Origin of the sequence: Massilia sp. Dwa41.01b (genome assembly GCF_014171775.1) — a bacterium.
GTDB lineage: Bacteria > Pseudomonadota > Gammaproteobacteria > Burkholderiales > Burkholderiaceae_D > Telluria.
On sequence record NZ_CP050454.1, the window covers coordinates 2,166,479 to 2,224,149 of the forward strand.

Here is a 57,671-nt window from a genome sequence, read left to right on the forward strand (position 1 = left end):
CGATGGGCGCAGTCCTACCTATGGCGAAACCAACTATGTGATAGAAAAGATGGTGATCCACGCGGGTTGGCGTGGTGTGGATGTCGGTGGGCGTAACAATGTCCTCCGAGACAGTGTGATCGAAGTCGCCGGCAGGGTGGCTGTGTTCCAGTTTGGGCCAAATGCGGTTATCGAAAATAACACGTTTGTCGTGCATGGCAAGGGTGAAACTGGTGCTTTTGACGCAGTGCTGAAGTTGCGGGATGCGCATGGCGCTGTCGTACGCAACAACACTTTCATCTTTAAAGGAGGTCTCTTCACCCGCGCACCGGCGGCAATCAACTTGCTCGACTCAAAAGACGTGCGCATTGAAGGCAACACGTTCAAGGGTTTCGACCAGAAAGTGCGTGCCAACGGTGACTCGACCTACACCCTGAAATGATGCCCTCTTACAGGCAGCGACGACAACGACAACCAGCTTACAGAAAAAGATCACAAGGTCATATCTCCAGCATCTGCCTGCCTATGATGAAGATCTGTAGTTTTGTAGTGTTCTCGCTGTTGTGCAGTATCTTGCCTTACTCTCACGCGCAAAACACCTGCCGGCCGATAGAGAGGACGGATCTAGAGCAGATCGAGTTCGTTTTGGCTAAAGATATTCTGATACCTGGCACTTACTGCCTCACGGATAATATCGTCAGTCCACGGATTTATATATCCATGGAGAAAGATTCGGCACACGTATCGCATTGATAAACGTAGGTGCGTCCAATGTTGCGCTCGATCTTGCAGGTCGCATGCTTTCAGCAGACGCTGGAGGGCTAAAAGGAGGCGATGAGCCGCAGGCCGCGCTGTACGTGGAAGACGGCCGCGATGCGGTCATTCGCAACAACCGCTTCGTCATCAAGGGCGCAACGAACAATGCAGTCGCGATGATGTTCAAGAATTCCGCAGGTGTTGTCCTGGAAGGCAATACCATCGAGGGCAAGGCCGGTTTGTATCGAAAGCTGGACGAGAAAAGCACGGTCGATGTCAGGCCGGCTAAGCAGTGACAGGAATGTTCAATAGCAGCCGTGGTACTGGCAGTCGTGCGGTGTCCGGGGAGTCGCGCCGCGGCATCGTCCATTTGAAAGAACACATGAAAAAGCTGCTTGCCCTTGTCTGGATGCTCGTGCTCCTGGTCTCAACCGCCACTGCTGCACCAGACCACGCCGAGGACGTCGCCAGGGCCCAGCAGGCCGCGCTGGACTGGCTGCGCCTGCTCGATGCCGGGCGTTACGGCGAGAGCTGGGATGCGGCGTCCAGTTATTGGAAAGCCGATTACACGCGCGAGCACACGGCGCGGGTATTGCAGGAACTGCGCGCACCGCTCGGACGACTCGCGTCGCGCAAGATTCGAAGGTCGGAATTCCTGGTGGTGCCGGACGGTGACTGCGTCCACATCGTTTTCGACTCCGTATTCGCCAACAAGCCCGAGCACGCGGAAACGCTCGACATGCAGCGAGAGACGAGCGGTGAATGGAAGGTGTCCCTATGGGGGCAGCGCGCACGGTATCGCGACGACTGACGTCGCCCTGGAATCACAAGCGGTTTGGGAAGCAAGGTAACAAGTAGTCCAGAAGCGGACATCGGCTGAGCGAATGTCCGATAAAAGGGGAGGGCGTGCACTGTGCCGGCATGCCCACAAGCGCAACGCATGAGTTTTTAAGAAAAAGATTATGTCGACAACCACTTCAATCAAAGCCCTGGTTCACACGGCGCTGTCCGCATTATTGTTCTCCGGCGGCGCCGAGCTTGCGCACGCCGGCATCCCGGGCATCGACCCGCCTTCCGGCTGCGGCGTCAACATGAGCTGCGTACCCGGCACGCCGACGCCACCGTTCACGCCGCCGGGCACAACGCCGCCCGGCACCCATCCACCCGGCACCTGCGGACCCGGCAACAGCGGCTCCCCCTGTGCCGCACCGGGCCCGGCAACGAACCCCGGCAGTGGCAACGGCGAAATCAACGTCGGCGCCGGTAATCCGATCAACATCATCACCGGCAACAAGTACCAGCGCGAAGTCGACATGGCGCCGCTGCCGGGCGTGCTTGGGCTGGAAATCGTCCGCCACTACAACAGTTCGATCAGCGGTCCCGGCGCCTCCACGAACCTGCTGGGGCGCGGCTGGAAACTGTCCTACGAGACCGACCTGTACGTTGTCGGCCGCACCGTGCAGATCGTGCAGGCGGACGGCAGCCGCATCATTTTCAACCGCGACGCGCGCGATCCATCCCTCTGCGCCAGCACCAATCCATCCGACGGCAAGGTCGTCGTACGCAAGACACCCAAGGGCGAAGAATACGTCTGGCACTGGACCAATGGACGCGAACTGAGTTTCGACAGCCGCGGCAAACTGGTGCAGATCCTGGCGCCGGGCGGCCAGTTCGTCAGCCTGCAGCACGACGCGCGCGGCATGCTGGTGAGCGTGACCGATCCGCAGGGGCGCCGGCTGCAGCTGCAATACCTCGACAAGGCACAGAGCCAGGCCGGTAACGCCTTCCGCGGCGTGCAGAGCATCGTCAGCCCGGTCGGCACTTTCCACTATCGCTACGGCAGCCCACTGCCCAAAGGCGCCGAGGTATCGGCCAACACGCTACTGGCCAACCTGGTCAAAGTGGACATGCCGACCGGCGCGCGCTATTACCACTACGAAAATGCGAAGTTCCCGACCTACCTGACCGGCATCAGCGAACTGGCGACGAATGCCCGCGGCAAGGCCGACTGGCAGCGCGTGTCGACCTACGGCTATGACGACAACGGTAAAGGCAACCTGAGCGTGAAAGGCTATCCGGCGCGCCTGGCACGCGGAGCCGACGGCAAGGTCCTGCAACCTGCGCGCCTGGCCGAAGGCACCGGCGTGCAGCAGATCACGCTCGAGCACGGTGCCGGCAGCACCACGCTAACCAACAGTCTGGGGCAAAAGACCGTCTACCGCTATGCGATCATCGGCGGCCAGTACCGCCTGCTCGAGGCGCTCGGTGCCGGCTGCGCCACCTGTGGCGAGACCAATGTGCGCTACGGCTACGACGCCGAAGGCCGCGTGACGGCAAGCATGATGCTCGACGAAAAGGGCACAGTACTGTCGGCAGAGGGCACGCAGTACGACGCCCAGGGGCGTGCGCGCCAGCTGATCAGCTATTCTTTTGTGAATGGCAGATCGTTGCCGGGCAAGGTGAAGATGCGTTACGAATACGAGGGCGACAAGCCCTGGCCGGCGCGCATCGTCCGTCCGAGCGTGGTGCCGGGCAAGGAGTACGTCACCACGATCAAGTATGCCGACAGCGCCGTGCTGGCCGGGCTGCCTACCGAGATCAGCGAAGAGGGCCATATGCCTACGCTGGAGGGCAACGCCTCGGCCGGCACCATCGCGCGGACGCTGCGCTACCGCTATGACGGCTACGGCCAGCGTGTCGAGATCGACGGCCCGCTGGCGAACGCGGCGACCAACCCCGGTCCGCTCAACAGCGACATTACCCGCACGCGTTTTGACGCGCGCACCAAGCTGGCGCTGCGCACGGAGGCGCCCGGCGGCCCCGTCACCGAAGTACTGGAGCGCGACGCCGCGCTGCGCCCCACCGTTACGCGTTTCACCGATCCGTCGGGCGTGCAGATGGTGCGCGTGCGCTACAACTGGCGCGGCCAGCCCGAAGAGATGCGCGTGGAAGGCACACCTGCGGACGGCGGGCCAGTCCTGTCGCAGACGATGCGCTACACCTACGACCTGAACGGCCGGTTAATAGAAGCGACGCTGCCGGGTGAACTGAGCAGCCGTTTCACCTATGACGCCGCCGGACGCATGACGCGCAAGCTGCTGCCGGACGGCAGCGCTGTCGAGGCCGCATACAACAGCGAAGGGCGGCGCATCCTTGCCGCCGTACGCCGCGCCGATGGCGAGCGGGCAGGCCTCACCCACTATCGCCTCGACGAGCATGGGCGCGTCGCCGGCATGGAGGATGGCCTTGGCGTCGTTGCGAACGCAAGCTTCACGTCGGCCGGAACGGTGGCGGAGATCACCAATCCCCTCGGCGTTGCCACGCGCTTCAGCTACGACGAGAACGGCATGCTGACCGGCCGCACCGACGCGGCCGGCACGCCCAACGCCGCATCGATCAACTACGTTTATGACGCCCGCGGCCGCCGTGTCCAGCTGACCGACCCCAACGGCGTGAAAACGCTGCGCCGCTACGACGATTTCGGCCGCCCGATGCTGGAAACGAATCCCGACCGCGGCGTGACGCTGTATCTGCACGACGCGGCCGGCCGGATGCTGGTGCGTTCGGATGCGCGCGGACACGACACCCGCTACCGCTACGACGTGCAGGGCCACGTGATTGCCGTCGGCACCACCGCGGTGCCGGAACTGACCCGCTACCGCTATGTCGGACGCCGCCTGGTCGAGATCGTTGCGACGCCGGACGGCAAACCCGAACACGCCACCGAACGCACCAGCTACCGCTACGACGCCTTCGGCCAGGTGCTGGAAGAAAATCGCTGGTTCGCGAAAGCCGACGTCAAGAACGACACCGTGGGCCTGCGCTTCGTGACCACCAGCACCTACGACGAGGCTGGCCGCCTGAGCACCCAGGTGCTGCCGGACGGCCACGTGCTGCGCTACCGCTACGGCGACAAGAACGGCATGCTGAAAGCCATGTACTTCGATGACGAACCGGTGGTGGCGAACATCGCGCGCGGCCCGACCGGGATCACGGCTTTCGAGTCGGGCAATGGTGTGCGCCAGACGATCGAGCGCGACGCGGGCGGGCGCATCACCGCGGTGCGCGCGATCGGCACGGCCGTCGCTGCTGAAGGCTGGATGGCGAAGGCGCGCACCTGGTTCGGTGGCAGCAGCAAGCAGGAGGCGCGCGCGATCTACGCGCAGGAGAACCGCTACGACCGTGCCGGCCGCCTGGTGCAGATCGGCCGCCAGCTGGGCCAGGCCGGCGCGCTGCCGGCGCGCAGCGTGGCGGAACACTACGGCTACGACGCCCTCGACCGCCTGACGGATGTGGGCACGGGCGATGCGCCTTCTGCCCGCTATGCCTACGACAAGGGCGGCAACCGTATCGAAGAGTGGCACGCGTCGGCCGTGAGCCGTGTTGCCTCCAGCGGGGCGTCCGTTGGCGACGCGGGCGGCACGCGTGCCTACCTGTACGCACCCGGTACCAACCGCCTGGTCGGCCTGACCCGCCCGCTGGCCGACAGCGGAACCGGCTCCCTGCACGAACGCCTGGACAAGGGTACGGCCAACCTGTTCGAGAGCGCCTGGTTGTACCGTGCCGGCGGCGCACCATTCGCCCGCATCGGTTTCACCGCCTCTGGCCTGACGAACGCCGCGGCGCAATCCCAGCCCGCCAGCCGCCGCATCGCCTACGATATCGCCAACCGTCCGATGGCGGTCTACGATGGCGCCGACCGCCTGGTGGCGGCCTATGCCTACAATGTGCAGGGCGAGCGCTTTGCCAAGACCGTGTATCCCGCGGCCCAGCCTGCAGGGATCGTGCGCACGGCCCTGCCTGCGCAGGCCAGGGGCACGACCACGTACAGCCTGTACCGCGACCAGCGCCTGGCGGCCGAAGCCGACGGCGAGGGCCACATCGTCGCCCACTATCTTTACCTGGACGGCAAGCCGGTGGCCAGGGTGGACATGCGCCAGGAGACGGGTGTGTTCAGCCGGCTCTGGCAGCGTATCCGCGCGCTTGGCGCATCGCGTGGCCAGCAGCCATCGGCCTCGGGCAGCGCCGCCGCGATCTATGCCATCCACACCGACCACCTGGGCACGCCGCAGGCGGTGACGGACGCGGGCCAGGACATCGTCTGGCAAGGCAAGGTGACTCCTTTCGGCCAGGCGACGGTGGTTCACGCCAGCATGAACGCCGCGAACGGCAAGGCTTTCGAGATGAAGCTGCGCCTGCCGGGGCAGGTGTTCGACGCCGAGACCGGCCTGAATCAGAACTACTTCCGCGACTACGACCCGGCGTTGGGGCGCTATACGACGCCGGACCCGATGGGACTGGCCGGCGGCATCAACCCGTTCGCGTATGCGGAAGGGAACCCGCTTGGCAATACCGATCCGCTGGGCCTGTATTCGATCGAAGTCCACTATTACATGACCTTCTTCCTGGCACGGGTGGCCGGCATCGACTTCGACACGGCGCTGACGATCGCGCAGGCCACGCAGCATATCGACGAAGACCCCGACACCTGGCCGATGGACGAGAATGCGCCCATCCAGAGCAATAATCCGCTGACCAGCGATGCGCGCAACCGCCTGCAGAAGTACCACTTCACGACCTCCAGCCCGGATTGGCTCAACCCCTTCGACTACGATCCGCCGCGCACGCTTGCCGAGAAAGCCTTCCTGCTTGCCACCGGCATGGACCTGGACAGCTATATCAAGCGGCGTTACGAGAACCCGAGCAATCCGCAGTTGACAAGGTTGATGAATGCCTCGAACCGGGCACCGACGGCCTGTGCGAAAGCGCAGTTCTTCGGGGAGTACCTGCACGCTTTCGAGGACACGTTTGCTCACCGCACGCAGGACAATTCACCGATCCGGCTGAATTTGAATACCGGCCACTTGTGGTGGGGCCACAGTCCGGACCTGACCTACAATCATACGGTGATCATTCCGGAGAATCCGGCCTTCATCAGGGAGATCGGCATCTGGGACCAGAATGAAGCGCGCACCTACACGATGGAAAAGGAAGTGTTCGCCAAGATGCAGCAGTTCGGGGGCGGCAGCGCCACGAACGCCGCGACCGGACAGCCGATCAAGTTCGGCGACCTCACCGACTTCCTGCGCAACTGGAATCAGATCCACGACGACGGAAATAAAATCAGTGCCCTGCGTGCCCAGCTCAGCAGTTTCGGTCTCGGCACGATCCCGGACTTCGATAACACCTGCGCGACGGCCAAGCGCCGCAACTATCTCGGCGGCTTGAACCAGTCCACGTATGACGGCACGATTCTGCCGACGGGCACGGCGACCGATGCCCAGCTCGCCCAGGCCTGCGGAGGATAATCGGGGCCACGAAGAGCGGCGCGCATACGATGCATGATCGGTAACGCGCGCTGCTTACTGGCGCGGCGGTGCCCCGGCACTGCCACGCTCCAATACAATCACATACAAGGGCAAACAATGAAAACACGCTTCCCGTTCCTGCTTGGCGCCACCCTGGTGCACCTGACGTGCGGTGCGAGCGCCACCGTTCCTTTTCCGCCGATCGAGGAAGGGGAGTGGACAATCGGCGTCAATGCCGTCTTTGCAAACGGTGAGAAGACCGCGGTGCCGGAAAAACCTGCAGGCTGCATGCATCCGATCCGCAATATGCAGAAGGAACTCGGCAAATTGGAGGAAAAGGGATGTCGCGTCCATATGGGCGCCGGCACCAGCGAACTCGTGCGCTACGCTATCGCCTGCCCCACGGCCAGCGGCGAGCAACGCATGGACATTAGCTTGACGGTGCCGGACAGTCGCAGCTTTCGCCAGGTAATCAAGAGCGAACAGGGTAGCAGCGAATTGACCGGCCGCTGGGTAGGACAGTGCCAGAGCAGAACCGACGAGCCGCGGTGAGCGAGCGGATGCGCTCTGCACACGTTTGTTATGATGAGGGACAGGTTCGATGAAGTCATTTGACCCGCTCACCGAGCGGTATCGCCGCCTCCCGGCAGGCGCGTGCTTCGCATTCGGGCTTTTGCGTCAGTTGTTCTTCGCCGCCTGCCTGGGCGGCGCGGCAATGCCGGCCAGTGCCCAGGCGGCACCCGCACCGGCGCAAGCATGCCTGCCTCTGGTCAATCCCCGTGGCTGGTCCGTCACCGTTTTCGAGCCCGGCAATTATTGCCTCGGCCACGACCTGAAACAGGTGCCGCGTACCGGCTGGCTTCGGCTTCCGCATGCGACGATTCCACACGAAGCCATGATCTTCGTCGGCCCCGGCAACGTCACCATCGATATGGCCGGCCATAGCGCCGTGGCGGCGATCGACTACGGCAAAGGAATGACGCATCTCGGTGGTACGACGCGCACCGATGGCGCGCCACGTGCTCCACGGGAAGTGGCCCGTGCGATCACGCTGCGCAACGGCAGCATCCGGACAACCGTGCAGGCGGCGGTCGTCATGGCGCACCGGTGGAATGGCGAGAACCTGCGCTTGTCCAACAGGCCGATGGGCGCGAGTTTCCTGGTCGGGGCAGAACTGAGCGATGCGCACGGCGACCTGACGCGCTACCAGAATACAGATTACGTTCTCGAAGACCTGACGCTGACGTCCGACCAGATCGTGGTGCTCATGCAGGGAAAGCGCAACATCATCCGCCGCTGCAGGATCATCGGCGGCAACGGGGCGCTGAACCTGTTCGGCCCTGACCTGGTATTCGAAAACAACGAGATCGTCATGACGGCGCGCAGCCCGGCGCAAGCGGGCGGCGAGCCCCAGGTGGCCTTGTATGTCGAGGACGGCCGGAATGCGCGTATCCGCAACAACCGCTTCGTGATCAAAGGGCAGCCGGACGGGGCGGTGGCGATGGCATTCAAGAACTCGGCGGGGGTGGTTTTGGAGGGCAATACGGTCGAGGGCAAGGCCGGCCTGTACCGGACCGTCGACGAAAAGAGCACAGTCCAAGTCAGGGCGGTAACGCAATGATGCGAAGTACGGCGCGCATGACGACCGTGGCGATTGCAGACGGCTGTTTTTCTATTCCGGCGAACAGATCGTCTTTGAAGTGCTTGCCGTTTGGCGCGGTTCCACCAGCACCCGGAGACACAAACAATGCGTAGAACGATTCTCGCCGCAGTCACGTTGGCGACCCTCCAGTTGCCGTGCTCCGCCGGTGACACCATTCCTTTTCCTAAGCTATTGGAGGGACAATGGGAGTCGACGTTCAATGACGTCGGATCGGATGGGCAGATGTCGCAGGCGCCCAGGACTTTCGTCATGTGCGTGCTGCCGACAGCGAACATGCAGCGCGCTGTCGAACGCCTGCGCGACGAGGAAAGCTGCAAGCATCGTGTCATTGCGAGCGATACCAACAGCGTGACGTACGCACTGACCTGTCCAAAGCAGGATGGCGACACGCATACGGTTGTCACCGTGACCGCCCTCGATGAGCGCCACTATCGCATGACGGTCAAGACCGAAGAGGGCAGCAGCGAGGCGACGAATCGGTGGCTCGGGCAGTGCAAAACCGGGACGGAGAAATCAGAGTGAACGAAACACGACGGCGCTTCATCGGCTTCCTTGTCGCAGCGAGCTGCGTCGTCACGGGCGTGCTGAACGTCCACGCCGCGCCGCCGCCGGGAGCGGCAAGCCAGTATCGGCTGCTCGACCTGGCCGCGTGCAGGAAACCGGCCGCGGTCGCTCCCGCATTGCCGGGGCCGACCTTCGAAGCGTATGGGGCGCAGCGCCGCTTGCTGAACCTGGACGGCAGTGGCCGATGTGTCTTGATGGATTTCTGGATCGCGCGCCTGGGCGGGAGTGAGAGCCCTGGCATGCGCGTGCTCGAGCATCGGTTCATGCGCGTCGTCCACCGAAAATGGCAGCCCTTCGATACGCCATTGCGGTGGTATCCCTTTGCGGTGCAAGAGCGCAGGTCCGGCAAGACCTACCTGGTGGACGTACCGACCGAAGAAGACCTGGACGACTTCATGGTGCTGAAAACCGGGGTGCCTCGGGTATTCACGGTGACCGGCTGGGTCGATCAGCAAGGCTTCGTTTCCGAACTGGCCTTGCAGGAAGTGACCGAGGGCCGTGCGGATATTCTGCGCGCCCTGTCGGTGTTACTTGAAACCCGCGCCATCTCCGGGCGTGCCGCACCCGCCGCGGAGCGTGCCCGTATTCGTGCATTGCGGGACGCGGCGAACGCCGCCTCGCCATCAACTTCTCCGTAAACGACATCGGCCGCCAATGTCGCCATTACAACGGCCGCGTCATCAAAAACATACTAAATGTTCAAGATGTCGATGTAATATGTGATTGTTAAATGGTCGAGTATTAACGGTTACCAGATGTCCGGAAACCGCGCGCGGCCAGACGCATGAACATGGGGAGGGCGTCCGGTTTCCGGCACGCCGAAGAGTGTAACGCTTCACTTTTCTACTACAACACACAATGTCCAAAACTGCCTTGTACAAGGTCTTGCTGCATGCCGCGCTGTCCGCGGTCCTGCTCAATGGCGCCACCGTCGGCGTGCGTGCCCAGACGACGCTCCCCGGCTTTCCGTTTCCGCCACCCGCCTGCCCTCCGAATACCAGCTGCGTCCCTGGCACGCCGCCATTCACGCCGCCAGGCACGAATCCGCCGGGCACCTGTGGGCCCGGTAATAGCGGCAGCACCTGCGGCCAGGGCGGGCCGGCCACGATCGGCAGCAACAGCAGCGTCAATGTCGGCGCCGGCAATCCGATCAACCTCATCAACGGCAACAAGTATCAGCGCGAAGTCGACATGGCGCCGCTGCCGGGCGTGCTGGGGCTGGAGATCGTCCGCCACTACAACAGCAGCCTGTCCGGCCCCGGTGCATCGACCAACCTGGTCGGGCGTGGCTGGAAGCTGTCGTACGAGACCGATTTGTACGTGGTCGGCCGCACGCTGCAGATCGTCCAGGCCGACGGTAGCCGCATCATCTTCAGCCGCGATCCGGCCAACCCGTCGCTGTGCGCCAGCGACAATCCCGACGAAGGCACGGTCAGCGTGCGCCAGGGCCGCGGCGGCGAGGAATATCTGTGGCGCATGGCGGACGGCCGCGAGCTCAGTTTCAACAACAAGGGCAAGCTGGTGCAGATCCTGGCGCCGACGGGGGAATTTGTCAGCCTGCAGCATGACAGCAAGGGCTGGCTGGTCAGCGTGACCGATCCCCAGGGCCGGGTACTGCGCCTGAACTACCTCGACAAGGCCAGCGCCAGCGCCGGCAACGCCTTCCGCGGCGTGCAGAGCATCGACAGTCCGCTGGGCCGCTATACCTATGCCTACGGCAGCAAGCCTGCGCAAGGCGCTGCCGTCGCCCCGAACGTGCTGCTGGCGAACCTGGTGCGCGTGAATTACCCGCAAACGGGCATGGGCCGCAGCTATCACTACGAAGATGCACGCTGGCCGACCCTGCTGACGGGGATCAGCGTCATGGACGCGGGCAAGCTGGCGCGCCTGTCCGCCTATGGCTACGGGGCCGACGGCAAGGCCGTGCTGACCAAGCAGGCCGGCGACACCAACAAGGTGACGCTGGAATTCGGCGCCGGCCGCACGCTGCTGACCAATAGCCTGGGCCAGAAAACCGAGTACCGCCATGCGATCGTTGGCGGCCAGTACCAGCTGCTGGAAGTGCGGGGGCCCGGCTGCGCCACCTGCGGCGAGACCAATGTGCGCTACCAGTACGACCCGTCCGGGCGCCTCACCGAGACGGTCAAGCTGAGCGACGCCGGCCAGCCCCTGCGCGGCCTGCGCACGGAGTTCGACGCGCTGGGGCGTCCTGCGAAAATCAGCCAGCTGGTGTATGTGGGCGGCAAGCCGCAAGCCGGCAAGCTAAGCATGCGCTATGTGTACCGCGAAGCCGGCTTGCCGGCCCAGGTGGCGCGTCCGAGCGTCGTGCCGGGCAGGGAGGCGCTGACCTCGATTACCTACAACAGCGCCGGCCAGCCGCTCGAAGTGAGCGAAAGCGGCTGGGCGCCGGGCGCGGGCGCCGAGCCTGTGGCGATGACGCGCAGCACCCGCTATGGCTACCGCCGCATCAACGGCCGCAGCGTACTGGCCAGCGTCGACGGCCCGCTGCCGAACGGCCCGACCGCGAGCCCGCGCGATTCCGATATCACCCTGCTCGAGTGGGACCCGAAGGGCAACGCCATCGTCGCCGTGACGGGCGCCGGCAATGTGCGCAGCACGCTGGAATACGACGCTCTGTGGCGCATCGCCAGGGTCACCAACGCGGGCGGCGCGTCCAGCAGCTTCAGCTACGACGCGCGCAACCGCCGCAGCGCGGTCGCTAGCAGCGGCATTGTCTACCAGACGCGCTTCGACGCCATGGATCGGGTGGCCGAGACCGGCATTACCCGCAAGGGCGCCTATACCGCATTGACGAAGCAGGGCGCCGACCTGACGGGACGCGACAGCTGGAGCGTGACGCACGAAGGCGTGCTGTCGCGCCGGCTGGCCGATAGCGAAGGACGTGTGCTGGAAGCGAGCACCCAGGCGGGCTCGATGCGCCAGGTCCGCCTGTTTGGCTACGACGAGGCCAACCACCTGGTGAGCGTGACGGATGGTTCCGGCATCACGCGCCAGATCGTCTGGAATGCGCTGGGCCAGGTGGCGGCGCGGGTCGACGCGCTGGGGCGCGAACAGCGCTACCGCTACGATGCCGACGGCCAGATGGTCGAAGTGACCGATGCGGCCAATACTCCGTTCGCCGGCAGCATGACGGTCGGCCGGGATGCGCTTGGCCTGACCGACGAGATCCGTGCGCCCAACGGTGCGCGCACGCGCTACGTCAACGACGACTTCGGCCGCACCCTGGTCGTGTCCAGCCCGGACAGCGGCACCGTCACGCGCAGCTACGACCTGGCCGGCCGCGTGATCGGCAGCACCGACAGCCACGGCAACCGCGCCACCTATGCGTACGATGCGGCCGGGCGCATTGCGCGCCAGACGATCCTCAAAGCCGGCAACGGCAAGCCGGTGACCACCACCTGGCGCTGGCAGGGCAGCGACCTGCTGGCGATCGACCATCCGGCGCAGAGCGAGCGCTATACCTACGACGCCAATCACCGCTTGCTGGCCAAGACCGTTACCCTGCATCGCGCCGGGGCGGAGCCGATCGTCAGCCGTACCAGCTACGAATACGATGCCGACGGCCAGCCGCGCAGCATCACGCTTGCCGATGGCAGCGTCATCGAATACAAGCGCAATGCCCAGAATGCGCTGGTGGCGCTGGAACGCCACCGGGTGCGCACGTCCTGGCTGCGCTGGTTGCTGCCTTCGCAGACGCTGGTGTCGAAGATCGAGCGCGACCAGGTCGATATCAGCGCTTTCGAATATGGTAACGGCGTGCAGGCGCGCTACCAGCGCAGCCCGGAGGGGACGCTGGCACGCATCGTCTACCGCCGCGCGCAGGACCCGGCGCCGGGCACGGTCGTGGCCTCGGCCGGCATCGAGCGCCTGCTCGGGATCGCACCTGCCCATGCGGCCATGGCCCCTGCCACGGCGGCTCAGCCGGTAAACGTGCTTGGACTGCCGCGCGAGCCGAACAGCCTGTTCGACTCGCGTTACCTGTGGGACGTGCAGGGCAACCTGCTGGGCGTGCGCGGCAACGACGAGACGCGCGACTATGCTTACGATGCCCAGGACCGCCTGATCGTCGAGGCGCGCACCCGCACCACCTCCGGCCTGCGCCAGGTGTCGCAGGAGGGGCCGGCAATCGACGCCCGTTACTTCTACGATGCCAGCGGCAACCGCCTGCTCGCCCAGCAGCCGGCCGCCGGCGTGGACGCGGCCACCGTGCGCACGGCTTACCAGCCAGGCGCCAATCGCCGTTCGAGTGAGGCTGGAGGCGCTCAGCCGATCCGGTACGATGCCAGCGGCCTGCCGCTCTCGATCGGCAAGCGCGCCTTCGAATGGGATGCGCTGGGCAAGCTGACGGCCGTGCGCGAGGACGGCAAGGATGTCGCCGCCTACAGCTACAACCACCGCGGCGAGCGCATCGCCAAGACGGCGGCGGGCGACACGCGCCACTTCCTCTACACCGGCCGCAAGGTCGCAGCCGAACTCGATGCACACGGCCGCGTGACGCGCGAATACCTGTACCTGGCCGACAAGCCGGTCGCCATCATCGATCATGCCGACGGTGTGCAGCCGGAGAGCGGGGAACGTTCGGGCACCGGGCAGGCATGGCACGACATCGGCCTGGTCTTCAAGTCCTGGCTCGGCAACGCGCGCGAAGCGGTCGCCTACCTGCACACCAACCACCTGGGCGCACCCGAGGTGGCGACCGACGCCGCGGCGAAGCCGGTCTGGGTGGCGCAGTACAGCGGTTTCGGCGTGATCGCAGTGAGCCACAACCAGGACGCGTTCGTGCAGCCGCTACGCCTGCCTGGCCAGTACGAGGACGGCGAGACCGGGCTGTACTACAACGACCACCGCTACTACGACCCCCGCGAGGGCCGCTACCTGAGCCCGGACCCGCTGGGACTGCGGGCCGATATCAACAGCTATGCCTACGTCAGCAACAATCCGCTCAGGTACATCGACCCGGAAGGGCTGGTGCTGTTCGCGTTCGACGGGACCGGCAATACCCGGGATGATGCCTGGCTGGCGGCGAACGGCGGCTCGCGCTCGAACGTGTCGCAGTTCTTCGATCGCTACCAGGATGGACCGAAATACTATATTTCCGGTGTCGGCACGGTCGATACCAGCGATGCCGCGCGACCGATACGCCCCGGCGATTTTGTCCCCTGGTACAACGTCTTGCCGAATGAGACAGCCGACATGGCGTTCAATTATTCGGGCAACGCCAGGATCGTTCGGATGGAAGAGTATTTCAATAACGCTGCCGATACGGCGGCCGACGACGACGTCATGGAGATCGATATCGTCGGCTTCAGCCGCGGCGCTGCGCAGGCCCGCGACTTCTCGAACCGGATCGCAGCCCGTACCACGGACGGCTGGTACAAGTACACCGTCAAGGGAGCAAATGGCGAAGACATCGTGAAATGCCAGAAAGTCAATTTCCGCTTCCTGGGCCTGTGGGACACCGTGCTCAGTACGAACAGCGGACCCGCGTACAACCTGGCCATTCCCGCGCAGTTCGCGCACGTTTCGCATGCGGTTGCCCTCAATGAATTCCGCGGACAGTCGGTCCGCGATCTGCCCGGTGGCAGGTTTGGCGCCTTCCCGCTCGAATCGATCGGTGGCGCGCCAACGCCCGACGGGAAAGTCAGGATCGAACGCGGCTTCCTCGGTGCCCATGCCGATATCGGTGGCGGCTTCGGCGCGGGCGAAAACCAGCTGGCGCAGGTTGCGATGGAGTGGATGGTCAAACAGGCAGCCACTGCCGGGGTGAAGGTAGACGACGCGCCACGTACCGTGATCGCCACGACGGTGTTGCACGACAAGAGCAACAACCAGAACACGCCCGACGGCGTTCCCACGCAAGAGGACCGGGAGGTGCGCTACCGGGACGGCACCAGGACGACCCAGCGCCAGATGGACGGTGTCGGCATGAAGTTCAGTGACACCGGCCAGTTCATCAGCTACCGTCCGGGAACGGTAAATGGTAGCGGTAACACGGTGCGGGGACCGGTTCCGGGCTTTGGCACAGGCACCGTGGATATGAAGGGCTATCTCAAGTGGCTCAAGGAAAACGGTTACGATCTCAATTTAACGGTGCAAGGTCCATGAAACGTCCGGTCTCCATCCGTAAAGTAAGCCCTATGCGTCGCAGCATGTTATGGATCGCCGCGCTGTTGCCTGCGGTGGCAGCCTGCGCCCGCGGCGCCAGTCGCCGTGACGACGCACCCCGTGCCATCCGGATCGGTGTATTGCGCCTGGACGCCAGGACCGATAAATGCGGCGTAGAGATCTATGACGACAAGGGATACCGGATCGATGGCGGTTCCCTGGTCAACCTGAAAAACGTGGGCAATTCGAGCTTCCCCGGTGGGGAACGCGGTCTGCCAGCCTTTATTCGCGCGACCTGGACAGCCTGCCGGTCGACCCCAAGCGGGGCGCTTACCGGCTATGGCAGTCCCGTGATCGCCGACTACACGGCGAAGGTCGCTGAACGTATTCCTGCCGAGGTGTTGGAGTTCCTGCGCACCAAGGGTGGCAGCCTGAGACTGAAGATCCGCCTCGTCGATGATGGCGTTCTAGTCGGATGGGATGTGGAGAAAATCGTTTCGGCGGCAAGCTGGAAGCCTGGCGATGGGCCTTCGGGCGTGCATTACTACATGGCCGGCGGCGACTTCCGCGAAGACCAGGTTGTCAACGGCAAGGTCGTCGAACGGGGCTGGGAGCATCCGCCCAGTAGCGTCAGCAACCTGAAGCGACCCTAGCGTCGTCCCAGGCAGGCGCAGTTGCACGGCGCGGGGCAGCGCCGCGATCTGTTTTGCTTCACTATCCCGGTATGTGTTACCGGATCGCCGTCCCTTCAGTGCGCAGGCCCCGCAGCCTGCTCCTTCGTGGCTGTACGGGCGAAGGCGCGTGCCAGCACCGCATGGCGATGTTCGAAGAACTTCTTGACGAACCAGCCGACCACCGGACCGCCAAAGCGTGGCGAGAAGGTCAGGTTGTCGGTGACGCAGGTGCCGCCGGCAACAGAGGTAATGATGCGCTCGTGACGCCAGGAGCGCATCGACAGGAGCGGTGACTGCTCGACGAAACGGTGGCCCGGAACGATTTCCGAGAAGGTCAGTTTCGACATGTCGACCGGGAAGATACCCAGCAGCAGGAACTGGCACCGGCAGAGCGGCTTGTCGAGCGTCGTGTCTTCGCCGATATGGGTCATCCCTTTCGGGAAGGTGATCTTCAGCACAGGCCACATTTCCTGCTTGATGCCGCGGATCGAGGTGGACCAGGTCCAGACGTCCGCAGGCGATGCGGGAACGGTGGTTGTCAGGGTGTGTCTTATGGTTGTCATCTGGTGTCCTCGCTGCGCTTGTTGTGAAGGCATCCGACAAAACCGCCGTTGCCTGGTGCGACGCGTCGGCGTCTGCACCGGCTCCCGTGCCGGTTTGTGGAGGCAAGGACATTTTGGTCCGGATTGTTACACCGCTCCGTTCGCTATTTCGCAGTTCTGCGGAAAACCAACATCGCCCGGGCAAGCACTTGCGACGCTAGGCAGGTGTTGGCATTTTGCAAACGGACGCCGCCAGACTGGCCTTCGTGATAACGTTTAGACATCGTGAGCCCATCGGTAAAGGCTCGACCATGACGGAGTCGGTATGCGTGTTCATCGTTGGTTCGGCGGCGCGGTCGTGTGCATCGCGCTGGGAATGTCGTTCACCGCGCGCAGCAATGCGCAGGAGGGGGCGCGTCCGGCAGCGGCACCCGGGGACACATTCACGCTGAAGCTGCCCGGCCCGGCCGATACGGCGGCGGCCGATACGGGCACCGTCCAGTTCATCGGCACGGCCACCGTGCTGATCCGCTACCAGGGCCTGACCATCCTGACCGACCCGAATTTCCTGCACAAGGGCGAACACGTCCACCTCGGGTATGGCCTGACTTCGCAGCGGCAAACCAATCCGGCCATCGACTTCGACAAGCTGCCACCGATCGACCTCGTCATCCTCTCGCACATGCATGACGACCATTTCGACAAGCTGGTGCAGGAAAAGCTCGACCGCAGGATTCCCATCGTGACCACCCGCGAGGCCAGCGAAAAACTCAAGCGCCTCGGCTTCCAGCAGCGTTTCGCGCTCAGCGAGTGGGACCGCCTTGACGTTACCAAGGGCAGCGCCCACTTGCGCATCAGCTCGGTTCCGGGGCGCCACGGCGCGGCCGGGGTCTCGGTGCTGCTGCCGAAGGTCATGGGCAGCGTGCTCGACTTCGGCGCGAATCCGGACACCCCGGACTACCGCATGTATATCAGCGGCGATACGCTTGTCTACGACGATATCCGCAGCATTCCCCAGCGCTTCCCCGGCATCGACCTGGCGCTGCTGCACCTGGGCGGTACCCGCATCCTGGGCGTGTTCAAGGTCACCATGGACGGCAAGGACGGCGTGCAGATGATGCAGATCGTCAAACCGAAAAAGACGATTCCGATCCACTACAACGACTACGATGTGTTCAAGTCGCCGCTGGCCGATTTCGCGCGCGAGGTCAAGTCGGCCGGGCTGGAGGAGAGCGTCGTTTTCCTGGCGCATGGCGACACCTATACCTTCACGCTGCGCAAGCACTGACGCGCCCTTGCGGGTTCAGCCCAGCGGTGCTTCGTCGCTCGGCGAGGCCGGATCGAGCGAGGTCAAATCGGCCGCGTAGGCGTGCGGCATCACGACCGGTACCTGCAGGCAGATGCTCTTGGTTGGCAGTACCGCTTCCCAGTCCTTGACGAGCTCGCGGTAGGCCACGCCGACCGGCCGAATCTTGCGGTCCAGGTCGAATAATCCGAGGGCATTCACGTTGCCGCGGTCTTCGCGCAGCGCACTGTCCCAATCGACCTGGTCGGTCAAGGAATACCAGGTAAAGCCGACCAGCGGCACCCCGTTGTTGCGCACGCGCAGCACGTTGGCCCATTCCTTCTTCAGCCAATACACGGCTTCGTCGCCGGCCGGGCCCTGGCACAGGTTGGTTTCGGTATGCATTACCGGCAGCCGGTAGCGGTTGTAGTACTGGTGGGTGATGACGGCATAACCGAAGATTTCGCCTGCGGCGCGCGTCAGGCCATCGGCGGAGACGTAATGCTCGTTGGTCTGGTAATAATCGTTCCCCATGATGCAGTGGTGCTTCAGGTTATGCTGGAGGAAGAAATGGTATTCCTCGCGCGTCATCCCGTTGTCGAGCAGGTATTCATACATTTCCGAATCGACCCGGCGGCCGTAGTTCAGGTCCAGCGCCAGGAAGCGGCGGGCGTTGTTGATTTCGGCGGGGCCGATGGCCTCGGGCGCCTCGGCATGGAAATATTCGGTCGATTCGCTCTGGATGAAGAGGGCGTCGGGGCGCACTTTCAGGATGGCGTGCATCGCCAGGATATTCGCCTTGACCAGGTGCTTGATGGCTTTCACGAAGGCGGCATCGCTGCGCGCTTGTTCGTTCCACCAGCCGTACAGTGTGGAAAACATGGCGCAGATCCACATCTCGTTGATCGGCGTGTACATCTGCACCCAGGGAAAACGCCGCGCGAAAACCCCGGCGTAGGCCGCGAACAGTTCGGGGAAATCCGGATTCTGGAAGTTACCGATCCAGTCGGGTACCCCGAAATGGCAGAGGTCGACGATGGGCGCGATGTTACGGCGCTGCAGGTCGGCAAAGGCGAGGTCGGCGAATTCCCAATCGAAGCGGTTCGGTCCCAGGAAAGTGCGGTGCAGTGGCGGGCCGTAGCGCAGTACCCGCAAGCCGAGTTCTTCGACCAGTTCGAAATCGCGCTGCCAGTAGCGGTAATGCGCGCATTTTTCGAGTTCGTCCATCCGGACGCGCCCGCCGTGAATCGTCGGATTGCTGTTCTCGATGCCGGTCGCAAAAATAAACCCTGGATACATGGACGTCTCCTTCGTCACAGTCGACCCAAGCAGTATCGTCCACGGCAGTGCCGAATGCTAGCGTGCGTGCGCGCCGCCACGGTAAAGGTTATGCTGGCAGCTCAACCATTCCCCGCCCCCCCCGCATGCCATCCACCACCCGACCGCAAGTGCCCGACCTTGCCCACCGCCGCATGGCGATCGGTCTGCTGGTGTCGCTGCTCGTGCATGCGGTGATCCTGTCCGTCCACTTCGGCATCCCGGGCATGCGCGCGGGCGGGGCGAGCCCGATCAGCGTCACACTGGCGCCGCTGCCGCCGCTGCCACCATTGGCGCCTCCCGTTGCCACGCTGCCGCCACTGCCGGACCCGCCGTCGCTTGCGCTCGACACTGCGCCTCGCGGGGCGACCCCGCCATCCGAGCTGGCCAGGCGGCGCCATTACCTGCTTCCGCGCCGCCAGCGCATTCCGGGTTGCGCCTGTTCGACCCGCTGCCCAAGGCCCCGCCGCCCGCACCCGTGGCAGCCAGGACCAGGCCTGTGTCCAGGCGCAGGCGTGCCCCGCGCGCCCCGGCTGCGTCCGCGCCCGAAAGCACGGTCGCGGTCATTGCCCAGCAGGATAATCCGGAAGCGTCGTTCAAGGTACCACTGGAAGGACCTGTGCCGGCCGCACCGGAGCCGGAGGTGGCGCAAGCGGAACCGGAAGCGGCCGACGATGTCGTCGATGATGCGGACGAGCGAGCGCTGGCCCGGAGCGGGAGCGCCTGGCCGAGGAGGAAGCGAGGCTGGCCGCTGAGCGCATTGCTCAGGAGGATGCAGCACGGGGGAGGCACTGGAGCGCACGCGACTGGCTGAACAGCAACGGCAAGAGGCCGAGCGCTCGCGCGAGCAGGCTGCGCAGCACGCCCGGCGCAACAGCAACGCGAACAGGAGCAGGCCAGGCTGGCCGAGCAGGAGAGGTCGGCCGCAGCCGAGCGTGAGCGCGTAGCTGCATTGCAGCGCGCCGACGCTGCCCGCGAACAGGCGCGCCAGCGCGATCTGGCCATCGCGGAGAGTGCATTGGCCGAGGAGCGCCGCCGCGAGCAGGAGCGCGAACGGCTGGCAGCGCGGCAGCGCGAGGAGGCGCAGGAGCGGGCGCTCGCGCAGCAACGCGAGGAGGCGACACGGCGTGCACGGGAGGTGGCAGCCCGGGAGGAACAGCGCCGGCTGGCCGAAGACAGCGCGCGGCGGCAGGCCGAGGAGCAGATGCGGCGCCTGGCCGAGGAGAACGTACGGCGCCTGGCGGGGGAGCAGTCACGGCGCCAGGCCGAGGCCGACAGCCGCCGCGTCGCGGAGGACAGTGCGCGCCGGCTGGCCGAGGAAAGCGTGCGGCGCCAGACGGAGGAGGCACGGCGCCTGGCACAGGAGGCCGCACGCAGGCAGGCAGAGGAAGACATACGCCGCGTTGCCGAAACGCGCCAGCGCGAAACACAGGCAGCCCAGCGCCTGGCCGAGGAAGCGGAGCGGCAGCGCAGGCGTGACGAGGAATCGGCGCGGCAGCAGGCGCAGGCCGTCGCGCGCCAGCAGGCGGAAGATGCGCTTGCCGGGCGGCGCCGCGCGGAGGAGTTGGCGCGCCAGCAAGCCGAGGGCGCCAAGCACGCACGCCAGGCGCAACTGGCGGCCGCGCCCGCATCCCCTGCGGGGAGGGCGACGGACTGGCCGGCAACGGTCCCGGCCGCGGAGCTGGCGCGGGAGGAAACGGGACCTTGCCTCGCGGAATGCTGGGGAGCGACCTGGCCAGCCGCGCACGCGAACTGATGCGCGGCATCGACCTGCCGGGCGAGCCCCGGCGGCGCTGCGTCCTGCCCAGCAGTTGCCGGACGGGCGCAGGCGGGTCGTCGACAGCGCCGAGCGCGACGTGCCCGTCCGTCTGTACGTGGACAGCTTCCGCCAGAAAATCGAACGCAATGCCGCGCAAATCCAGATGCGCGTGGCCGGCGGCCCGGTCGCGCCGATCCGCTCGTCAGCGTGGCGTTGCGCAGCGACGGCAGCGTCGACGACATCACCATCGTGCGCTCCAGCGGACGCGCCGACCTCGACGAGGCGGTGCGCCGGATCGTGCGCCTGAACGCCCGTTATGCCGCCTTCCCCGCGAATGTGGCGGCGCAATTCGACGTCATCGAGATCCGCCGTGTGTGGCTGTTTTCCGAGACCCTCAAGCTGCTCGAGGAAGTACGCTGAGCGCCTGAATTTTACGCATGGAAACGCATGCCGGCCGCGCCAGCCGTGCCCATCCGCCTGCCTGTCTTGCCTGAGCCTGCCGTTTGATGTGCATCTAAGCCGCCTGTGGTGGAGGCCGTACGCTGAGTTGGTCAGCAGTGGAACGGCTATTCATTTGATAGGCAAGCTCATGAATTTACCAACAGAAATTTTGTGGCGGCGTTGCGCGCTCCTGGTGAGCGCGCTGGTGCTGGTCGGGTGCGCATCGGGCCTGCAATTCCGGTCCGATGACGGCAAGACCGCGGCAGACCCACCCCCGCCGACCGAAATGATCACCGAGCAGCTGATCGCGGCCGAGAAGACGGCGGCGCTCCAGCAGGGCGAACAGGATCTGTCGCGCCTGATCGTGCGTAATCCGCCACCCTATACGATCGGGCGCGGGGACATCCTGTCCATTGTCGTCTGGGACCATCCCGAACTCGCGGGAGGGGGCATGACGGCTGCCACGGCTGCGCTCGACGCGGCTGGCGCCAACACGGTTTGGCGCAGCGAACGCGCCGCAGCCAGGCTTCGTCGTCGACCACCGGGGCGCATCCAGTTTCCGTTCGCGGGCCTGCTGCCGGTCGAAGGCTTGACCGAGGAACAGGCGCGCGCGCTGCTCACGCAGAAGCTGGCGCGCTACATCGCCAATCCGAACGTCACATTGCGAGTCCAGGCATACCGCAGCAAGCGCGTCTACATCGATGGCGAAGTGAAGTCTCCCGGCCTGCAGGCGATCAACGACATCCCGATGACGCTGGTCGAGGCGATCAACCGCGCCGGCGGCATGCTGCCGACCGCCGACCAGAGCCGCATCGCGCTCGAACGCGGCGATGCGCGCTACCGCATCAACCTGCGCGATCTCGTCCAAAAGGGAATCAACCCGGCCAACCTCATGCTGGCCCCGGGCGACGTCGTGCGCGTGCATTCGCGCGACGAGAGCAAGGTCTTCGTGTCGGGAGAGGTGGTCACGCCACGGGCGCTGACGATGCACAACGGCCGCCTGACCCTCAATGAAGCACTCGGCGAGACAGGCGGCATCAGCCCGCTGAGCGGCGACGCGCGCCAGATCTACGTCGTGCGCAAGACGCCTGAGCGCACCCGCGTGTTCCAGCTCGACGCCCGCCTGGCAGGATCGATCGCCATGGCCGAGTCTTTCGAGCTGCGTCCCAAGGACGTGGTCTACGTGGCCGCTTCACCGCTGGCGAACTGGAACCGTCACCTGAGCTTGCTGTTCCCGGGGGCGCTGACTTCTGCGGTCGGCGTCACCACGCGTCCGTGAGCCGGAGACGACCATGACCAAGCCCTCAGACCACCATCCGCTCACCCCCCATGTGATGCACAGCCCGCCGATTCTGAGTGTTCCTTTCGATCCCCGGCCGCCCCGGAGCACCTCCGACGAACCGACCGTCGACCTCAAGGGGCATTTCAACACGCTCTAGCCGAGTCCGATGATGCCGATGACCGCGGTGCGGTCGCGCAGTTTCGCGGTGAGCTGCTCTAGGAGTGCCGATTGGTGTTCGTCGCGCATGGATATCCTCGCCAACATTGGGGGGTAGGGTGGGGAAGGCGTGCCGCCTCAGGTACGGAAGGGCACGAATTTATGGATGAGGCTGAGCCGGGCTGGCTCGGGCTGGGGCTCGGGTACCGGCGTGGGGACGGCGACGGGCAGTTGTGGCGTGTATTCGCTGACGATGGCCTTGACCATCGATTCGATCATGCCGCGCTCGTGGGTTTCACAGGCCATCATCAGGCAGGTGATGCAGGTTTCGAGCACGCTCGGACGCAAGGCGTTTTCCTTCATGCGCATGATGCGTGGGTGTTCGCTCGGGAACACGGTGCCGTCGGTCAGCAATTCCTCGTGCAGCTTTTCACCCGGAAACAGGCCGACGAACTTGACCTCGATGTCGCCATCCGGGTTTTGCGGCGTTTTTTCGGTCAGGCCGGACATGGCCAGCAGCGTGCGGGCCAGTTCGACGATGCGCACCGGTTCGCCCATGTCGAGCACGAAGACGTCGCCGCCCTTGGCCATCGCACCCGCCTGGATGACGAGCTGGGCCGCTTCGGGGATGAGCATGAAGTAGCGCGACACTTCTGGGTGGGTAATGGTCAGCGGGCCACCGCGGGCGATCTGGCGCTGGAAGAGCGGGATCACCGAGCCGGACGAGCCGAGCACGTTGCCGAAGCGGACCATGCAGAAGGTGGTGCGGGTGCCCGACCGGGCCGCGGCAGCCTGGAAGATCAGCTCGGCGATGCGCTTGCTGGCGCCCATGATGTTGGTCGGGCGCACGGCCTTGTCGCTGGAAATGAGCACACAGGTTTCGACGTTGTGGGTGGCGCAGGCCGAGGCAACCACCTGGGCGCCGAGCACGTTGTTGCGCAGGCCTTCGACGATATTGGTCTCTACCAGGGGGACGTGCTTGTAGGCGGCGGCATGGTAGACCGTATCGACGTGGCTTTCGCCGAGGATGCGCTCGACGAGGTCGGCATTGCAGACGGAACCGAGGTGGGCATCGATGCGCAGGTCGGGAAAGCGGGTGATGAGTTCCTGGCGGATGGTGTAGAGGGCGTATTCCGAGTGGTCGAGCAGGTGCAGGCGGATTGGCGCCAGCGTGACGATCTGGCGACAGAGTTCGCTGCCGATGGAACCGCCGGCACCGGTGACGAGCACGGTCTTGCCACGCACGCAGCGGGCAAACAGGTCCAGGCGCGGCGGCACCGGAGGGCGTCCGAGCAGGTCTTCGAATTTCAGCTCGCGGATCGAGTCGCGCGGCCGGACGCGGTCGTCGGCGAGGTCGACCAGGCGGCTGAGGATTTTCGTGGTGACGCCGGCTCCGGCCAGGCGCTGCATGATGTCGCGCAGCCGCTCGGTCGGCATGGCGGGCACGGCGATCACGACTGTGCGGATGTCGTGGGCGGCGACGAGCTGGGCCAGGCGGTCGGTATGGAAGACGCGCAGGCCCGCAATCGTGCGGTCGATCAGTGCGCGCTTGTCGTCGAAAAAGCAGATCGGACGGTATTCGTCGCTATTGCGCATCGTTTGCGCCAGGCGCGCCCCAGCCTCGCCGGCACCATAGATGGCCACCGCATCGGAAGCCGGACGGCGTGCACTATGGCTGCGCAGGAAATTACGCATGCCGATTCGGGAGGTAACCACATACGAAAAGACGATGAACCAGTAAATGGCCAGGGCACTGCGCGGAAACATGGCGTCGTTAATCGCGAACAGCACGACATAGGCGCACAAGACCGCAATGCCGAGCGCCAGACCGGTGGTACTGAGCAGGCGGCCGTCGATGAAACGGATCACCGCGCGATACAGGTCGGACATCGACAATGCGGCAATGGTAACGAGTGCCACGAGAATATATGAGGCCGGCCCGTAATTGGACGCGAGTTTCAAATCGCCACCTCGCAATAACATGGCGATCAGAAAACAGAGGGGTAATGCAACCAGGTCGATGGCGACCATTAGCGCGATTTTGGTGGTCCGATGCAGCGATACCATTCCGGCGCAAAACTGGCTTAATACACGGTTGGAAAGTGTGAGCATGATGCGCGTTACTCGGTCAGGTGGGTTGCAATAAGAACGGTAAAGGCGATGCGCGGACGGATTCTAAATAAAAGTGCTGCTGGAAATATGAGTGAGCGTTAAATTAAAAGCTGGAGTAAGGGCGGCAATGAGAGTAACTGTTGCTGAGTAAGTTTATTATCGGGCGTCATCGGATTGATGAGTTTGAGGCTGCTCAACCGAGAAATGTGAATTAAAACGAAAAGGTCTGTTTATTTAATTCTGGAAATGACTCCAGGAAATTAATAGGCCGTTTCCGCGAGATTAATTCCAATTGGAATTAATTTGCGGCAGGATGAAAAGAAGGGAGAAGGTGGCGCTGTGCGCCTACCGGGCAGCCCGAGCGGGGGCACGGCCATTTCATGCGGGATGGAGGCGCAGGCGCGAACGGCCGCCATGCGCGGCCCGTGCAGGGTAGTAGCAGGGACGGCGGCAGGATCCGGACGCCATCCCTGTCGATCAGGTCCCCGGGCGTGGCTGTGGCGCCATTGGCGGCACCACGATATTGTCGTTCAGACGCAGGAATTTGAATCCGGCCAGGCGCTGGCCGTTCTTGCCTTCACGCGCATCGCGCGCTTCGCGTTCGAGCGCACGCCCGATGAAGGAGTCGAAGCTTTCCTCGCGCACCCTGGGCGCCTGCGAATGCAGCAAGCGCCGCTCGCCGCCCGGCCCCAGCACCACCAGACCGACGTGCGAGGCCCAGTGCTCGCCGTCGCGCGTCGAGATCACGTTGACGAAATCGCCCTCCTGCAGCTGGCCGGCGATGGCGGACACCGCTTCCTTCGGTACATAGGTTTGCCGGCTGGTTTCAACCGGGATGTCGCGACGGGTGTTGTGGCGTGTCTGCAAGAAACGCGCGCGGTCGACCCGCATCTCGTAGGAAGGGCCGCCGGCGCCGGCCAGTTCGGCACTGATGTCGGTAACCAGCCAGCGGTTCGCGACGTTCCAGTCCATCTCCGTGTAGTGGTTGCGCGTGGCCACGCCGATCACGCCCTCGCGGTAGCGGATCCGCTGCAGCATCCAGAAGAACTCTTCCCACGAGCGCGACAGGGCCATCGCATAGGTGTGTTCCGCAAAGACAACGCAGTCGCTGCGTTCGAGGCTAAACAACGGCAAATTGTCGTGCACCTCGAAAGGGAACTCGCCCAGCAGGTTCAACAGGTAGGGCTGGCCGAGGTTCTTGCGCCCGATCGCGGCGATACGCTTGCGCAGGTCTGGTTCGGCTTCATGTACCCAGGCGACGTAGCGGCCCGCCTCGGCCGGGCTCATCTGGTAGATCGGTTTTTGCAGCAGGTTCTCGAGGGAGACCGCTGGCATGCCTGCCGAGGCTGGGACGGGCGGGCCGGGAGGGGTGGCGCAGCCGGCAAGGATGGTACCGGCCAGCAGCAGGGGAATGAAGCGCATGGTGGGTCTCCACGATATTTTCCTGCAACGCTAACCTGCCGTCCGCTCTGGTGACAATGAATATTTGTCGCCCGGTCATAACCTTGTTGTCGCGAGTTTCGAACATTCCTTCAAGTTATAGGCGGGGCCGCACAGGGTATTTTTCAGCTGTTAACTTATAGCCAATACTACGAATATGGCGGCGCCTGCCTGCCGACAGCATCACACCCTACCTATATTCAGCAGACAGAACCATGTTCAAACAAAAGCCGCTGGCAGCTGCCGTGTCGATGGCCCTGTGGAACCTGACAGCCGTTCCGGCCATGGCGCAGACGACGGGCCCTGACACCGGGATGCAGACCGTCGAGGTAACCGGGATTCGCGCGTCGATGGCGAAGTCGCTGGGCGTCAAGAAGAACGCGGCCGCCAACGTCGAAGTCATCACCGCGGAAGACGTCGGCAAGATGCCCGACAAGAACCTGGCCGACTCGCTGCAACGCCTGGCCGGCGTTGCCGTGCGCACCGACTATGACGAAGCCGAGAAGGTCTCGATGCGCGGCACCAATCCGGACATGTCGCTCATCATGTTCAACGGCCACTCGGTGTCGGTGGGCGACTGGTACGTGGCCGACCAGGCCTCGAGCTCGCGCTCGACCAGCCTGTCGCTGGTGCCCTCGCACATCCTCAACCAGGCGGTGGTCTACAAGACCAGCCAGGCCAATATCGTCGATGGCGGCCTGGCCGGCACCATCAACGTCACTACTCGCAAGCCGCTGCAGGCCAAGGAGCGTTTCACCGGCGTCATCAGCGGCGGCCTGAGCTATACCGAATTGCCCGACAAGACCGCGCCGGACTTCAATGCCACGCTCAACTGGAAGAACGAGGCCAACACCTTCGGCGTGATGGTGCAGGCCTTCGCCGAGAAGCGCTATGTGCGCCGCGATTCGGTGTCGCGCTTCGCCTACGGCACCAGTAGCGGCTGGGATGTCGTCAACACCTCGACCATGCTGGGCGTGACCGACGCCTCGCTCGCCGGCAGCGGCTACACGGCAGCCGACCTGAACGGCGTACGCCTGCCTGGTTCGATGAGCTCGGAATTTGTCGAATCCGTGCGCGACCGCAAGGGCGGGCTGATCTCGATGCAGTTCAAGCCGAACCAGGACTTCGACGTCACCCTGACCGGTTTCCATTCGGCCATGGACGCGAACAACCACGGCCGCCTGACCTCGAGCGCCATCTACTCGATGTTGCTCGGCAAAAACCAGCCGCTGGGCGCCACCGCCGCTACCTCGGCCAACACAAACTCGAACGGCCAGCGCGTCTATGCGCAAATCCGCAACCCGGTGATCGTGACCGAGCGCACGATGTACGGGCATGAATTGAAAGTGTTGAAGGCGGCCGACATCGTTTTCCCCGACGGCACCACGCCGCAATACGTCGGCAACTCGGAAGGTTTCTTCCGCGACGGCGCCCAGGGCACGGGCTCCTTCCTCGACCTCGACGCCAAGTATCGCGTCAACCAGGACCTGATCCTCAAGGCCCTGCTGTCGACTACCCGCGGCGTCGGCAAGACCGACCGCGACCAGGGCCTGACCCTGGCACGCTACGGCACCGGCATCTCGTACGCGCTGGGCGGCCTGCACGATGCGCCGTTCGTCGCGTATCAGAACGCCGGCAGCAACCAGCCCGGCCTGAACGCGGACGGCAGCGGCTACACCATCGTCGACCGCGCGGCATCGGGCGTGAAGACGGTCGACCGGGAATCGAGCGCGCAGCTTGACGCCGAGTACAAGCTCAATACGCGCTGGGTGCAGTCGCTCGAATCGGGTGTGCGCTTTGCCGACCACAAGCGCACCAGCGGGCGCTGGGGGCCCGCTTTCCGCCAGCCGATCACGATCAACGCCGCCACCGGCCGCGTGACCACGCCGACGCCGACGCCGATGACGGGCTGGGTGCCGTATCCGGGCGACTTCGGCGCAGGCCTCGACGGCAACGGTTGGGACAACACCGGCTTCAGCTACACGCCGGAAGCCACCCGCGCCTATATTTCCGAGAACATCAAGGAAACCTCCAGTGCCTGGGAGCGCCGCGTGAGTTCCGAGATCGACATGCGCGAGCGCCAGGCCTCGGCCTACCTGATGGCCAACCTGGAGTTCGACCGCTGGTCGGGCAACGTCGGCGTGCGCTATGTGCGCACGACGGTCGACGCGAATATTCCGGTGCCGATTCCGGCCGACCCGGCCACTGGCAAGCGTCCGTGCGACCGCTACCCGCCGGGCACCACGCCGGTGCCATGCGCGGCCTATCCGGGCGCGATCAACGACGCTGGCGACGCCTCGGCCCTGTTCGACGCCAGCTCGGGTCTTCCCTTCGATCCGAAGGGGGGCACCATGTACTACAAGACGGCAAGCCACCGCGTCTTCAATAACGTGCTGCCGAGCCTGAACCTGCGCTACGAGATCACACAGGACATGATCGCCCGCTTCGGCGCCAGCCGCACGATCGGACGCCAGAACTACAATGCCTACGGCACCGGCTTCGGCACGCCCGCCTGCGACGCCAGCGGCTGCAAGGTCACCGGTCCCAACCCGGACCTGAAACCCCTGACGTCGGACAATGTCGACCTGTCCTGGCAGTGGTTCTTCGCACCGCGTTCAGCCGTATCGGTAAGCCTCTTCCACTCGAAGATCGATGGTTACGTGAAAACCGGCACCGTCGGCACCTCGACGATCGACCTGACCGACCCGCGTGACAACACGGTCAAGCCCTTCTTCATCAATACCTCGTCGCAACAGGGCGCGGAGATCAGCGGCCTGGAACTGTCGTACGAGCAGCCGTTCGGCGCCAGCCCCTGGGGATTCACCTCGAACGTCAGCCGCGCGAAGACGAAGGTCGACGATGGCCGGCCGATGGTGGGGGCCAGCGAGTGGGCCGGCAACCTGGGCCTCTACTTCGAAAACGACAGGCTTTCGGCGCGCCTGGTTACCAACTACCGTGGCGAGTACGTGAATAGCAGCACGGCGCCTTCGCCGACGGCCAACAGCCAGGGCATGTCGGTGATCAACGGCGTGGCGATGCCGACCGCGCCGACGATGGCGGCACCGGTGACGACGCTGGCCTTCAACGCCAGCTACAACCTCACGCCGAACCTGATCCTGACGTTTGACGCAACCAACCTGACCAACGTGAAGCGCGCCTACTATCGCTACAGCGAAGAGGAGCAGCAGAAGCTGGACGTCAGCGGCCGGCAGTTCTACGTGAACCTGAAATACAAGTTCTGACCGGGGAGCGTAGTGTGACGAGGGGGGAGCCGCGGCTCCCCTTTTTCATGATCATACGGGGCGTGCCGACCGGTGTATGTCCAGTCCTACGCGAAGACGCGCCGCTTTGGCAGCTCATCCGTGCCTCCAGTGTGCGGCAGCTAACAGTGGCGATCGAGCCCAGTCGATATGATGGAGCCGTGTGAGTGAGGCGCCAGCGAATTCGTTCTGCAGGTGGCCAAATATCTCAACAGGTTAGCCGGTCGCCTCGAGGATCGGCACCAATTTTCGGCCGCCGCCGCAGGGCGACGGCTTAATCGACAAGCGGAGGCCGCATGTCTGTCACGACCAAGAATCCACCGAAACACCTGGTGCGCGAATACCTCGAGCGCCGGTCGCGCGATCCGAAACCGCCGCCGACCCCCGAGGAGATCCGCCGCCAGCTTGGGTGGGAGATGGTCTCGCCGTCGCAGATGAAGCTGGCCAGCGGCCGCTCCTGACGCGGGCCTTCCGCGCACACTTTCAACAGAGGAGAAGCACATGACCAAGCGCATTGGCAACAAGCACGAAGCCCAACACCGCGGCCGCGAGGAACGTCTCGACATCCGCCGCATGAACATCGCACGCGAAGCGGTCAAGATCGCCGAAGCCCGTGCCAAGTATCGCAATCAGGTGAAGGGTCAGCCACCGATGAGCCTGTCGGCCTCGGCTGCCTGACCCCGGCACAACGCATCACCATACAGGCAGCAAGCCGCGCTGCCGGAACGAAGCCCGCCGCCAGGCGGGCTTTTTTTCGTCCTTTGCTTTGCCCGCCGCCGCGCTCGCCCCCACATTCGCGCCAGTCGCCGAAACCTTCGCCATTCACCGAGCGCGCGCCGCCGTTCGCCGAAAGCCGCTTTCCAGCCGCGCCGCCCGCCCTTATCGTGCTTACATCACAACACGGAGGGTAATATGAGTGACGATAACTATACGATGCGCAAGCAGATGATGTGGGGCCTGGTCCTGATCGCGGTCGGGACGGTCTTCCTGCTCGACCGCCTGGACGTCCTCGACATGCGCAGCCTGTGGCATTATTGGCCGCTGCTGCTGGTCGTGGCGGGCATCAACCAGACCATCGGCTATCCCAGCGCACGCGAATTCAGGAATGGCCTCTGGACCGTCTTCGTCGGCTTGTGGCTGTTTGCGGTGTTCGAGGGTTTGCTGGGACTGACCTTCGGGAACAGCTGGCCGCTGTTTATCCTGATGGGGGGCCTGCAGATGGTGCTGGCCCCGGTCATTGCCCGCCGCTTCCCGCAATCGAAGGAGAACGACCATGTTTAAGGACACGATGGACGAGCGCCGCGCCGCACGGCAGGCGCGTCGGGAAGCGCGCCGCGATGCCCGCGCCAACCGCAGCGTCACCAGCCAGGTCGTCATGGGCGTGATGGTGATTGCCATCGGCTTGCTGTTCTTCCTCGATAACCTGGACATCATCGACGTCCACGACGCGCTGGCCTTCTGGCCCATGGTGTTCATCTTCGCCGGCGTCGCCAAACTGCTCGATACGTCCAGCCCGAACGGCTACCTGGTCGGCCTGGCCGGGATCGGCATCGGCACCGCGATGATCCTGCAGCGCCTCGGTCTCATTTACGTCAGCTGGCGCAGCGCCTGGCCGCTCGTGCTGATCGGGATGGGAGGCGTACTGGTGTACCGGGCAGTGACCGGCCCGCGCAACCCGACCCACGGTGTGATCGACGACAAGGCCGGCGAGATCGCGCAGACGGTGGACGTGACGGCGGTGCTCGGCGGCTTCGACCGGCGCGTGCACACGCCGGATTTCCGCGGCGGCGAAGTCACCGCGGTCATGGGCGGCTGTGCGCTCGACCTGCGCCAGGCGTCGATGACCGGCGAAGCGATCATCAACGTGTTCGCGTTCTGGGGCGGCGTGACGCTGAAGGTGCCGCCCGACTGGACCGTGATCCTGCACGGTACCCCGATCATGGGCGGCTTCGACGAGAAGACAGTGCGGCCACCCGACAACAGCAAGCGCCTGATCGTCCGCGGCTACGCGATCATGGGCGGCGTGGAAGTACGTAACTGATGTCCGGCACGGTCGACGGCGCGGCCCGGGGCGCGCCGGACAGGCGGCGCAGCATGCTGCTGTACCTGGCCGGCTGGCTGCTGCTGGGCGGCCTGCTGGGCGGAGTGGTTGCCGTCGCCAGCGGCGCCCCCGGGGCGCGAGCCTGCTGTTCGCCGTCCCGCTGACATTGGTGTTCGGCTGCGCCAGCGGCTTCTCGACGTATTACCTGTGCCGCGCCTATCCGATCGCCAGCAGTCCGCCGCTGTCGGTGCCCGGCGTGTTCGTGGGCACAGCGGTCTGCGTGAGCGCTTTATGGAGCGTGGCCGGCGGCGGCTGGAGCGAGTTGCTGCGCGAGCTGGTGCCAGGCTTGCCGGCACTGAACCGGGCGATCGCCACCTTGATGTTCGGTCTCGGCGTCATCCTCTACGGCCTGACGGCGGCGGCGCAATACCTGGTGCTCGAATTCGAACGCGCACGCGGCCTGGAACGGCGCGAACTCGAAATGCAGCTCGCTGCCCAGGAAGCCGAGCTGCGCATGCTGCGCACCCAGGTCGATCCCCACTTCCTGTTCAACAGCCTCAATTCCATCAGTGCGCTGACCTCGATCGACCCCGCGGCCGCGCGCGGCATGACCCTGCAGCTGTCCGACTTTTTCCGCCGCAGCCTGGGGCTGGACGCGCAGCGCAAGGTCACGCTGGAGGAAGAGCTGGCGCTGGTACGTGCTTTCGTGGGGATCGAACAGGTGCGCTTCGGCGCGCGCCTGGCCTTCGAAGAGACCATTGCCGATGATGCCGGCACCTGCCTGCTGCCGCCGATGCTGCTGCAGCCGCTGGTGGAGAACGCGGTCAAGCACGGCATCGGCGGCCTGGTCGAGGGAGGTACGGTGCGCATTGCCGCCCAACGGGATGGAGCGCTGCTGCGTATCCGCGTCGAGAACGATGCCGACGACGAGACGCCCGGCACGGCGGCCGCCGGCTGCGGCATCGGCCTGGCGAACGTGCGCCAGCGCCTGGCCGCGACCTATGCCCACGAGGCCAGCGTCCACTTCACGCGCGAGACGCACTCGTTTCGCGTGGACCTGGCGCTGCCTGCGGAAACGATTGATCAAATGGAGAACTGAATGCGGGTCATCATCGTCGACGACGAATTTCTCGCGCGCGCGCTGCTGCGCGAGTACCTGGCGGCCCATCCCGAGGTCGAGATCGTCGCTGAATGCGCGAACGGCTTCGAGGCCGTGAAAGCCATCGGCGAACTCCAGCCCGACCTGGTCTTCCTCGATATCCAGATGCCCAAGCTCGATGGCTTCGAGGTGGTGGAGCTAAGCGGTGCGCGCACGCGCTACGTGTTCGTCACCGCTTACGACCAGTTCGCGCTGAAGGCTTTCGAGGTACGCGCGCTCGACTACCTGCTCAAGCCCTTCAGCCGCGAGCGCCTGGCCCAGGCATTGGCCAACGTGGCGGCGCGCGCCAATCCGGTGGAGCAGCTCGAAGGCGTCGCGCACGAGGCGGCGCGCCGCCATGGCCCGCTCTCGAGCGCGTGCTGGTGCGCGACGGCGCCCGCGTCCACGTGGTGCCGACCGCCAGCATCGACTGGATCGAGGCGCAGGACGACTATGTGCAGATCAGCGCCGCCGGCAAGACCCACCTGAAGAACGGGCGGATGGCCGAACTCGAGCAGGGCCTGGACGCGGCGCTGTTCGTGCGCGTGCACCGTTCCTACATCGTGAACCTGGGCGCGATCGAGCGCATCGAGGCGCCGACCAAGGACAGCTGGTGCGCGGTGCTGAAAGACGGCAAGCGCGTGCCCGTCAGCCGCAGCGGCTACCAGAAGCTGAAGGAACTGATGCGCTAGTTGACGGGCAGGGTATCGACCTGCCACCAGCGCGGCAGCAGTTCGCGCACCTGGGCGGAATCGAAGCGGTCGTCGATCAGGTAGACGACGCCGCGGTCGAGTTCCGTACGGATCACGCGTCCGGCAGCCTGCACCACCTTCTGCAAGCCGGGGTACAGGTAAGTGTAGTCGTAGCCCGCACCGAACATCGCCTGCATGCGGGCGCGCAGCTGCTCATTCACGGGGTTCAGCTGGGGCAGGCCCAGCGTGGCGACGAAGGCGCCGATCAGGCGCGCGCCGGGCAGGTCGATGCCTTCGCCGAACGCACCGCCCAGCACCGCGAATCCGATGCCGCGCCCGTCCGGGTGGAAGCGATCGAGGAAGGCGGCGCGCTCGGCCTCGCTCATGCGCCGTTCCTGGCGCCAGACCGGCACGGCGGGATGGCGCTCGCTGAATGCGTTCGCCGCCTGTTCCATGTAATCGAAGCTGCTGAAGAATGCCAGGTAGTTGCCTGGTGCGGCCGCGTACTGGTCGGCCATCAGGCGCGCGATCGGCGCCAGCGAGGCGCTGCGATGGCTGTAGCGCGTCGAGATGCGGGCAGCGATGTGCACGGCCAGCTGGTCGGCCGAGAAGGGCGACTCGACGTCGACCCAGCCGGTGTTCTCGGGCAGCCCGAGCAAGTCGGCGAAATAGTGCCGGGGCTGAGCGTGGCCGAGAACAGCGTGACCGAATGGGCGCCCTCGAAGCGCGGCTTGAGGTAGGGCGCCGGGACCACGTTGCGGATGCAGATGGTGGTGTCCTTGCCGTCGCGCCCATCGCGGGAAAGGTCGCACAGCGCGTGCTCGCCGAAGCTTTCGGCCAGGCGCTGGAAGCCCAGCGAATCGAAGTGGAAGCGCTGCAGCGCATCGTCGAGCGGCACCGCGGTTTCGGCGAGGTAGTCGTTGATGGCGCTGGATGCCGCCGCCAGCGTGGCGAGCAGCTTTTCAGGGGGCGCCGGCAGCACCGGTAAGGGGCGCCGCTGCTTGCGTCGACGTCGCCCCAGCTGCGTGCGACTTTGGTCAGCGCCTTCTTGACCGGTTCGGGCGCGGCCGCGCGCGCCAGGCGCAGGGCGGCGCGATCGAGTTCGCCTGTGTACATCGAACGCGCACGCGATACCATATTGTGCGCCTCGTCCACCAGCACGCTGACCCGCCAGCCGTTTTCCTGGGCCAGCGCGTAGAGCATCGCGCTGCCGTCGAAATAATAGTTGTAGTCGCCGACCAGCATGTCGCTCCAGCGCGCCATTTCGCCGCCCGGGTAGTAGGGGCAGACGTCATGCATCAGGCCGACCTCCCGCAAGCCTGCGCGGTCGAGCACGGGTACGGCCAGCGCCGCCTGGCGCGCCGCCGGCAGGCGGTCGTAGAAGCCCCTGGCGAGCGGGCAGGAATCGCCCTGGCAAGCCTTGTCCGGGTGTTCGCAGGCCTTGTCGCGCGCGGTCAGTTCGAGTACGCGCAGCGGCAGCACGGGCGTGCCGGCGTTCGCATCGGCCGCGCTGGCGGCAATGGCCGCGGCGGCGTCCAGGGCCAGCTGGCGGCCCGGCGTTTTCGCCGCGAGGAAGAAGATCTTGTCGAGCTTCTCGCGCGGCGCCGCCTTGAGCACCGGGAACAGGCTGCCGATGGTCTTGCCGATGCCGGTGGGCGCCTGGGCCAGCAGGCAGCGCCCGCTGCTGTTGGCGTGGAAGACGGCTTCCGCGAGCTGGCGCTGGCCCGGACGGAAGGCCGCATGGGGAAAGCGCAGCGCGGCGAGGGCGGCGTCACGCGCTTCGCGGTGGCGCAGTTCCTGCTCGGCCCAGGCAACAAAGCGGCGGCACTGGTCTTCGAAGATCGCCTGCAGTTCCGCGGCGCTGCGCGTTTCGCGCAGGGAGGTCTCGTGGCCGCTGCCGATCTCGTAATAGACCAGGGCCAGCTCGACCTGCTCCAGTCCCAGCTGCCGGCACAGCAGGTGTCCGTAGACGCGCACCTGGGCCCAGTGCAGCTGGCGGTGATTCTCTGGTATCGAGGACAGCTTGCCGCGGTAGGTCTTGACCTCCTCGATCAGGTTCTGGTCCGGGTCGAAGCCGTCGGCGCGGCCGCGCACGTGCAGCGGGCCGTAGTCACCGGACAGGGAGACTTCGGTGCGATAGTGCTCGCCACGGCGGCTCGCCACCACCGCGTGGCCGGCGATGCCTTCCTGGGCGGTGGGCGAAGGCGTAAAGCGAAAGTCGAGGTCGCCCTGCTTGGCGGTGAACTCGCAGAGTGCGCGGACGGCGACGACGTAGCTCATCGGGACCTCAAGCAGCCTGCTCCCACTGCAGGTAGCACACCGCCACCGGCATCTCGTGCGCGGCGCAGTAGTCGATCCAGCGCAGCTGGTTGTCCTGCAGGCGGTCGCCCGGCCCCTTCACCTCGATCATGCGATAGCGCCGCTCGGCCGGCCAGAACTGGATCAGGTCGGGAAAACCGGTGCGATTGGCCTGGACGTCGAGCAGGATGCGTTCGCACCACTTGCGCAGGTGGGCCGGCGGAATGCAGTCGAGAGCGAGTTCAAGAAGGGCGCGATCGAGCGCTTCCCAGCCGACGAAAGGCGAGGCGATGCCGAATTTGGTCTCGAAGTGCTCGAGGATGGTGGCACGGTAGCGGCCGTCCTCGAGCTGGGCCAGGCAGTCGTCGAATTCGCGCGCGCGGCGCCGGCCGAAATCAGGGCTGTACAGGTCGGCCGGACCGCGGTGGAAGGGGTGGAAAAAGGCGCCGGGAATGGCCGCGAAGATGGCACGCCAGCACAGCAAGCCGAACAGGGCGTTGGCCAGCATGTTCTCGACATAGAACACGGGAGCGGTATCCATCGCCAGGTGTTCGCGCACGACACCCTCGACCCACCAGTCGCCCACGGGCAGCGGCAGGCACAGGTCCAGCCGCACCGGGCCGGCCGCGCGCGGCGACCGTGCGCGGATGGCCCAGTTTGCGCGCCAGGCGCGGGCCGATGCGTCCGAGGTGCTGGCGTTCGGCTTCGCTCTCGGGCAAGCCGCGGGCGGCCTCGCATAGCTCCCAGGCCTCAAGGTAGCGTTCGGCTTTCTCCAGCACCCGGATCGCACGCCCGCGCGCGCCGGGGTAGCTGCAGCGCGCATAGGCCGCATGGGCGCGGGTCCAGTCCTTTTCCTTCTCGAAGTGCTGGCCAACCTGGAACAGGAACTTCTCGCGCCGGCTTTCCAGCCAATCGTTGTGGAAGGCATGCGCGGGCAGGTCGTCGAGGATAGTGTCGACCGGTTCGGTGGCGGCGGCAAAGCGTTCCTTGCAGGCATGCAGCTGCAGGTAGTGGTCGATGTCGGCGCGCTCGCGAAAGCCGCGCGAAGCATCGGAAAACTCGACCTGCTCGAACCGGTAGACGCCCAGGTCGGACAGCACGAATTCGGTCCAGTCCTGGCGCAGGTTGCCGAAGAAGATCAGGCGCAGGCGGTCGCAGAGGGGCTTGACGAGGATGCGCAATGCGACGTCGTCGCAGCCGGGATACCAGGCGGAGAAAGCTCGGCTGTCGGCGAAGTGTTCGCGCAGTTGTTCGAGCTGCTCGGTCTTGCGCGCGGTTTTCTGGCGCAGCTGCGGCGCGAAGGCGGCCGCGATTTCCGGCTTGAGCAGCAGGTCGAACAACTCGTCGAGCGTTACCTCGGGGTCGAGCGCCACCCAGCCGGTCGGCAGCAACTGCTGCGCGGCCGCGACCGGGCAGCCGATTTCCGGGTAGCGCAGCTTGGTCGCGCGGAAGAGCGCGCCCTTGCGCATGACCATGCGCACGAAGAGGGCGCGCGCCGGCTGCGGCAAGCCGGGGAAGGCGCCAATGAAGGCCTGTTCTTCGTCGGTCAGCAAGTCGCTGTAGCGCTGGCCGATCCAGTCCAGCACCGCCTGGAAGTTATCCGGTAATAAAACTCGTTTTCCAGAACCCTGTTCATCTCGAGACGCGCAACTGTGCTTTTGTACAGTATAGCGTCCCGCATCGCCCCGGCACAGCGGTTTCAGCCGCCGCGCCGGACGGCCGTGGTTTTTTGCCACATCAGGGACGGGCGGGCCTGGGCAGGCACTTGGCCCCGCTGCAAGTGCCGGCCGGCTCGCGTTCGCCACGGTGGCGCTCCGACTGCGAGATGATGGCCGAGATCAGGGCGACGTCGCCGTCCACCTGCTGTTCGCTGCCGGGGACGGGTTTGCGATTGCGCGCACCGGCAGCGGCTGTGGCGGCGCCGGATGCCGCCGTGGCTGCAGCCTTGCCCTTGACGGCGGCGGTACGGCGTGCGCCAGGCTTGGCATCGGCTGCACGGGCGAGCTTGACGACGCGCTTGTCCTGCGGGCGCGCGGCGGGGCGTGGTGGCGCGCTCTTCGCTGCCTGCGGCGTCGACGGCTTCGGCACCACGGCCGCCGGCTTCGTCGTCACGGTGGACGGTTTCGCGACCACGGCGGCTGGCGGCGTGACCACCGCCGCGCGTACGGGCGCGGTGGCGGCCACGGCCGGTGCGGGACTTGCCGGCGCCGGCGCTGCCGGCTTGGCGGCCGCCGCTTCGTGCGCGGGCAGCATCACCAGCGGCGGCGGCGCGGTGCGCATGCGCGGACGCTCGTCGACGACGATGGCGGCGGCGGCGGGGGCATCGGCTGTGGCGACCCGGGCAGGGGGACGCGGAGGGGCTGCCCGGCACGGGCGTGACGATGGTTTCGCCATCGACGCGCTCGGCCGCGGCTGCTGCGTCGTACTGGGCCCTGCAGCTCGCGCACGGTCTGGTGGTTGTCGTAGGCCAGCCAGGCGACCCCGCCGGCGAGAATACCGGTGAGCGCGGCGGCAGCGCCATACCAGGCCAGGCGCGCGCTCGACACACGGGTGCCGTTGCGGCGTGCCGAGTCGCGTTCAAGCATGGCCAGGATGTTGTCTTCGCCGGCGCTGCGGCGCGACGACATCAGGTTGGGTCTTGTCGAGGCTGCTTGATTTTCGTCTGTAGGGCGCACGGGATACCTCCTAAGATGGGCGTTTCTGCTCGATTAGAAACAATCTGGGGAAAGCCATGCTGATCTTTATCGCACTTTTGTACTTTTGCCTCGCCTGCAGCCTGATCTGGCTTGCCTGCTTCCCAGGCGGACGCGCGATCGTGCTCGGGTGGGTGTTCGGTTTGCGCGGCCGCGTCGCGCGCGTCGTCCGCAGGCGTCCGACCGCACCGCGCGAGCCGATGCAGCCGCGGCGCACGCTGGCGGCAAGGGGCAGCGGCGCGCGCCAGCTGCTGCGCCGGCATGCCGTCATCCTGGCGATCGCCGTGCCCGCGGTCGCCATCCCCTCGCTGCTGGCGCTGGTCATGCGCACGCCCGACATGCTGCCCGGATACGAGCCGAGCGAGGCCCTGCCGGACGCCCAAATCGCGGCCTTGCTGCGTGGCGAACAGCTGGTGCCGCCCAGCGATCCGCCGCCACTGGCCTTTACCACCCAGGAAGTCGAACAGGTACGGCCGATGCTGGTCAACGCCAGCCGCAACTGGGGCCTGATGCATCCGGACTTCAACCAGCGCCTGCTGCTGGCGTTCAAGATCATGAAGGAAAAATATGGCTACGAAATGGCGCTGCTGGAAGGCTACCGCAGCCCCGCGCGCCAGGACATGCTGGCCCAGATGGGGGGCGCGGTGACCAACGCCCGCGCCTTCCAGAGCTGGCACCAGTACGGCCTGGCGGCCGATTGCGCGTTCTGGCGTGATGGCAAGCTGGTGATTTCGGAAAAGGATCCATGGGCAATGCGCGGCTACCAACTGTATGGCGAGGTCGCCGAACAGCTGGGCCTGACCTGGGGCGGGCGCTGGAAAATGATGGACCTGGGCCACACCGAACTACGCCTGCGCGGGGTGATGCGCCGCTGAGTACCATCGTTCCGACAGCGCGGGCGCGGGTTTGCGAAAGGTCAAATTTTCGGTAGGCAATTAGTGCGAGCATTGCCTGTCCGACTTTTCCGACTTTCAACCACTCTCACACGCCCCCGCTATGGCCCGTCTCTGGAAGTTCCTCACCGACAGCCGCGTGCTTGTCGTGATCGGCATCACCGCCCTGGTCGGCATCCTTTTCCTCAGCGTCGACACTTTCGAACTCGGCCTCGCCTGGGCCGTCATCGCGACACTTGCGCTGATGGCCTTGTGGGGCATCTACTGGAGCGTGCGTCTGGTGCTGAACAAGCGCGCCGCCGCGCGGCTCTCGGCCAGCCTGGCGGCCGGCGCCGATGCCGCTGACCCCGAGGGTGAGCGCGGCAAGAGCGAAGTGGCGGTGCTGCGCAAGAACATGCTGGAGGCGATCTCGACGATCAAAAGCTCGAAGCTGGGCCTGATGCGCGGGTCCGCGGCGCTCTACGAGCTGCCCTGGTACATGATCATCGGGAACCCGGCGGCGGGCAAGAGCAGCGCCATCGCCCATTCCGGCCTGACGTTCCCTATCCCGGGCAGCAAGGCAGTGCGGGGCGTGGGCGGCACCCGCAACTGCGACTGGTTCTTCACCACCGACGGCATCCTGCTCGATACGGCCGGACGGTACTCGGTGCAGGAAGGTGACCGCAATGAGTGGTTCAGCTTCCTCGACCTCTTGCGAAAACACCGCCGGCGCGCGCCGATCAACGGCATCCTGATTGCCGTCAGCGTCGCTGAATTGACGAGCGGACCGGCGGGCGCCTCGATCGAGCTGGCCAAGAGCCTGCGCACGCGCGTGCAGGAACTGACCGAGCGCCTGGGCGTGTACGCCCCCGTCTACGTGATCTTCACCAAGGCCGACCTGATTGCCGGCTTCTCCGACTTCTTCGCAGACAGCGAACGCAGCGAGCGCGATCGCGTCTGGGGCGCGACCTTGCGCTACAACCGCCGCAGTTCGCCCCAGGACGTACTGGCCTTCTTCGATGCCCATTTCGACGAGCTGCACGAGGGGCTGAAGGAACTGAGCCTGGCTAACATGGCAGGCAACCGCAGCACCCGGATGCGCCCCGGCGTGTTCACCTTCCCGCTCGAATTCGCGGCCATCCGCACGCCGCTGCGCGCCTTCCTGGCCACCCTGTTCGAGGAAAACACCTACCAGTTCAAGCCGGTCTTCCGCGGCTTTTATTTCACCAGCGCGCTCCAGGAAGGCACCGTGCAGGACCTGTCCTCGAGGCGCGTGGCCAGCCGCTTCGACCTCGAACTGCGCGAGCGCCAGGGCGAGGAGGCGGAACTGGACGGCGACGGCTACTTCCTGCTGGAGCTGTTCCGCAAGGTGATTTTCGCCGACAAGGACCTGGTCAAACGCTACACCAACCCGGCCAGTACGCGCCTGAAGTATGCCGCCTTCTTCGGAGCGACCATCGTCCTGGGCGCGGCGCTGGGCGGCTGGAGCTGGGCCTACATGGGCAATGCCCAGCTGGTGGCGAACGTCCAGGCCGACCTCGATAAAGCGGTGCGCCTGCAGGACAAGCGCCATGACCTGCAATCGCGCCTGGAAGCGCTCGACATCCTGCAGGACCGCATCGAGCAGCTCGACAAATACCGCGAGGACCAGCCGCTGGCCCTTTCTTTCGGCCTGTACCAGGGCGATAAACTGGAGCGCAAGCTGCGCGACGAGTATTTTGCCGGCGTGCGCGCCGTGATGGTCGAGCCGGTTGCCAACTCGCTCGAGAACATGCTGACCGAAGTGAACGCGCATGCCGCCGAACTCGACCCGAATGCCCTGGGCGCGCCGAGCGCGCGTCCCGGCCAGCCCTACCAGGACGTCTCGCCCACCAACGTGGCCGATGCCTACAACGCGCTCAAGACCTACCTGATGTTGGGCGACAAGGAGCACGCCGAACCGGGCCACCTGAACGACCAGCTGACGCGCTACTGGCGCACCTGGCTCGAGGCCAACCGCGGCGCCATGCCGCGCGAGCAGATGATCCGCAGCGCCGAGCGCCTGCTGAGTTTTCACCTGGCCCACATCGGCGACCAGGCCTGGCCGCAGGTGACCCTGAAACTGAGCCTGCTCGACGCGGCCCGCGAAAACCTGCGCCGCGTGGTGCGCGGCACGCCGGCGCGCGAGCGCGTCTACGCCGACATCAAGACCCGCGCCGCCACCCGCTTCCCGGCAGTGACGGTGGCACGCCTGGTGGGCGAGGGCGACGCTGGTCTGGTAGCGGGCAGTCATGCGGTCAGCGGCGCCTTTACCCGCGAGGCCTGGGAAAAATACGTCATCGGTGCCATTCGCGATGCTTCGAACCGCGAGCTGCAAAGCACCGACTGGGTACTGAAGACGGTGGCCAAGGACGACCTGACGCTGGAGGGCAGTCCTGAACAGATCCAGAAGACCCTGGTCGACATGTACAAGACCGAGTATGCCAAGGAATGGGTGCGTTTCGTGGGTGGCGTGACGGTGGCCGACCTGAAGGGTTTCGACGGCAGCGTGCAGGCGATGAATCGCCTGGGCGACCCGCAGACTTCGCCGATCGCGCGCCTGCTGAAGAGCATCTACGACGAAACCGCCTGGGACAATCCGGGGGCGCCGCGCGCCAGCATGGGCAAGACCGAGCGCAGCCTGCTGGCGTGGTTCAAGGAAGTGATCCTGCGCCGCGCACCGTCGGATGCACGCACGCTGGCCGACGCGGTCGGACCGGTGGGAGCAGGCACGGCGGGCGGCGCCGGCGCAATGGGGCCGATCGGCCGCGAGTTCGCCGGCGTCGCGCGCCTGGTCGGTGCGCGCGAGCGCGAAGCCTCGCTGATGAACGGCTACCTCGATTGCCTGTCGCGCCTGCGCACGCGCCTGAACAGCCTGAAGAACCAGGGCGATCCCGGTCCCGGCGCCAAGCAGTTCATGCAGCAGACGCTGGAGGGCACAGGTTCGGAGCTGGCCGACGCCCTCAAATACGTCGACGAGCAGATGCTGACCGGGATGAGCGACAGCCAGCGCGCCGCGCTGCGTCCCTTGCTGGTGCGCCCGCTGGTACAGACCTTCGCCATGATCGTGCTGCCGTCGGAGTCCGAGATCAACAAGACCTGGCAGGCGCAGGTGGTCGAGCCTTTCCAGAAGTCGCTGGCCGACAAGTATCCGTTTTCCATCGCCAGCAAGATCGAGGCGACCAGTACCGAGATCGGCCAGTTCTTCGGTCCCGAAGGCGTCGTGGCGAAGTTCGTGAACACCTCGATGGGGCCGCTGGTCGTGCGCCGCGGCGACGTGCTCTCGCCACGCACCTGGGCCGACATCGGCATCACGCTGGTGCCGCAGGCGGTGTCGAACTTCCCCGGCTGGGTGGCGCCGCTGTCAAGCAATGGCGTCGCTGCGCCGTCTGCCGCCGGACCGCAAAAGGTGTTCCAGTTGCAAGCGCAGCCGGCGCCCGGCACCACCGAGTACACGATCGAAATCGACGGCCAGCAGCTGCGCTACCGGAATACGCCGCCGGTGTGGACCAACATGGTGCACCCTGGCCCAGGCACCTCGGGGGCGCGCATCAGCGCCGTGACCTTCGATGGACGCACCGTGGAACTGTTCAACGAACCCGGCCAGTTCGGCATGCGCCGCATGATCGAAGCGGCCAGCCAGAAGCGCAAGAGCGCCGACGTCGTCGAGCTGCGCTGGAATGGTCCGAACGTGTCGGTGGCGGTGGACCTGCGCCTGGTCAGCAGTGCCGAAACGGCCAGTTCTTCCAGCGGCGGCAAGGGCTTCCGGGGCATGCGCCTGCCGCCGGCCATCGTCGGCCGGGCTGCTGCCTATCCGACCGTGGCCAGCCTGGGCGCGGGGGAGCCATTGATGCGCGCACCCGTATCGCACCGGATCGGCTACTTCGGCAAGATCCCCACGCGCAGCGACTTCGTCAAGCTGGCGCACGATGCCACCGCGGTCGGCATGCTCGACGACTGGCTGGCCGCCGTCATGCAGCAGCTGCCGTCGGATGCGCGCTGGAAGATCAACTACGATGCCATGGCACCGGTCAGCTTTGCCTTCGTCGGGCCGGCGCGGCGCCATGCGCTGGCCGGACACCTCGTCGCCAGCCATGACGCGCCGGGCCGGCGCTTTCCTTTCTCATGATGCGCACGCTCGACGTTGCCGATCCGGCCGCCTTTGTCTCCCGCTGTCCGCTGGCCTTCGCGCCGCTCTGGTCCTTCCCCGGAAGCGGCCGCGCCCCAGGTCGTGGAAGCCTGCGACCCGGCGCTGCACCTGCAAGGCATCAGCGACGCCAGCATCACCCTGGGCGAATGCGATGGGGCGCTGGCGGACTTTCTGGCCAGCGGCACGGTCGGCGGCCTGCGGGCTGCTCGACGGCGAAGACGCAAGCCGCATCATCCTGGCCTTGGGTCTCCTGCTCCAGCCGGTCATGCACAGCAAACCCACGCGGCTCGACAAGAGCCTGGTGCTGCCGCTGCCCGAAGAGCACACGCTGCGCGCGCCGGTAGCGGCGTTCTGGCTGGAGCTGGTGGCGCCTTTTGTTCGCCGCACCGAATTCGACCTGGCCCTGTTCCTGACCCGGCTGGAAGGGCGGCCGGTGCTGGTCATCGGTTTCTGCGGCGCCGCCGCCCAGGCGCTGCGCGCCATCATCGATCCGCATGTCGCGCGCGAGCAGCAGGTGCGCATGATCGATACCGGGTGGATCGACGAGCAGCTCGGGCTGGATGTCGACGTGCGCGCGCTGGCCAGCTATCTCGACCAGCCGCAGTTGCCCCTGAAGCTGGCGCGCGAGCTGTTCCTCAAGACTTTCATCGGAGGCGCTTCATGAAACACGTCCTTGTCCTCGCGCTTGCTGCCCTCGGTGCGGCAAACGCCCATGCCCGAGCGCCGGCACCCGCGCCGGCGGCACCCATCGTGGTGGCCGGTACCGTCGCTGACGAGGCCAGCAAGGCCGCGCTGCTGGCGCGCCTGCGCGCGGTGTACGGCGCCGACCGGGTGGTCGACCAACTGGGCGTCGGCCCCGTCGCGGCGCCGGCCAACTGGAACGACTATGTCGCACGGTTGATCGGTCCCAACCTGAAAATGATCAGCCGTGGCCAGCTCAAAGTCGAGGGCAGCACGGTCAGCCTGCGCGGCGACGTCGCCAGCGAAGCACAGCGTCAGCAGATTGCCGGTGACATCGCCGCCAGCCTGAACCCGACCTACATCGTCAACAACGGCCTGCGCGTGGTGGCCTCCGAGCAGAACGTGCTCGATGCCGCGCTGGCGAACCGCATCATCGAGTTCGAGTCGGGCAAGGCCGCGCTGACGCCGTCCGGCATGGCGATCCTCGACCAGATGAGCGAAGCGCTGAAAAAGCTGAACGGCATCAAGGTGGAAGTGATCGGCCACACCGACAACGCAGGCTCGCGTGCCGGCAACCTCTCGCTCAGCCAGGCGCGTGCCGAGGCCGTGAAGACCTATGTCGCCGCGCGCGGCATCCAGGGCGAGTCGATCATGGTGTCGGGCGAAGGACCGGACCGGCCGGTGGCGGACAATCGCACGCCGGATGGGCGCGCACGGAATCGCCGCATCGAGTTCAAGGTCGTGCAATAGCTGCTCGCGGCCTGCAAAGGCCAGGATGAAAAACACCGCCGGCATTGCTGCCGGCGGTGTCGTTTCAGGGGATATCGCAGCGTCAGGGCAGGGTGATCGTCACGTTCGCCGCACGTGGCGGCAGCTTGACCAGGTCGTTGTAGGCGGCCAGGGTGCTTTCGGTGTCGTGCCCGAGCTTGGCGCGAAAGCCGACGTAGGCGGTGAGGCCAGCCAGTGTGAACACGGATGTCAGCACCCACAAGGACAGATCGCTGCGCAGCGTGTTGACGACCTGGTCGGGGCGCTCGGCGTGCGGCGCGAAACCGCGGTTCTTGCCGCGCATCCGCGCGATCTCGTCGCCCAGGCGCGCCACCAGGTAATTCAGCTTGTCATGGCCGTCGAGCGCGTAGCGGCCCTCGAAACCGAGCAGCAGGCACATATGGAACACCTCGAGCGCCTGCAGGTGCACGCTGCCTTTCGCGCGCAGGTCTTCCAGGCGGTTGAAAAAGTGCTCGCCCGCGAGCTGGTCGCCGAAGACGCGCAGCTGCAGCGGGCGTGTCTCCCAGGCTTCGCGCACTTCATAGTCCGATCGCAGGATGATTTCGTCGACCGCCGAGCAGAAGGCATATTTCGCGGCCGTGACATCCTCGGCGGCCACGCCGATCGCCTTGGCATTGCGGTCCACATCGCCGAGAAAGGCCGTCATGTGGTCGGCAAACGCGGCCTTGTCGTGCGGGCCGCAGCCGTTCTTGAGCAGGAACAGGGCGTAGAAACCTTCGTACATCAGGTCGACCAGTGACTGCGGGTTGGCGCCGCCGGTGCTGCGGGCGGCCGGTGCCGCGCGGCGTTCGACATGGGCGCTCATGCTGCCACCCCGATCAGGTCGAGTTGCAGGTCACGGATACCGTTCGGGACATAGATCGAGATCGCCTGGTTCTGAGCATGTTCTCGTACAGTAGCCCCTTGTTCTCGAGGGCGAAGTAGCAGGTATCGGGCCGCACCGGCAGCGCCGCCGGCACCTGCGGCGCATACATCAGCTTCACGCCGGGCAGGGCCGAGAGCACGAACTTGTCGACGTCCTGCGGCGCGCCGAGCTTGAAGCGCAGCGGCACCACCTCGACCAGTTGCAGCGCCGGCATGTCGGCCGACACCGCAAGGTAGAGCGCGGTCTGGCCCGTGATCTTGCCCGAGTCCAGCGCGCCCACGTGGTAGGACGGGCGGTCGTTCCTGAGCGCGATCGAGAAGTAGCGGCTCGATACCACCGTATCGAGCAGGTCGCGCAGGATGTCGGCCAGGCGCGCGAACGCCGGCCCCGGATCGGCATGCGCATAGGCAGGAAGGTCTTCGAGGCGATAGTTCCGCGAATAGGCCATCAGGCCACCGGCGAGGGCCAGCATGTCGGAAAACAGGCGCTCCGGATGCAATTCGGGATGGTGCAGGTAGTGCGATAGCGCCGCGTAGCCGGTGCTGGCCGTGTGCAGTAGCCAGAACGAGGACATGTCGCCGCCGCGGATCTCGACCACCTTGCGGCTCGGCTCGCGCATGTGGCCGTACAGGGCGTTGACCTTCGCCAGCAGCTTTTCCATCAGCCGCGCGACCAGGTTGTGCAGGCCGGGCGCACCGTCGATTGCCACGCTCGGGGCGATGAAGGCCGGATCGACTTCGAAGCCGCCGGTCGCGACGCGGCGCAGCCGCAGCAGGGGAAAACTCTCGTAGGCGTCGAGCGCATCCTCGTCCGACACCAGCCGCAGGGTCTTCTTCAGGTAGGTGAGCGGTGCATCGGCGGCGGCCGTGAACAGGTCCTGGGTGTCGCGCTCGTGCTGGACGAAACGGGCGTCCATGCGGTGCAGGTCGGGCTCGGCGCAGTTCTCGCCATGGGCCTTCAGGGCGGGCAGGGCGGCGTGGAAGGTGATCGTCTGGGTGCTGGGGGCGAGCGCGCCCAGTTTCACCCGGGAAGGGAGTGCGTCGCCTTCGGGCGCGCGATACAGTTCGCCATCCGGGAACAGCAGCGACAGCGCGTCGATGCGCAGGACGTCGTGCTTGAGGGCCTCGTGGTCCACGACCAGGCGGCGCACGCCCCAGGCGTAGGGGTGCAGCGCGCGCGCGGTCTGGTTCAGGCGCGCCTCGTGGTAGCGGTCCTGCTGCTGGAAATGTTGTGGACGCAGGAATAGTCCTTCGCCCCACAGCAGTTTCGATGGCATGTTCACTGTCACCTCTCGAAGAAATGGGAAAGCGGAAAATGTTGAGCTTGCTGGAAGCAGATGCGTGCTTATTGACAGCGCGCAGATCCGAGGTCATTGACATTTGAATCGGTTGGCTGCGCGCCAGTGCCGACGCTCAGCGCACAGGCCTGCATGCCCACCGTCAGCCCGGCCTTCTCGGCCTGCGCCGCATCGAAGGCAAGGCGCCAGCGGCCGGGTGCGGGTGAGTGGTACAGCGCGACCACGCCCACATAGCCCGCTTCCCGGCCCACCTGTTCCAGTACCTCGTAGCGTTGTCCCGGCACCGGGGTGATGTCCTTGCTCGCGACCAGGTCGGCACCGAACGCTTCCTTGTCGGCACCGGGCGTCAGGAAGGCGTCGTAGGGAGCGGCGGCAAAGGCGGCTTGCTGGCGCAACTGGTATACGCGCGCCCACCAGTGCCAGCGGGCGTCCCTTGGCGTCGACGTTCAGGCGCGGCGCGGCGTGCAGGCGCAGGGCGACCTTGCGCGGCGGTTTGGCGGCATCAGGCATCTCCGGGGCCCTGGCGATACCGGCGGCGGCCAGTGCGCGGCCGGCAGGGCCGTCGCTGGCGCAACCGGCGAGCGACAGCGCGCAGAACAGCAGACAGGTAGTTCTCATGAATTAATTGCCTTTCGTAAATGACACCATCGCTCATTTAACAGGAACGCCACGCGCCGCCACTGCGGCCGCGCAAGCCCCTTGCGATTTGTATCCCGCAAGGATCACCTGTCCAGATGTTGACTACGCGCAATTCTGCTGAGAACGCTTACCGAATAATGGCGTCTGGTTCAACGCAATGGAGACCGAAATGATGTTCAAACGATTGATGCCGGTACTGGCCTGCGCCGCCTTGCTGGCTGCTTGCGAAAGCCCTGGCGGCGGCACCGCCAGCGCTGCCGCGGGCACGACGATGGCGAGCGCGATGAAAGCGGCCGACGCCGCTGTCGCCGCTGGCCAGCACGACAAGGCCTATGCTGCGCTGAAAAGCGCAAGCCAGACCTTCCCGACCGAGAAGACCCCATGGGTACGGATGGCGCAGATGCGCTTCGACAGCGCGCATTACGGCGAGGCGATCGTGAACGCGCAGGAAGCGCTGGCACGCGATCCCGACGACACGGTGGCGCACAGCATCGCTGCCGTGAGCGGCCTGCGCGTGACCAGCAAGGCGCTGGCGGACCTGACCCGCAAGAACAAACTGAATGGCAATGTGAAGAGCGAGGCCGAGGAGCTGGCCAAGCTGCTGCGCACCAGCCTGGGCGAAACGGACCTGGTACCGGGCAAGAAGAACCTGGCACCACGTCCGCGTCCCGTGCCCACGACCGCGTCCGCCGCGAGCCCCTCAAAACCCCCAGCCACCTCGAGCGACCCCTTCGGCGCGCTCAAATAATCCCGCGGGCCGGCGCCCGCCGGCCTCGTAATCCCTCTGGAGCTGACATGGCCAAAAGTGAAAGCGTGCAGAAGCGCCTGCAGAAAGTGCGCGCGCCGCGCGTGCAGATGACCTACGACGTCGAGATCGGCGACGCCATCGAAAACAAGGAGCTGCCTTTTGTCGTCGGGGTGGTGGGCGACTTCGGCGCCGACCCGCAGGCCGAGAAGAAGCGCCTGAAGGACCGCAAGTTCGTCAACGTCGACGCTTCCAACTTCGACGAAGTGCTGGGCGGCGTGGCACCGGCGCTGCAGTTCCGCGTCGAGAACCACCTGAGCGACGAGGGCGGCCAGTTCGGCGTCCAGCTGCAGTTTCGCGAGATGGCCGATTTCCGCCCGGAGTCGGTGGTGCAGCAGGTCGCGCCCTTGAAAGGTCTTCTGGAAGCGCGCACCAAGCTGGCCGACCTGCGTAACAAGCTGGCCGGCAACGACAAGCTCGACGACATCCTGAGCGAGGTCCTCGGCAACACCGAGAAGCTCGCAGGCCTGCGCAAGAACACGGAGGACAAGTAAATGGCGGCGATTCTCGAACAGGCAGCCAAGCCTGCGCTGGAGCTGGACAACTCGCTGCTCGACCAGATCGTCGAGCAAAGCCGCGTCGCGGCCTCGCCGAGCGAACACGAACGCGCGCGCGACCTGATCTCGGAACTGGTCACGCAGGTCATGTCGGGCACGATGGTGGTGTCGAACAACCTGTCGGCAATGATCGACGCACGCCTGGCGGAACTCGACAGCATGATCTCCACCCAGCTGTCCGCCGTCATGCATGCTCCGGAATTCCAGAAGCTCGAGCGCAGCTGGACCGGCCTGCAATACCTGGTGAAAAATTCGTCCACCGGCGCCGGCCTGCAGATCCGCATGCTCAACGCCAGCAAGCGCGAACTGGTGAAGGACTTCCAGGCTGCGCTGGAGTTCGACCAGAGCTCGCTCTTCAAGAAAGTCTACGAGGAGGAGTTCGGCACCTTTGGCGGCGCGCCCTACGGCGCCCTGGTCGGCGACTTCGAAATGAGCCGCCAGCCCGAGGACATGTATTTTCTCGAGCAGATGTCGCACGTGGCCGCGGCCAGCCACGCGCCCTTCATCACATCGGCCGCGCCGGAACTCTTCGGCGTCGACAGCTTCGGCGACCTGGGCAAACCGCGCGACCTGGCCAAGGTCTTCGATACCGTCGAATACGCGAAATGGAAGGCCTTCCGCGAGTCCGAGGATGCGCGCTACGTCGGCCTGACGCTGCCGCGCTTTCTCGGCCGCCTGCCGTTCAACCCGGTCGACGGCATGACCACCGAAGGCTTCAACTATGTCGAGGACGTCGACGGCACCGACCACACCAAATACCTGTGGTGCAACGCGGCCTATGCCTTCGCCGCCAAGCTGACGCGCGCCTTCGAAGACTACGGCTGGTGCGCGGCGATCCGCGGCGTCGAGGGCGGTGGCCTGGTCGAAAACCTGCCGACCCACACCTTCAAGACCGACGAAGGCGAAGTCGCGCTGAAGTGCCCGACCGAAGTGGCGATCACCGATCGCCGCGAGAAGGAGCTGTCGGACCTCGGCTTCATCTCCCTGGTGCACTGCAAGAACACCTCCTACGCCGCCTTCTTCGGCGCGCAGTCGGCACAGAAGGCGAAGAAGTACGCGAACGAGGCGGCCAATGCGAACGCGATGCTGTCCTCGCAGCTGCAGTATATCTTCGCCGTCTCGCGCATTGCCCACTACATGAAGGCCATGATGCGCGACAAGATCGGCAGCTTCGCCGCCGCGTCGAATGTCGAGGATTACCTGAACCGCTGGCTGACCCAGTACGTGCTCCTGGACGACAACGCCAGCCAGGAACAGAAGGCCCAGTTCCCGCTGAGGGAAGCGAGCGTGCAGGTGTCCGAGGTGCCGGGCCGGCCGGGCTGCTACCGCGCCGTGTCCTTCCTGCGGCCGCACTTCCAGCTCGACGAATTGTCCGTTTCGCTCCGACTGGTCGCGGAGTTGCCGCAGTCGACCAAAAACTAAATCACTTTTCAACCTGAACTGGAGTAAGCAAACATGGCAATTGACGTATATCTGCAAATCGACGGCATCAAGGGCGAGTCGACGGACGACAAGCACAAGGACTGGATCGAGTGCACCTCGGTGAACTGGGGCGTGAAGCAGCCGCGCTCGGCCACCGCGTCGACCGGCGGGGGCCATACGGCCGAACGCTGCGAGCATGAGGAAGTCTCGTTCACCAAGCTCGCCGACCTGGCTTCGCCGATCCTGCTGCAGACCTGCTCGGCCGGCAAGACCATCCCGAAAGCCAAACTGGAATTCATGCGCGCCGACGGCCAGGGCGACCGCATCAAGTACTTCGAGATCGAACTGGAGAACGTGCTGATCGGCGCCATCATGCCGGCCGTGCACGAAGGCTCGATCATCCAGGAGAAAGTCGGCCTGAAGTTCTCGAAGATCAAATGGAAGTACACCCAGCAGAAAGTCACCGGCGGCGCCGGCGGCAATACGTCCGGCGGCTGGGACCTGGCGACCAACAAGATCGCCTGATCGATAGCACCTCACGGCCGTCGCCCTCGCGGCGGCCGTGTTTCGCTTCCGGAAGCACCTTCCAGCAGCACCTTCGTCGAACGCGCCACCATCCAAGGGTTTGCCATGACAGGTTTCATCCCCGGCCTGCTCGATCGCCTCATGGACGAGCGCAGCGAGCAGGGCAGGGCGGCGCAGGGCCTGAACCTTGAACAGATCAAGGACCACGTTGCGCGCGACCTCGAAGCGCTGCTCAACACGCGCGCGGCCATCCCGAGCGGCGCCTTCGACGGTTATCCGCGCGCCCGCGCCTCCATCCTCAATTACGGCCTGGTCGACTTTGCCGCCTTCTGCCTCACCAGCGACGAAGACCGCGCGGCGATCTGCGCCAGCCTGAAGACGGCCATCGAGACCCACGAGCCGCGCCTGAAGGATGTCGCCGCGCGCATCGAGGCGGTGGCCGGCAGTGTCAACCGCCTCAATTTCGTCATCCACGCGCGCCTCGACCTGGAAGGCGCCGGCGAAACCGTCGACTTCAGCGCCGTGCTGCAGCCTTCCTCGCTGCGCTACGCGATCAGGAAGGGCAAGCGCTAGCTTCACTACCCAACAAAGGACGTCACACGCATGGACATCAATCTCAAGACCCTGATCGGCAAACTGAACGGCGCCACGCGCATGGCCGCCACGCGCGCGGCCAACATCTGCGTCGGCATGGGCCACTACGAAGTCGATATCGAACACCTCTTCCTCGCGCTGCTGGAGCAGGCCGACTGCGACGTCAATGTCGCTGCGCGCGCCTGCGGCATCAGCGTTACGGGACTCGAATCGGATCTGCGGCGCGAGGTGGCGCGCTTTGCCGGCGGCAGCACGCGCACGCCGGTATTCTCGAAACACCTGCCGACGCTGCTGGAGCATGCCTGGCTGATCGCCTCGCTAGGCCGGGATGGTTCGGGTGCGCCCAACGCGATCCGCAGCGGCCATCTGCTCCTGGCGCTGCTGACCGAACCAAGCCTGGCGCAACTGGCGCAGCGCGGTTCGCCCCTGTTCGCCGACTTCGCGCTCGAGCGCCTGAAGCACGACTTCGACAAGCTCACGCGCGGCTCGAGCGAAGCGACCGCCACCGCTGCGGCGCAGGACCGCGGCCAGGCCCTGGGCGGCGACCCGGTGGGCGAACTCGAAGCCGCCGCGCCCGGCAAGACGCCGGCGCTCGACCAGTTCACCACCTGCCTGACGCAGCGCGCGCGCGGGGCAAGGTCGACCCGGTGATCGGACGCGACCCTGAAATCCGCCAGGCCATCGACATCCTGATGCGCCGGCGCCAGAACAACCCGATCCTGACCGGCGAAGCGGGCGTGGGCAAGACCGCCGTGGTCGAAGGCCTGGCGCTGCGCATCGCGATGGGCGACGTGCCGGAAGTGCTGCGCGGCGTCGAAATCCACACGCTCGACATGGGGCTGCTGCAAGCCGGCGCCAGCGTGAAGGGCGAGTTCGAGAACCGCCTCAAAAATGTGATCGACGAGGTCAAGGCGAGCCCCCATGCCATCATCCTTTTCATCGACGAGGCGCACACGATGATCGGCGCAGGCGGCACGGCCGGCCAGAACGATGCGGCCAACCTGCTGAAACCCGCGCTGGCACGCGGCGAACTGCGCACGATCGCGGCCACCACCTGGAGCGAGTACAAGAAGTATTTCGAGAAGGATGCGGCCCTGGCGCGGCGCTTCCAGGTCATCAAGGTCGAGGAACCAAGCGAGGAAACCGCCTGCGCCATGCTGCGCGCGATGGCGCCGCTCATGGAGGCTCATTTCGGCGTGCGCGTGTACGACGAAGCGATCGTCGGCGCGGTGCGCCTGTCGCACCGCTACATCAGCGGACGCCAGCTGCCCGACAAGGCGATCAGCGTCCTCGACACCGCCTGTGCCAAGGTGGCGCTTGGCCAGAGCGCCACGCCGGCGCTGCTCGAAACCTGGATGCGCCGCATCGAGCAGATCGACGTGCAGATCGGGGCGCTCGAACGCGAGCAGAGCGCCGGTGGCGAGCATGCGGCCCGCCTGATGCAACTACGCGGCGAGCGCATGGCGGCGCTGACCGAGCAGGAACGCCTGAACGCACGCTGGGAACAGGAGCGCAGCCTGACGGCAGACATCGCGCGCATGCGTGGCGAACTCGAAGGCGGACGGGGCGATGGTCCGGCATTGCGCGCCGCCGTCGAGGAACTGCGCACGCTGCAGGGCGAGACGCCATTGGTGCCGGTGCAGGTCGACGGCAATACGGTGGCGGGCATCGTCGCCGCCTGGACCGGCATCCCGCTCGGGCGCATGATGAAGGACGAGATCAGGACCGTCATGCAGTTGCAGCCGCTGCTGGAAGAGCGCATCCTCGGCCAGTCGCATGCGATTGCCGCCGTCGCCCAGCGCGTGCGCACGGCGCGCGCCAACCTGGACGATCCGAACAAGCCGAAAGGGGTGTTCCTGTTCGTCGGCACCTCGGGCGTCGGCAAGACGGAAACCGCGCTGGCGCTGGCCGACCTGCTCTACGGCGGCGAGCGCAAGCTGGTGACCATCAACATGAGCGAATACCAGGAAGCGCACAGTGTCTCCGGCCTGAAAGGCTCGCCGCCTGGCTATGTCGGCTATGGCGAAGGCGGTGTGCTGACCGAAGCGGTGCGGCGCAATCCCTACAGCGTGGTGCTGCTCGATGAAGTCGAGAAAGCACACCCGGACGTGCTCGAGCTCTTCTTCCAGGTCTTCGACAAGGGTGTGCTCGATGACGCCGAAGGACGCCAGATCGACTTTCGCAACACGGTCATCATCCTGACCTCGAACACGGCATCGAGCACGATGATGGCTGCTTGCCTGAACAAGAGCGCGAGCGAGATGCCGAAACCGGACGAGCTGCTCGACGCGATCCGGCCGCAGCTGGTCAAGCAGTTCAAGCCGGCCTTCCTCGGCCGCCTGGCCGTCGTGCCTTTTTATCCGATCAGCGACCCGGTGCTGGCCAACATCATCCGCCTGAAGCTGAACCGCATCGGCCAGCGCGTGCTGGACAACCACGGCGCCACGTTCGAGTACGACGAGGCGCTGGTAAACGCCGTGCTGGCGCGCTGCACCGAGGTCGATTCGGGCGCACGCAACGTCGACACCATCCTCAACGGCAGCATGCTGCCCGAGATCGCCGACAGCGTGCTGGCGAAGATGGCCGAGGGCGGCGCGATCGCACGCATCAAGGTCGGGGCCACGCGCGCCGGCAAGTTCAAGTACACGGTCGAACCGGCATAAGGAGGCCCCATGCTCGACGTCGAACAGTTACTCAAGCCGGTCAGCGTGGAGAGCCCCTGCGGCGAGGACCTGGCGTTTTCCAGCGAGGTGGACGCGATTGCCCAGGCACGCAAGGCCGACGACCCGTCGCTGGAGCAGGGGGCATGGGTCACCACGCTCAAGGAAGCGGACTGGAAGTTCGTCAGCAAGCGCTGCGCGCTCCTGATTGAAACGCGCAGCAAGGACTTGCAGCTGGCGGTCTGGCTGGCCGAGGCCACCGCCAGGACGGCCGGGCTGCGGGCGCTGGGCGAAGCGCTGCTGGCGATCGCCGGCTTGTGCGAGCGCTACTGGGACGGGCTGTATCCGCAGCCGGACGAAGACGGTTTCGAACGCCGCATCGGTAACCTGTGCTGGATCGCGGCGCGCATTCCCCAACTGGCGACGGAATGCCCGGTGACCGAAGGCGCCACGTTCTCGATGCGCGACATCGAAGCGGCCCGTGCCCATGGTGCGGAAGCGATCGCCGAGGTCGAGGCGGCGCGCAGCCGGACTTCGCGAGCCTTCCAGCAGGCCCTGCTCGAGGATTGCCAGCACTGCCTGGATGCGCTCGCCAGACTGGAGGAAGCCGTCGACGCGCGACTGGGCGTGGACGGGCCGAGCTTCAGCACCGCGCGCAACGCCTTGCAGAACCTGGCGCACTTCGTGACGCCTGCGACTGCCGCCGTCGCCGTCAGCGCGGTCTCCGCGGCGCCGGCGCCGGCAGTGGCGGGCGTGGCGGCCGCTGGCGCGATGGCCTTGCCGATGCCGGCCAGCGTGCTGCAGACCCGCGCCCAGGCGCTGGCCCAGCTGCGCGCGGTGGCCGACTACTTCCGCCACACCGAGCCGCACAGCCCGGTCGCCTACCTGGCCGACAAGGCGGCGGCCTGGGGCGAACAGCCGCTGCACCTCTGGCTCAGGAGCGTGGTGAAGGATGCGGGCGCACTGGCCCATGTCGAAGAACTGCTGGGAATCGAAGGCGAGGGAACTTAGCGTGCCTGACAAACCCTCCATAGCCACGTTGCGGCGCCTTGCTCTGGAGGGTTTCTCGGGCGCGCCCGAATGGGCAGAGGTGACGAAATAATCTTTCACCCGCAGTCAGGGGTGAAAGATTATTCCAGGGCGGCCGGCTGCCGCCCTGTTTTTTTGAGACCGCGCGAAAATCGGCAGCTTGTCCGGTTGCCGCTCAGCCCCCGCCCTCCCGGCCGTCAGAGGCCTTCGCTGCGTCACCGCCGCCGGGCCGGACCATCGCCGACGCCTTGGCGATCTGGTCTTCCACGTTCTGCACCGCCTGGCGCGTGGCCTGGGTCACCTGTTCGTAGCCCTGGAAGGCATTGTCGATGGCGGACTTGATGATCTCGACCGCATTCTCCGAGCCTGGCTTGACGTTCTGCGTGACGTCGTAGATCAGCGCCGAGAGCGTGCTCTTGGCTTCGGCCATGTGGACGTCGGCCGCACGCCTGAACTCGCTCTGCATCTCTTCGATGATGGCCTTGAACTGGTCGCGGTACTCGGCGTTGCCGGCCATGTCGGGCGACATCCGGGCGGACAGTGCATCGAAGGCGGCGCGGGCGTCGCGCGCCTGGGAGAGGTCGCGGCTGGCGGAGAGGGTCTTGTCCATCGTGCTGCGGGCGGTATTCATGTTGAGCGCCACCACCTGTTCGAGACCTCTGACAGTCTTGTTGGCGAGCATGTCGAAGGTCTGCATTTGCAGGTCGAACAGGGTTTTGGTGGCGGATGCGAATTGTTCCGGACTCGTGAACATCAATGTCTCCTCGGGTTTTTTTGGATCAAACGACGGACGACGTACGATTCTGCCGCACCTATTATTGGGCAACGATGAGCTTTCTGCAACGGCCGTCCCGATACGAAGTGGCGGCCGGATGGAGCAGCCCATGGCAGCGAGCATAAACGACAGGGACCGTCCGTCAAGCGCGGCCTTGACCTTGTCATCGTGGGAAGGTATATGCTGGGGTGATCTACTCGACAGGATCGGCACCATGAATACCCCATCGGGCGCAATGAACATCGGCGACGCGGCGCACGCGTCAGGCGTCTCGGCCAAGATGATCCGCCATTACGAGGCCATCGGACTCATCAAGCCTGCGCACCGTAGCGAGGCCGGCTACCGGCGCTATTCAGGCCAGGACCTGCGCGTGCTGCAATTCATCCACCGCGCGCGCGGACTCGGGTTTTCCCTCGCGCAGATCGGCGCGCTGCTGGCGCTGTGGCAGGACCGTTCGCGCGCGAGCAGCGACGTGCACGCCCTGGCGCAGGCGCATATCGAGGCGTTGAACCAGAAGATCGCGGAGATGGAAGCGATGCGGCGCACGCTCGAGCAATTGGCAGCGTCCTGCCACGGGGATGCGCGCTCTGCGTGTCCGATCCTGGATGATCTGGCGGGGCAGTAGAAGAGGGAGCGTACAACGCAAAACGCCGCAAACCTTTTGCAAGGATTGCGGCGTAAGGAGAGCTCAGAAACGCAAAACGCCGCAAACCTTTTGCAAGGATTGCGGCGTTTTGCGCCGGTAACCGGATACTGCCTGCACCAGAAAACTTGGTGCCCACGGAGGGACTCGAACCCCCACACCTCGCGGCACATGGACCTGAACCATGCGCGTCTACCAATTCCGCCACGTGGGCACTGCAACTGCTAACACTACGCTACCTTCCGCGTGGGCACGGAGTGCCCACCCTACGGTATCGCGATACTACTACTACTACTTCTGCGGATGACTGCCAGTAGATGGTGCCCACGGAGGGACTCGAACCCCCACACCTCGCGGCACATGGACCTGAACCATGCGCGTCTACCAATTCCGCCACGTGGGCACTGGTACTGCTCATACAACGCTTTACAACGAACTGCTGCGGACAACTTCCGGTAGAGTGGTGCCCACGGAGGGACTCGAACCCCCACACCTCGCGGCACATGGACCTGAACCATGCGCGTCTACCAATTCCGCCACGTGGGCACTGATACTGCTTGTTACCGAAGCTGATACAATATCAGGCTTTCCAGTTTTTCGCTAGATCAACTTTCGTCGCTCGCTGCGTCAAACTTGCCCGACCTTGCCGCTTTTTTCTTCCGCTTCACATGCTGTCGTTGCGAAAGAGCCGAGATTATAGCGGAAGGATTGCAAATGTCAAAGACCCTTCCTTGGGGAAATTCGCAAGCTCGCACGACGGTGCTGCGAGGGGCAGTGGTCCGGATGATGCATGCCGAGGCCGCATATCCGCCCAGGCCCATCCC

The 57,671-nt window shown here is 65.4% G+C and carries 41 protein-coding genes, 3 tRNA genes and 5 pseudogenes (1 of these 49 cut by a window edge); 34 read left to right on the top strand and 15 right to left on the bottom strand.

Features of this window, described 5'->3' with window-relative positions; translation table 11 throughout:
• From G4G28_RS09900 to G4G28_RS09945, 10 genes are all read left to right on the top strand, one after another.
• Positions 1 to 421, top strand: partial view of a right-handed parallel beta-helix repeat-containing protein gene (locus G4G28_RS09900; RefSeq protein WP_182988143.1) — the 3' portion only. Its footprint begins 638 nt before the window's first position; only the last 421 of its 1,059 coding nucleotides appear in the window; the start codon falls outside the window, past its left edge; it ends in the stop codon at positions 419 to 421.
• A 355-nt stretch (positions 422 to 776) separates the two neighbouring features.
• Positions 777 to 1,031 (top strand): hypothetical protein, encoded by a 255-nt coding sequence (locus tag G4G28_RS09905; RefSeq protein ID WP_182988144.1) that lies wholly within the window; start codon positions 777 to 779, stop codon positions 1,029 to 1,031.
• Between the two features lie 86 nt (positions 1,032 to 1,117).
• On the top strand, positions 1,118 to 1,546 hold the full coding sequence (locus G4G28_RS09910; protein WP_182988145.1) for a DUF4019 domain-containing protein: 429 nt from the start codon (positions 1,118 to 1,120) through the stop codon (positions 1,544 to 1,546).
• A 151-nt stretch (positions 1,547 to 1,697) separates the two neighbouring features.
• Positions 1,698 to 7,043 (top strand): DUF6765 family protein, encoded by a 5,346-nt coding sequence (locus G4G28_RS09915; protein WP_183108295.1) that lies wholly within the window; start codon positions 1,698 to 1,700, stop codon positions 7,041 to 7,043.
• Between the two features lie 117 nt (positions 7,044 to 7,160).
• Positions 7,161 to 7,595, top strand: a complete 435-nt coding sequence (locus G4G28_RS09920; protein WP_182988147.1) for a hypothetical protein — start codon at positions 7,161 to 7,163, stop codon at positions 7,593 to 7,595.
• Positions 7,596 to 7,644: 49 nt separating this feature from the next.
• Positions 7,645 to 8,664 (top strand): right-handed parallel beta-helix repeat-containing protein, encoded by a 1,020-nt coding sequence (locus G4G28_RS09925; protein WP_182988148.1) that lies wholly within the window; start codon positions 7,645 to 7,647, stop codon positions 8,662 to 8,664.
• 126 nt (positions 8,665 to 8,790) lie between these two features.
• On the top strand, positions 8,791 to 9,228 hold the full coding sequence (locus tag G4G28_RS09930) for a DUF3617 family protein (RefSeq protein WP_183108297.1): 438 nt from the start codon (positions 8,791 to 8,793) through the stop codon (positions 9,226 to 9,228).
• 59 nt (positions 9,229 to 9,287) lie between these two features.
• The gene (locus tag G4G28_RS09935; protein WP_183108298.1) at positions 9,288 to 9,908 is read left to right on the top strand and encodes a hypothetical protein; all 621 of its coding nucleotides are present in this window, start codon (positions 9,288 to 9,290) and stop codon (positions 9,906 to 9,908) included.
• Between the two features lie 220 nt (positions 9,909 to 10,128).
• Positions 10,129 to 15,396, top strand: a complete 5,268-nt coding sequence (locus G4G28_RS09940; protein ID WP_183108299.1) for an RHS repeat-associated core domain-containing protein — start codon at positions 10,129 to 10,131, stop codon at positions 15,394 to 15,396.
• Complete coding sequence (locus G4G28_RS09945) at positions 15,393 to 16,049, top strand: hypothetical protein (RefSeq protein ID WP_183108300.1); 657 nt, start codon at positions 15,393 to 15,395, stop codon at positions 16,047 to 16,049. The genes G4G28_RS09940 and G4G28_RS09945 overlap by 4 nt, the downstream gene beginning before the upstream one ends.
• Positions 16,050 to 16,144: 95 nt before the next feature.
• Here G4G28_RS09945 and G4G28_RS09950 read toward each other — a convergent pair whose 3' ends face one another.
• Entirely contained in the window at positions 16,145 to 16,633 is a 489-nt protein-coding gene (locus G4G28_RS09950) for a hypothetical protein (protein ID WP_182988154.1), read from the bottom strand.
• Between the two features lie 304 nt (positions 16,634 to 16,937).
• Between G4G28_RS09950 and G4G28_RS09955 the strand changes: the two genes are divergently transcribed.
• Positions 16,938 to 17,900, top strand: a complete 963-nt coding sequence (locus G4G28_RS09955) for an MBL fold metallo-hydrolase (RefSeq protein ID WP_229424955.1) — start codon at positions 16,938 to 16,940, stop codon at positions 17,898 to 17,900.
• Positions 17,901 to 17,915: 15 nt separating this feature from the next.
• Here the strand turns inward: G4G28_RS09955 and G4G28_RS09960 are convergent, their stop codons facing one another.
• A complete protein-coding gene (locus tag G4G28_RS09960; protein ID WP_182988155.1) occupies positions 17,916 to 19,196 on the bottom strand; it encodes a family 1 glycosylhydrolase in 1,281 nt (426 codons plus the stop codon).
• Between the two features lie 970 nt (positions 19,197 to 20,166).
• On the opposite strand from G4G28_RS09960, the gene G4G28_RS09965 reads away from it, so the two are divergent.
• The 3 genes from G4G28_RS09965 to G4G28_RS09975 all read left to right on the top strand — a co-directional run bounded on the left by G4G28_RS09965 (position 20,167) and on the right by G4G28_RS09975 (position 22,693).
• On the top strand, positions 20,167 to 20,970 hold the full coding sequence (locus G4G28_RS09965; protein ID WP_183108301.1) for a hypothetical protein: 804 nt from the start codon (positions 20,167 to 20,169) through the stop codon (positions 20,968 to 20,970).
• A gap of 210 nt (positions 20,971 to 21,180) precedes the next feature.
• Positions 21,181 to 21,393, top strand: a complete 213-nt coding sequence (locus tag G4G28_RS09970) for a TonB family protein (protein WP_183108302.1) — start codon at positions 21,181 to 21,183, stop codon at positions 21,391 to 21,393.
• Positions 21,394 to 21,562: 169 nt separating this feature from the next.
• Positions 21,563 to 22,693 carry a polysaccharide biosynthesis/export family protein gene (locus G4G28_RS09975; RefSeq protein ID WP_183108303.1) on the top strand — a complete coding sequence of 377 codons (1,131 nt, stop codon included), beginning with the start codon at positions 21,563 to 21,565 and terminating at the stop codon, positions 22,691 to 22,693.
• A 297-nt stretch (positions 22,694 to 22,990) separates the two neighbouring features.
• Here the strand turns inward: G4G28_RS09975 and G4G28_RS09985 are convergent, their stop codons facing one another.
• Together G4G28_RS09985 and G4G28_RS09990 are read right to left on the bottom strand one after the other, a co-directional pair.
• Positions 22,991 to 24,772, bottom strand: a complete 1,782-nt coding sequence (locus G4G28_RS09985; RefSeq protein ID WP_229507988.1) for a nucleoside-diphosphate sugar epimerase/dehydratase — start codon at positions 24,770 to 24,772, stop codon at positions 22,991 to 22,993.
• Between the two features lie 669 nt (positions 24,773 to 25,441).
• A complete protein-coding gene (locus G4G28_RS09990) occupies positions 25,442 to 26,386 on the bottom strand; it encodes an N-acetylmuramoyl-L-alanine amidase-like domain-containing protein (protein ID WP_182988161.1) in 945 nt (314 codons plus the stop codon).
• 233 nt (positions 26,387 to 26,619) lie between these two features.
• Between G4G28_RS09990 and G4G28_RS09995 the strand changes: the two genes are divergently transcribed.
• From G4G28_RS09995 to G4G28_RS10025, 8 genes and pseudogenes are all read left to right on the top strand, one after another.
• On the top strand, positions 26,620 to 29,646 hold the full coding sequence (locus tag G4G28_RS09995; protein WP_182988162.1) for a TonB-dependent receptor: 3,027 nt from the start codon (positions 26,620 to 26,622) through the stop codon (positions 29,644 to 29,646).
• Positions 29,647 to 29,960: 314 nt separating this feature from the next.
• Positions 29,961 to 30,125, top strand: a complete 165-nt coding sequence (locus tag G4G28_RS10000; protein WP_182988163.1) for a hypothetical protein — start codon at positions 29,961 to 29,963, stop codon at positions 30,123 to 30,125.
• Positions 30,126 to 30,165: 40 nt separating this feature from the next.
• Positions 30,166 to 30,342, top strand: coding sequence for a hypothetical protein (locus G4G28_RS10005; RefSeq protein WP_182988164.1), 177 nt, complete (start codon positions 30,166 to 30,168; stop codon positions 30,340 to 30,342).
• 234 nt (positions 30,343 to 30,576) lie between these two features.
• Positions 30,577 to 30,945 (top strand): LiaI-LiaF-like domain-containing protein, encoded by a 369-nt coding sequence (locus tag G4G28_RS10010; protein ID WP_182988165.1) that lies wholly within the window; start codon positions 30,577 to 30,579, stop codon positions 30,943 to 30,945.
• The gene (locus tag G4G28_RS10015; RefSeq protein ID WP_229424957.1) at positions 30,938 to 31,705 is read left to right on the top strand and encodes a LiaI-LiaF-like domain-containing protein; all 768 of its coding nucleotides are present in this window, start codon (positions 30,938 to 30,940) and stop codon (positions 31,703 to 31,705) included. Before G4G28_RS10010 ends, G4G28_RS10015 begins: the two co-directional genes overlap by 8 nt.
• Positions 31,705 to 31,869 (top strand): hypothetical protein, encoded by a 165-nt coding sequence (locus G4G28_RS25695; RefSeq protein WP_229424958.1) that lies wholly within the window; start codon positions 31,705 to 31,707, stop codon positions 31,867 to 31,869. The genes G4G28_RS10015 and G4G28_RS25695 overlap by 1 nt, the downstream gene beginning before the upstream one ends.
• A gap of 5 nt (positions 31,870 to 31,874) precedes the next feature.
• Positions 31,875 to 32,804 carry a sensor histidine kinase gene (locus G4G28_RS10020; RefSeq protein WP_229424959.1) on the top strand — a complete coding sequence of 310 codons (930 nt, stop codon included), beginning with the start codon at positions 31,875 to 31,877 and terminating at the stop codon, positions 32,802 to 32,804.
• Positions 32,805 to 33,535, top strand: a pseudogene (locus G4G28_RS10025) (LytR/AlgR family response regulator transcription factor).
• Here G4G28_RS10025 and G4G28_RS10030 read toward each other — a convergent pair.
• The 4 genes and pseudogenes from G4G28_RS10030 to G4G28_RS10045 form a co-directional block, all read right to left on the bottom strand.
• A pseudogene (locus tag G4G28_RS10030) lies at positions 33,532 to 35,815 on the bottom strand (ATP-dependent DNA helicase). The pseudogenes G4G28_RS10025 and G4G28_RS10030 sit on opposite strands and share 4 nt — an antisense overlap.
• Before the next feature lie 7 nt (positions 35,816 to 35,822).
• Positions 35,823 to 37,469 (bottom strand): annotated as a pseudogene (locus G4G28_RS10035) (VRR-NUC domain-containing protein).
• Between the two features lie 101 nt (positions 37,470 to 37,570).
• Positions 37,571 to 38,113 carry a hypothetical protein gene (locus G4G28_RS10040; RefSeq protein WP_183108305.1) on the bottom strand — a complete coding sequence of 181 codons (543 nt, stop codon included), beginning with the start codon at positions 38,111 to 38,113 and terminating at the stop codon, positions 37,571 to 37,573.
• On the bottom strand, positions 38,086 to 38,508 hold the full coding sequence (locus tag G4G28_RS10045; RefSeq protein ID WP_183108306.1) for a hypothetical protein: 423 nt from the start codon (positions 38,506 to 38,508) through the stop codon (positions 38,086 to 38,088). The genes G4G28_RS10040 and G4G28_RS10045 overlap by 28 nt, the downstream gene beginning before the upstream one ends.
• Before the next feature lie 56 nt (positions 38,509 to 38,564).
• Between G4G28_RS10045 and G4G28_RS10050 the strand changes: the two genes are divergently transcribed.
• The 4 genes from G4G28_RS10050 to G4G28_RS10065 all read left to right on the top strand — a co-directional run bounded on the left by G4G28_RS10050 (position 38,565) and on the right by G4G28_RS10065 (position 44,997).
• A complete protein-coding gene (locus tag G4G28_RS10050) occupies positions 38,565 to 39,401 on the top strand; it encodes a M15 family metallopeptidase (RefSeq protein WP_183108307.1) in 837 nt (278 codons plus the stop codon).
• A gap of 121 nt (positions 39,402 to 39,522) precedes the next feature.
• Complete coding sequence (tssM, locus tag G4G28_RS10055; RefSeq protein ID WP_183108308.1) at positions 39,523 to 43,545, top strand: type VI secretion system membrane subunit TssM; 4,023 nt, start codon at positions 39,523 to 39,525, stop codon at positions 43,543 to 43,545.
• Positions 43,546 to 43,717: 172 nt separating this feature from the next.
• Complete coding sequence (locus G4G28_RS10060; protein WP_183108309.1) at positions 43,718 to 44,230, top strand: hypothetical protein; 513 nt, start codon at positions 43,718 to 43,720, stop codon at positions 44,228 to 44,230.
• Positions 44,227 to 44,997 (top strand): OmpA family protein, encoded by a 771-nt coding sequence (locus G4G28_RS10065; RefSeq protein WP_182988171.1) that lies wholly within the window; start codon positions 44,227 to 44,229, stop codon positions 44,995 to 44,997. The genes G4G28_RS10060 and G4G28_RS10065 overlap by 4 nt, the downstream gene beginning before the upstream one ends.
• 82 nt (positions 44,998 to 45,079) lie before the next feature.
• Here the strand turns inward: G4G28_RS10065 and icmH are convergent, their stop codons facing one another.
• From icmH to tssJ, 3 genes and pseudogenes are all read right to left on the bottom strand, one after another.
• Positions 45,080 to 45,841, bottom strand: coding sequence for a type IVB secretion system protein IcmH/DotU (icmH, locus tag G4G28_RS10070; RefSeq protein WP_182988172.1), 762 nt, complete (start codon positions 45,839 to 45,841; stop codon positions 45,080 to 45,082).
• Positions 45,838 to 47,183, bottom strand: a pseudogene (gene tssK / locus G4G28_RS10075) (type VI secretion system baseplate subunit TssK). The gene icmH and the pseudogene tssK overlap by 4 nt, the downstream one beginning before the upstream one ends.
• A gap of 62 nt (positions 47,184 to 47,245) precedes the next feature.
• Positions 47,246 to 47,593, bottom strand: a complete 348-nt coding sequence (gene tssJ / locus G4G28_RS25705) for a type VI secretion system lipoprotein TssJ (RefSeq protein ID WP_229424963.1) — start codon at positions 47,591 to 47,593, stop codon at positions 47,246 to 47,248.
• A 413-nt stretch (positions 47,594 to 48,006) separates the two neighbouring features.
• On the opposite strand from tssJ, the gene G4G28_RS10085 reads away from it, so the two are divergent.
• The 7 genes and pseudogenes from G4G28_RS10085 to tssA all read left to right on the top strand — a co-directional run bounded on the left by G4G28_RS10085 (position 48,007) and on the right by tssA (position 55,411).
• Positions 48,007 to 48,585, top strand: coding sequence for a tetratricopeptide repeat protein (locus G4G28_RS10085; RefSeq protein WP_182988173.1), 579 nt, complete (start codon positions 48,007 to 48,009; stop codon positions 48,583 to 48,585).
• A gap of 47 nt (positions 48,586 to 48,632) precedes the next feature.
• Positions 48,633 to 49,136: a type VI secretion system contractile sheath small subunit gene (tssB, locus tag G4G28_RS10090; RefSeq protein WP_182988174.1), complete on the top strand. Its 504-nt coding sequence runs from the start codon at positions 48,633 to 48,635 to the stop codon at positions 49,134 to 49,136.
• Positions 49,137 to 50,621 carry a type VI secretion system contractile sheath large subunit gene (gene tssC, locus G4G28_RS10095; RefSeq protein ID WP_182988175.1) on the top strand — a complete coding sequence of 495 codons (1,485 nt, stop codon included), beginning with the start codon at positions 49,137 to 49,139 and terminating at the stop codon, positions 50,619 to 50,621.
• A gap of 33 nt (positions 50,622 to 50,654) precedes the next feature.
• A complete protein-coding gene (locus G4G28_RS10100) occupies positions 50,655 to 51,146 on the top strand; it encodes a type VI secretion system tube protein Hcp (protein ID WP_182988176.1) in 492 nt (163 codons plus the stop codon).
• A 105-nt stretch (positions 51,147 to 51,251) separates the two neighbouring features.
• The gene (gene tssE, locus G4G28_RS10105; protein ID WP_182988177.1) at positions 51,252 to 51,719 is read left to right on the top strand and encodes a type VI secretion system baseplate subunit TssE; all 468 of its coding nucleotides are present in this window, start codon (positions 51,252 to 51,254) and stop codon (positions 51,717 to 51,719) included.
• A gap of 30 nt (positions 51,720 to 51,749) precedes the next feature.
• Positions 51,750 to 54,403, top strand: a pseudogene (gene tssH, locus G4G28_RS10110) (type VI secretion system ATPase TssH).
• Between the two features lie 9 nt (positions 54,404 to 54,412).
• Entirely contained in the window at positions 54,413 to 55,411 is a 999-nt protein-coding gene (gene tssA, locus G4G28_RS10115) for a type VI secretion system protein TssA (RefSeq protein WP_183108310.1), read from the top strand.
• 193 nt (positions 55,412 to 55,604) lie between these two features.
• Here the strand turns inward: tssA and G4G28_RS10120 are convergent, their stop codons facing one another.
• Positions 55,605 to 56,183, bottom strand: coding sequence for a phasin family protein (locus G4G28_RS10120; RefSeq protein WP_182988179.1), 579 nt, complete (start codon positions 56,181 to 56,183; stop codon positions 55,605 to 55,607).
• Positions 56,184 to 56,439: 256 nt separating this feature from the next.
• On the opposite strand from G4G28_RS10120, the gene cueR reads away from it, so the two are divergent.
• A complete protein-coding gene (gene cueR, locus G4G28_RS10125) occupies positions 56,440 to 56,829 on the top strand; it encodes a Cu(I)-responsive transcriptional regulator (protein ID WP_182988180.1) in 390 nt (129 codons plus the stop codon).
• Positions 56,830 to 56,976: 147 nt separating this feature from the next.
• Here the strand turns inward: cueR and G4G28_RS10130 are convergent.
• The 3 genes from G4G28_RS10130 to G4G28_RS10140 form a co-directional block, all read right to left on the bottom strand.
• Positions 56,977 to 57,061: transfer RNA gene (locus G4G28_RS10130), tRNA-Leu, on the bottom strand.
• Between the two features lie 104 nt (positions 57,062 to 57,165).
• Positions 57,166 to 57,250: transfer RNA gene (locus G4G28_RS10135), tRNA-Leu, on the bottom strand.
• Positions 57,251 to 57,308: 58 nt separating this feature from the next.
• A tRNA-Leu gene (locus G4G28_RS10140) sits at positions 57,309 to 57,393 on the bottom strand.
• Between the last annotated feature and the right edge of the window lie 278 nt (positions 57,394 to 57,671).

Coding starts and splice junctions, on each gene's coding strand:
- icmH (WP_182988172.1), bottom strand. CDS start 45,841: ATGAGCGCCCATGTCGAACGCCGCGCGGCACCGGCCGCCCGCAGCACC.
- G4G28_RS10040 (WP_183108305.1), bottom strand. CDS start 38,113: ATGCGCACCGCGCCGCCGCCGCTGGTGATGCTGCCCGCGCACGAAGCG.
- tssB (WP_182988174.1), top strand. CDS start 48,633: ATGGCCAAAAGTGAAAGCGTGCAGAAGCGCCTGCAGAAAGTGCGCGCG.
- G4G28_RS10120 (WP_182988179.1), bottom strand. CDS start 56,183: ATGTTCACGAGTCCGGAACAATTCGCATCCGCCACCAAAACCCTGTTC.
- tssM (WP_183108308.1), top strand. CDS start 39,523: ATGGCCCGTCTCTGGAAGTTCCTCACCGACAGCCGCGTGCTTGTCGTG.
- G4G28_RS09990 (WP_182988161.1), bottom strand. CDS start 26,386: ATGCGCTTCATTCCCCTGCTGCTGGCCGGTACCATCCTTGCCGGCTGC.
- G4G28_RS25695 (WP_229424958.1), top strand. CDS start 31,705: ATGTCCGGCACGGTCGACGGCGCGGCCCGGGGCGCGCCGGACAGGCGG.
- G4G28_RS10005 (WP_182988164.1), top strand. CDS start 30,166: ATGACCAAGCGCATTGGCAACAAGCACGAAGCCCAACACCGCGGCCGC.
- G4G28_RS10015 (WP_229424957.1), top strand. CDS start 30,938: ATGTTTAAGGACACGATGGACGAGCGCCGCGCCGCACGGCAGGCGCGT.
- G4G28_RS10010 (WP_182988165.1), top strand. CDS start 30,577: ATGAGTGACGATAACTATACGATGCGCAAGCAGATGATGTGGGGCCTG.
- tssC (WP_182988175.1), top strand. CDS start 49,137: ATGGCGGCGATTCTCGAACAGGCAGCCAAGCCTGCGCTGGAGCTGGAC.
- G4G28_RS09945 (WP_183108300.1), top strand. CDS start 15,393: ATGAAACGTCCGGTCTCCATCCGTAAAGTAAGCCCTATGCGTCGCAGC.
- G4G28_RS09975 (WP_183108303.1), top strand. CDS start 21,563: ATGAATTTACCAACAGAAATTTTGTGGCGGCGTTGCGCGCTCCTGGTG.
- tssA (WP_183108310.1), top strand. CDS start 54,413: ATGCTCGACGTCGAACAGTTACTCAAGCCGGTCAGCGTGGAGAGCCCC.
- G4G28_RS09940 (WP_183108299.1), top strand. CDS start 10,129: ATGTCCAAAACTGCCTTGTACAAGGTCTTGCTGCATGCCGCGCTGTCC.
- G4G28_RS10100 (WP_182988176.1), top strand. CDS start 50,655: ATGGCAATTGACGTATATCTGCAAATCGACGGCATCAAGGGCGAGTCG.
- G4G28_RS09955 (WP_229424955.1), top strand. CDS start 16,938: ATGCGTGTTCATCGTTGGTTCGGCGGCGCGGTCGTGTGCATCGCGCTG.
- G4G28_RS09995 (WP_182988162.1), top strand. CDS start 26,620: ATGTTCAAACAAAAGCCGCTGGCAGCTGCCGTGTCGATGGCCCTGTGG.
- G4G28_RS10085 (WP_182988173.1), top strand. CDS start 48,007: ATGATGTTCAAACGATTGATGCCGGTACTGGCCTGCGCCGCCTTGCTG.
- G4G28_RS09960 (WP_182988155.1), bottom strand. CDS start 19,196: ATGTATCCAGGGTTTATTTTTGCGACCGGCATCGAGAACAGCAATCCG.
- G4G28_RS09920 (WP_182988147.1), top strand. CDS start 7,161: ATGAAAACACGCTTCCCGTTCCTGCTTGGCGCCACCCTGGTGCACCTG.
- G4G28_RS10060 (WP_183108309.1), top strand. CDS start 43,718: ATGGGGCGCTGGCGGACTTTCTGGCCAGCGGCACGGTCGGCGGCCTGC.
- G4G28_RS09930 (WP_183108297.1), top strand. CDS start 8,791: ATGCGTAGAACGATTCTCGCCGCAGTCACGTTGGCGACCCTCCAGTTG.
- G4G28_RS09905 (WP_182988144.1), top strand. CDS start 777: ATGCTTTCAGCAGACGCTGGAGGGCTAAAAGGAGGCGATGAGCCGCAG.
- G4G28_RS09925 (WP_182988148.1), top strand. CDS start 7,645: ATGAAGTCATTTGACCCGCTCACCGAGCGGTATCGCCGCCTCCCGGCA.
- G4G28_RS10065 (WP_182988171.1), top strand. CDS start 44,227: ATGAAACACGTCCTTGTCCTCGCGCTTGCTGCCCTCGGTGCGGCAAAC.
- cueR (WP_182988180.1), top strand. CDS start 56,440: ATGAACATCGGCGACGCGGCGCACGCGTCAGGCGTCTCGGCCAAGATG.
- G4G28_RS10050 (WP_183108307.1), top strand. CDS start 38,565: ATGCTGATCTTTATCGCACTTTTGTACTTTTGCCTCGCCTGCAGCCTG.
- G4G28_RS09950 (WP_182988154.1), bottom strand. CDS start 16,633: ATGACAACCATAAGACACACCCTGACAACCACCGTTCCCGCATCGCCT.
- G4G28_RS09915 (WP_183108295.1), top strand. CDS start 1,698: ATGTCGACAACCACTTCAATCAAAGCCCTGGTTCACACGGCGCTGTCC.
- G4G28_RS10000 (WP_182988163.1), top strand. CDS start 29,961: ATGTCTGTCACGACCAAGAATCCACCGAAACACCTGGTGCGCGAATAC.
- G4G28_RS09910 (WP_182988145.1), top strand. CDS start 1,118: ATGAAAAAGCTGCTTGCCCTTGTCTGGATGCTCGTGCTCCTGGTCTCA.
- tssE (WP_182988177.1), top strand. CDS start 51,252: ATGACAGGTTTCATCCCCGGCCTGCTCGATCGCCTCATGGACGAGCGC.